Genomic DNA, 54758 nt, shown 5'->3' on the forward strand with positions numbered 1-54758 from the left:
CTCGATGACCTTGTCGTAGGCCCCGCTCTTGGTGATCTCGGCGAAGTCCTGCGGGTCGAGCGCGTCCTGGGAGACGTTGACCCGTTCGAGCCCCGCGTCGACGAGGTCGTCGGCGCGGCCCGGGAGGAACGTACCGTTGGTCGTCAGCGAGACTTCCATCTGGTCGGGCGTGCGAGCGATGATCTCCTCTAAGTCCTGTCGGAGCATCGGCTCTCCCCCGGTGAACTTGACGGCGTCGACGTCGAACTCGGCGGCGACCTCGAGAAACCGGACGACGTCGTCCGTGTCCATCTCGTCGTCCTGCGGGTCCATCGGCCCGCGGGTGTCGCCCAACCCCTCGTTGTGGCAGTAGACGCAATCGAAGTTACACCGATCGGTGAGGGAGACGCGGACTCCAGTCACCTCGCGCCCGAACTCGTCGGTGAGCATGCCACCGAATTGCAGCCGGATCCGCTTAAACACGCCGGGAATTTCAGCGGTGCGTAACCGATTTCGGTTTCCCGTTGCTAGCAGCGGTCCGGAACGGGACGGGCACACCGAGCGAGCGCGTGGACCGCTTCGTCGGACCTGGCCGGGGTCCGGGACTCTTGGTCGTCGGCGTGGTGGGCCACCGCATGAGTACCATCGCGGAACTCGCGGTCCCCGCCGCGGAGTTCGCGCTCCGGCACACACTCGAGGCGACGGCCGATCTCGACGCGGAGATCGAACGCGTCGTCGCCTACGATCCCGATCACGTCATGCCCTACGTCTGGTTTTCCGGCGACGAATCGACGCTCGCGACCGCCGACGACGCGCTCGCGGACGATCCGAGTATCAACGAGGCCGAACTCCTGACCGATCTCGACGAGGAACGCCTCTACCGGATGAACTGGGTTGACGACGTCACCCTGATCGTCCACCTCTTGACCGAGGAGAACGCGACGGTCCTGAACGCCCACGTCGAGGACGAGGGCACCAGATGGCGGTTCCGCGTCCTCTTTCCCGAACGGGACGCGTTCTCGCGCACGTACGACGTCGCGACCGATCGAGGGCTGTCGGTCGAGATCCGCAGGATCCACCGCCTCGAGGAGAACCGCCACGGTCGGATCGGGCTCACCGACGCTCAGTACGAGACCCTGGTCGCGGCTCTCGACCGCGGCTACTACGAGATTCCCCGCGGGATGGACATGGAAGCGCTCTCCGACGAACTCGACATCTCCCATCAGGCGCTCTCCGAGCGACTCCGACGGGCACACCGAACGCTCGTCGAAGAGTTGGTCGACGTGGGAACGGTCGGCGAGAACGACTGATCTGAATCGGACCGACGTCGACGGCGGACAACGGCCGACGGCGACGAACGACGGACGACCGACAGAGTACTGACGGCCGGCGGAAGACCTACCCCGTCCACGCGTCAACGTGGCCGTATGGACGAGGACATGCTCGCGGACCAGCGTCGCCTGGTGGAACTCATCGAAGCGGAAGGCTGGGACGTTACCGACCTCGAAATTTCAGCCTACGACAGCCCCTGGGCCGACGAGGACGATCCGGAAGCGAGCGTGACGATCACGGCCCGGAAACCGTACGAGAGCGAGGGCAGCGACGACGAGGACGACGATAATCCGTACCGATTGAAGTGACCGACGCGAGCGGCAGTTGACAGTCGATCGATCGTGCGACGAGTTCGAACTCGGGTTCCTCTCGGAGCGAGTCAGAGAGCGCATCGTCTCCGTTCGGGTCGTCCCTCACACCGAATTCGAAATGAAATCTCACCTCCCTGTGCCGAATTCGGCCCCAGTTCCGCCGTAGACGCCCGAAATACCCGGCTCTCACGCGACATCTGGTAAATTCATTTCGATTACGCCACCTTCTCCTGCCACGGGTGACTCCGTTTTGCGGTTTCATTTCGATCACGGTGTGGGAGCGGTCCGGCCGTCCTCGCTCTCTCCGCGGTCCGATTTCATTTCGATACCGGCGCCTTCATTTCGCTCACGGTCTCGCGCTCGCTTCATCTCGATGACGGTGTCTTCATTTCGGCGACGGACGGTGCCCGGACTTCATTTCGATAACGGTGCCTTCATTTCGCAGGTAGTCGTATCGCGTCGATACCGACGGGGCTCTCCGATTCATATCGACCACGGGGCCTTCATCTCGACTTCGGTACTCTCACTTCGATTCCACCCCATTCATTTCGACTTAGGACCCTTCATTTCGAAAGAAGTATTGCGGGCCCGTAATCATTGCCGATAATGAATCACGAGCCGTCGACCGCTCGAGGGGACGGGGACGGAGACGACGACGCCGCGGCCCGATCCCCCGAGTCCTCTATCGTCGATAGCATCCTCGATGGCGAGCGCAAGACCGTCTTCGAGAACAAGCAACTCGTCGACTCGAACACGATCGTCAATCACAACCGGATCTACGGCCGCGACGAGCAACTAGCGGCCGAAGCGCGCGCATTTCGCGACACGCTTGACGGCGAACGTCCCCCGGATCTCTTGCTTTACGGGCCGAGCGGAACCGGGAAGAGCCTCACCGTGAAGGCGGTCGCCAAAAAGGTGAGAGAACGCGCCACGCGGAACGATATCACCTTCGACTTCGTCGCTGTGAACTTCAAGACGATGGAGTCGCACTCGCTGGACCGCGCCGTCTGGAAACTCGGCCATCAAACCGCCACCAAAGCCGGCGTCACGTGGGATATCCCGCGAAAGGGCGTCTCGACCGATGCGAAATACGTCCGTCTCTACGAGATCGTCGACCGCCATTTCGACGCGCTCGTGTTCGTTCTCGACGAGATCGACGCGCTCACCGGTCGCGTCGGTGAAGACGTGCCCGCGTACTCCCGATTACTCTATAGCTTGAGCCGAGTGATGGCAGAACAACACGTCGACACCCTCGTCTCGACGGTCGTCATCACCAACCATCCCAAATTCCGTGAGAACCTCGATAGCAGGACCGATAGCTCGTACAATCCGACCGGCATTCACTTCTCCGATTACGACGCCAATGAACTCATCGAGATCCTCAACCGCCGACGCGACGCGTTCAAGGAGGGCGCGCTCGACGACGGCGTCATCGAACTGGTTGCCGCGTACGGGGCGAAAAACGAGGGCGACGCGCGGCGAGCGATCGATCTCCTCCGCGATGCAGGCGAAATCGCGAACAGGAACGGGGAGACCGTCGTAACGGAGCAGCACGTACACGCGGCCAACGACTCGGTCGTGAAGAACCGAGTACTGGAGATGATCGGCGGCATGACCCTCCAGAAGAAGCTCTCGCTCTACGCCGCGGCGGTCGTCGCGGACGTGAACGACGGGGCCGCGCCGAGTCCGGCGGTCTACGCGTTGTATCGAGAGATCTGCCAGCGCACCGACCGCGACGTGTACACGCAGGAAACCGTCAACAGCCACATCAACAAGGCGGGCACGTACGGCGTGCTCGAGAGCGAGCGGACCAGCGGCGGATTCAAGAGCGGCGTCCACCTCGTGTTCACGTTCACGGAACCCGTCAAGGCCGTCATCGAGACGCTCAAGGAGGACGACACATTCGACGAACTCGATCTCTCTACCGCCCGGTCGATCGCTCGTCAATCGCTTCGCGACTCCTGACGAGTTGATCCGGCGCTGTAGCGTAGTCACCCCTTGATGTTACAGACGGGGAACGTCCGCGCGACCTTGTCGCCGATGCCGAGTTCGTCCGAGACGCGGACGACCTCGTCGACGTCCTTGTAGACGCCCGGGGCCTCCTCGGCGACCGTCGCGCCCGACTGGGCCTTGACGTAGATCCGGTCTTGCTCTTCCAGTTGCTGCTGGACGTCGCCGCCCCAGAACTCGTTTTTGGCCTGCGTGCGGCTCATCAGCCGGCCAGCGCCGTGGGCGGTCGAACCGAAGGTGAGGTCCATCGAGTTCTCGCCGCCCCGCAGGACGTAGCTGCCCGCGCCCATGCTGCCCGGGATGATCACCGGCTGGCCGACGTCGCGGTACGCTTTCGGCACTTCGGGGTGGCCGGCGGGGAACGCGCGCGTCGCGCCCTTGCGGTGGACGTAGAGTTCGCGCTCCTCTCCATCCACAGTGTGGGTCTCCTTCTTCGCGATGTTGTGGGCCACGTCGTACAGCAGGTGCATGTCCATCTCCTCCCACGAGCGGCCGAACACCCGCTCGAAGACCTGCCGCGTGCGGTGCATGATCAGCTGGCGATTGACCCACGCGAAGTTGATCGCCGCGTTCATCGCCGCGTAGTAGTCCGCCGCGAGCTGCGAGCCCGCGGGCGCGGCCGCGAGTTCCTTGTCCGGCAGCTGGTTCAGCAGCCCCTGGTGTTGCTGCTCGATCTTCCGCAGGTAATCGTTGCAGGTCTGGTGGCCCAGGCCGCGGGAGCCGCAGTGGATCAGGACGACGATCTGGTCCTCTTCCAGGCCGTAGGCCGCACCCACCTCGTCGTCGAAGACGTCGGTCACGCGCTGGACCTCGAGGAAGTGGTTCCCCGAGCCCAGCGAGCCGATCTGGTTCTTCCCGCGGTCCTTGGCCTTCTGGCTGACCTTGTCGGGATCGGCGCCCTCGCGCATCCCCTCGTCCTCGCAGTGCAGCAAGTCCTCCTCGACGGCGTGGCCGTTCTCCAGCGCCCAGTCGACGCCCCGGGCCAGAATTTCGTCGACGTCGTCGATGCCGGCCTCGACGATGCCGCCACCGCCGAGCCCAGACGGAATATTCGCGAAGAGGGACTCGACGAGTTCCTCCTCCTGACCCTGCAGTTCGTCGTAGGTCAGGTTCGTCCGCATCATACGGACGCCGCAGTTGATGTCGTAGCCGACCGCGCCAGGCGAGATGCAGCCGTTTTCGGCGTCGAGCGCGCCCACCCCGCCGACCGGGAACCCGTAGCCCTGGTGGCCGTCGGGCATGCAGATGGCGTAGTTGGTGATTCCCGGCAGGTGGGTCGTGTTTTTGATCTGCGCGAGGGTTTTGTCTTCCGTGATCTCCTCGAGCAGCGCTTCGCTGGCCAGTACCCGCGCCGGGGCGCGCATATCGCCCTCCTGCGGGATCTCCCAGACGTACTCACGCACCTGCTCGAGCGTGACGTCGTCCGCGTCGAACGTGGAGTTGCTCATACGCGGAAGTCGGACCGCCTCGATGAAAGATGTTCGTCTCTCCGGTATCCTCGACAGTCACTCTCACTGACGGTTGCGACGGTGCGCGCAGCTTCCGATCGCTGACGCGGGTCCGGGATCTGCGTCTGTGTCTGTGTCTGCGTCTGTGCGTCCCCCAGTCTCGGTCGTCGCGAGCCGCCGGCCGACGGTGTCGGGTCCGCACCCGGTGCAGCAACACCGACGCCAGGCTGACGAACCCGGTGCGGGCGAGGCGACGAGTGGAGAGGGGTCAGACGTCGAAGACCACGTACGCCTCCCACCCGTCCTCGGTTCGCTCTACCGCCATCTCGGAGTAGGTCACCGCCTTCACCTCGCGGGCGGCGACGGCTGCGAGCGGCACGCCGCGCGCGCTGGCTTCGAGGCGCCACTCGGTCGATTCGTCAGCGTCGGCCCCGGTATCGGCGTCGCGCGCGTCCGAGCCAGCGGCCACCTCGATCGATTCGACGCGGTGATCCACCGGGAGTGCCGCGCGGACGTCCCGCTGATAGATCAGCTCGTCGAGGTAGTCGAATAGCAGTGCCTCGCGTCCCTCGGCGGTCACGGCGACCGCAAAGCGCTCGCCGGCATCAGCCGGAATCTCGTCGCACGACGCGGCCGCCAGGCCGTCGGCTGTCGCGCCGAAGACCGACTCGAGGGTGTCACCGGTCGCCGCGACCGCAACGTCGGCCGTGTGATCGCGTAGTTCGAACCCCATCTCGATCTGTCGGCGCTTCGCCGGCGGGGGTCGTAGGCGCGTCGCTTCGGATCGGCCGTCGGCCCCGGTTCGCGCCTGGTAACTGTCCCGACAGATTCGCCGCGTTGACGTTCCGGAGACCGGTGTGCCGGTGGAATTATATTGACGACGCTGGTAGACTGTGATAGTGAGCGTCAACATCGATAGTCGCGTCGTCGCGCCGGGGAGCGACGACTTCGTCGACGATGCCTGGGAGCTGAAAGAGGAGATCCGTCGACAGGAGGGCGTACTCAAGCAGCGGTACGACTTCTTCACCGACGCGTACCGGCGGTCGAAGGTCCACTGTTACGTTCAAGACGGCGGACTGGTCGGGTTCGCAGCCGTGCGACGCGACGGATATATTCTCTTTCTGGCGGTCTCCCCCGGGTTCCGCGGCGAAGGCATCGGCAAGCGCCTCGTCGCCCGCGTCGCCGACGACCACGACACGATCACCTGCCACGCCCGGACGAGCAACGAGAACGCCCTCCAGTTCTACGAACACCTCGGGTTCGAGATCAAGCGCCGAATCGACAACTACTACGAGGACGGCGGCGACGCCTACTATCTCAAACTCGGCTCGGACGTCGGAATCACCGACAAGATTTCGGACCTGATGCGGCGGTGACGATCGGCGATCGACCCGCGACCGTTTTCCCCACCCCTCGTCGAGACGACGACCGCCTGGTCCGTCCGCTCGACCGATCCGCTTGCGGCCGGTGCGGAACGTGAACGACTCCCGTTTCCGCGCCATTCGGCAGGATTATAGCCCCCCACCCACGACTACCCGAAGCGCATGGAGGAGCGAACGAGGGCCTATCTTCGGGGGCGATTCCGTGATCACTATCGACGAACAGAGATCACGCCGCCGCCCGCGGCCAACGAACGGGAATGGGGCTACATCCCCTGGACAGAGGGGCCCGATACCACGATGGTGCGCCACCGTTCGCTGCTCGAACTCGGCGACCTTTCGGAGTTTCTCGTCCGCAAGCGCCCGCGGCACGTCTACTTCTCCGCGGGCCGCTTTCGGGACCCCGGCGCGAGTTCGATGAGCGAAAAGGAGTGGCAGTCTGCGGATCTCGTTTTCGACCTCGACGCCGACCACCTGCCCAGCGTCACGCTGGGCGAGGACAGCTACGCCGAGATGCTCGCGAAGTGCAAGGACGCCCTCGTTCGACTCCTCGATTTCCTCGAGGACGACTTCGCGTTCGAGGACACGGAAATCGTCTTCTCGGGCGGGCGTGGCTACCACGTCCACGTCCGCGACGAGAACGTCCGCCACTTGGAGCGGGAACACCGCCGCGAGATCGTCGATTACGTCCGTGGCATCGGCCTCGAGTTCGACGAACTGATCGAGACCGAGACCGTCGCGGGGATCGGGCGAAAGACCCCGACGGAGCGCCGGTCCCTCCGGACCGAGGGCGGTTGGGGGGCCCGGACGCACGCCCACTTTATGGAGTTCGTCGACGAACTGCTCGAGATGGAGGAAGACGCCGCCCGCGAACGCCTCCAGGAGTTCGACGGCATCGGCGAAGGGAAAGCGACGGCCACGCTGAACGCGGCCCGAAACAACCGCGAGCAACTCGAGGCGGGCAACGTCACCGTCCACACCGCCGTCGCCCAACTCGCCGAGCGGTTCGCCAACCGGGCCGTCGAGCGGGATAACGCGCCGATCGACGAGCCCGTCACCACCGACACGAACCGGCTCATTCGGCTCCCGGGGAGCCTCCACGGCGGCAGCGCCCTCGAGACGGTTCGTCTCGAGCGCGACGAACTCGCCGACTTCGATCCGCTCGCCGACGCCGTCCCGGAGACGTTCCGGGGTCACGAGATCGCCGTCGACGTCACCGACGGCGGGGTGGTCGAACTCGGAGGAGATAGCTTTACGGTCCAGGAAGGAGACCAGTCACTACCCGAGTACGTCGCCGTGTTCCTGATGGCTCGCGGTAGGGCGGAGAAGGAGAAAGAATGAACTTAGACGAGTTGCGTTCGGTCCAGAGCAAGGAGCGCCAGAAGGACAGCCTCCAAAACCTGCGCCCTTCCTTCTACCAGGAGGTCGGCGAGTACATCGCCGACCTCGAGGACGAACGCGACCGCGTCGCCGACCAGGCGGACGACCCCTTCTCCTCGCCCGAAGTCGGCCGACTAACCGACGAGATCGAGACCGCCAAGGACGTCGTCGAGGCCATCTACGAGCGCCGAATGGGCAAACTCGTCAAGCAGGCCAGCCTGGCCGCCGCCGGGATGCCGGCCGACGACGAGGGCCTGACCGCCGAGGAGGCCGACCTCTTCGACGACCTGGTCGAGCGCATCGAGTCCAACAAGTCCCGCGTCCTCGACGTCCTCGAGGGCGCCGACGGGGCCCAGCCCGCCGACCCCGATCCCGACGGCTCGCCAGGCCCGGCGCCTGGCGCGCCGGGGACTGACGCAGCCGCGGACGACGCGCCGCCGGCGCCGCCGGAGCAACCGTCGACGGCGACCGACGCGGCGGCGGACGGTTCGAGCGGGGTCTCCCCCGCGGACGTCATGGGCGGCGACGGCCCGTCCGTCGACGACGCGGACGGCGGCGCCGATCCGCCCGCACCGCCCGAGCCGTCGGGATCGCAAGCGGGGGGACCAGGCGAGGAGCCCGTGCCGTCGACCGCGCCCGAGTCGGGTCTCGAATCGGAGTCGGCGCCGAACGCCGAGTCGGGGGCCGAGGAGACGGATCCCGACGGCACCGCGACCGATTCCGCGGCGGCCGACGTCGAGCGAACGACCGTCAGGATCACAAGCGATATCGGCGAGATTCTCGGCGTCGACGACCGCGAGTACACGCTGACGAGCGACGACGTGGTCACGCTGCCGGAACAAAACGCCGCGCCGCTCGTCGAGCGGGAGGCGGCCGAACGGCTCGACTGAGCCGTCGCGGTCCGATTGTATCTCCGTCACTGCAACCCGCCGCTGGCCGGGGAGTCGCTCGTCCCGCCGAGGCAGGCGGCTGAAACCGCAACGCCTACGTCGACCGTCGCTAACTCGCATCCATGATCGATGTCGGCGAGGAAGCCCCGGAGTTCGAACTGCAAAACCAGCGCGGCGAGACCGTTGCACGCTCCGATTTCGAGGGGCGGCGGCTCGTCGTATACTTTTATCCTCGCGCCAACACGGAGGGGTGTACGGCCGAAGCCTGCGAATTCAACGAGGCCCTCGCCGAGTTCGCAGACCGCGACGTCTCGATCGTCGGAATCAGTGACGACCCCGTCGACGACCTCGCGACGTTCGCGGCTGACTACGACCTCGACTTCGACCTGCTCTCCGACGAGCGGGGCGAAGTCGCGACGCTCTACGACTCCTACGGCGAAAAGCGGATGTTCGGCAACACCTTCGACGGCGTCTTCCGGAACACCTACGTCGTCGGTCCCGACGGACGCATCGAGGCGGTCTACGAGGACGTCTCACCCGAGGGACACGCCGACGCCGTTCTGGCGGATCTCGAGCCGATCGACGCCGCGCGCTGACGACGTCTCCGTCTCTGTTCTCGTCTCGGTTACGGCCGCGCCAGGCGCTCGGATACGGGGCCGATTACGGTTACGAGTCCGGCCCGGTCGGATCGGCGGGGCCGATAACCCGGACTCGGCCGGTGTCAGAGACCCGGACCAGATATTCGTCTAGCGATAGTTCGACGGTGACGGTCCCGTTTCGCTGGTCCTGCGTGACGAGCGTGTCGAGGGCCTCGGGATCGACGTAGTCGTACAGCGTGAATCCAAGGTCGGTCGTACAGTCGACCGGATCGGTGTCGAGCGCGGACGTGATCGCGTAGATGGCGGCGATACTGGGCGGCGTCCCACCGCCGTAGGCGCGTTCGGCGAGGACCGAGCGATCGTCGTCTTCGTCTCCGTTTCCATCGTCGTCCGATGGGTCCCGATCGGGTCCGGTCATTCTCGGGCCCTCCTACGTCGATCGCGCCGTCGGTCGCCGCGTTCCGCTCGCCGCGTGTTGGTCACCTGATCCCAGTCGATCGGTGGTTCCTCCATCACTCGTGGTACTTGATATGGTACCACTAAGCTTCGGCTTGAATAGGAGAGTCCGATCGACGTACCCAAAGCGAAACGCCGATAGCAATCTATAATTCATATCGACTTTCATACTGTTTCTCATATGGAATCGAGTATTCGATTCCTAGAACGTTCACTCTCCGGCCGCTTTCCCCGATTGTACGGGACTGAAGATGTGGGACAACTTTTCACGCGTCGAGTGTAAACTAGTTGTACACGTATGGCTCCCTTGACGAACGGTCGATCCGATCATGTCTGAAGCCGAGGCGGTCGATGCACTGGTGGAACTGGGGTTGCGTCAGTACGAAGCGCAGTGTTTCGTCGCACTCGCACAGCTTTCGGAGGGGACGGCAAAGGAGATCAGCCGGGTCGCCGACGTGCCGCAGTCGCGCGTCTACGACGTCGTCGACGAACTCCACCGGCTCGGCCTGGTGGACGTTCAGGAGTCAGACCCGCGGAAATACAGCGCCGTTCCCGTCGACGTGGCCAGGAACCGACTTCGGCAGAAGTACCGGAATCACCTCGAAACCGCGACGACGCACCTCCAGGCGCTCGAACGCCGGACGCTCGAAGAGGACGGCGCCTGGAAGGTGGCGAGCGATCAGGACGTTCGCAACCGCACGATACAGGCCGTCGAGGACGCGACCAGCGAGATTTACTTGCTCGCGGCGGACGGCGAGGTGCTCGAGTCGGCCCTGCTCGACCGACTCGCTGCGGCGCGCGAGCGGGACGTCACCGTGTTCGTCGAAGTCCCGTCGTCCGACGATCGCGACCGCATTCACGACGCCGTCGCGACGGTGCAGGTCGCGGTCACCGACTTCGAGTTCGATTCGCAGGTAACGACGGATCGCTCGCTTGGTCGGCTCCTCGTGGTCGATCGACAGACGGTCGTCGTGAGCGCGCTGACGACCGGGATCGTCCCGAGCCAACGGGCGGAAACGGGGATCTGGACGAGCGAGCGCGGTCACGGGCTCGTCGCCTGGTTCCGGTACTTCCTCGAACGGCGACTCGCGCAACTCGCGTTCGAGACGGGCAATGGACGCGGTGCGAACGACGAACGCGACACGAGCGACGACGATGCCAACGCCGAATGTACGGCGTGCGAAGAATAGGACGCGAACGAGCGGCGGGTAGTGGCTGCGGACCAGGCCGCAGTCACGGCCGTTGACGGCGCCGGGACGGGAACGGCGACCTCCCGTCCGGTCCGTCGATTACTGGAAGGTTCGGCCCAGTTGCTCGTCCTGAGTTGGCTCGGCCGTGTCGAACTCCGCTTCGATATCCTCGTAGCGCTCGCGCGTCTCGGGGGTCACGCTCGCGTTGACCTCCTCGAGAGCGTGCTCGAAGTGCTCGCGGCTGATGCGGACGTTGCCGATGGTATCGGGCATCTCGTCGGGGTCGACCGAGTTGATGAACTCGCGGCTGGCGGCCATCGAGGCCTCGCGACAGACCGCTTCGATGTCGGCGCCGACGTAGCCCTCCGTCTCCGCGGCGAGCCAGTCGAGGTCGACCGCGTCGGCCAGGGGCTTGTCGCGGGTGTGGACGTCGAAGATCTTCTTGCGGGCGTCCTCGTCGGGGACCGGCACGTGGACGTGGCGGTCCAGACGGCCGGGACGCAGCAGGGCCTGGTCGATCAGGTCCGGTCGGTTGGTCGTCGCGATGACGACGACGTCCTCGAGTTCCTCGAGGCCGTCGAGTTCGGTCAGCAGCTGGGAGACGACCCGCTCGCCGACGCCGGAGTCACCCTGCTGGCGACCGCGCTGGCCCGCGATCGAATCGATCTCGTCGAAGAAGATCACGGTCGGGGCGTTCTCGCGGGCCTTCTCGAAGACCTCGCGGACGCCCTTCTCGGACTCGCCGACGTACTTGTTCAGCAGCTCGGGGCCCTTGATCGAGATGAAGTTCGACTGGGCCTCGTTGGCCACCGCTTTGGCGAGCAGGGTCTTGCCGGTACCCGGCGGCCCGTACATGAGGACGCCCTTTGCGGCCTGCATGTCCATCTGCTCGAAGACCTCGGGGTAGTCGAGCGGCCACTGGATCGTCTCGCGCAGGCGCTCTTTGGTGTCCCCGAGGCCGCCGACGTCGTTCCACGTGACGTCGGGGACCTCGACGAAGACCTCGCGCAGCGCCGAGGGCTGGATGCCCTTGAGCGCCTCCTTGAAGTCGTTTTCAGTGACCTCGAGTTCCTCGAGGACGTCGGCGTCGATCTCCTCGGCCTCGAGGTCGAGTTCGGGCCGGATGCGCCGCAGGGCGGTCATCGCGGCCTCGCGGGTCAACGACTCGAGGTCGGCCCCGACGAAGCCGTGGGTGTTCTCGGCGTACTGATCGAGGTCGATGGACTCCGAGAGGGGCATCCCGCGGGTGTGGACCTGCAGGATCTCCTTGCGGCCCTCCTTGTCCGGGACGCCGATCTCGATCTCGCGGTCGAAGCGACCGCCGCGGCGCAGCGCGGGGTCGAGCGCGTCGACGCGGTTGGTCGCGCCGATGACGGTGACCCGGCCCCGCTCCTCGAGACCGTCCATCAGCGAGAGCAGCTGCGCGACGACCCGACGTTCGACGTCGCCGCCGGCCTCCTCGCGCTTGGCGGCGATGGAGTCGAGCTCGTCGATGAAGACGATCGCAGGCGCGTTCTCCTCGGCCTCCTCGAAGACCTCGCGGAGCTGCTCCTCGCTCTCGCCGTAGTACTTCGACATGATCTCCGGGCCGGAGATCGTCTGGAAGTGGGCGTCGATCTCGTTGGCGACGGCCTTGGCCATCAACGTCTTACCGGTGCCAGGCGGGCCGTGCAGCAGGACGCCCTTCGGCGGCTCGATCCCTAACTGTTGGAACAGTTCGGGATGCCGCATCGGCAGCTCGATCATCTCGCGAACCTGGTCGAGTTCGTCGTCCAGGCCGCCGATGTCCTCGTAGGTGACGTTCGGAACGCCCTCGGGCGAGGCGCCGCCGCCGCCGGAACTGACCTGTTCGGCGGGCGTCTCGGAGATCTCGATGCTCGTCGAGTCCGTGATGACCACAGTGCCCGACGGCGAGGTGCTCGCGATCTTCAGGGGCACCGACTGGCCGGAGCTGGCCATCGGGCCGAACGAGAGGGAAAACGGCACCGTCTGTCCCTCGGTGACCGCCTGGCCGCTCAGTTTGTCGCGGACGAGCGGGCCGATGTCACCGCGGATCCGCAGGTTCTGCGGGAGCGCCACGGTGACGGACTTGGCGGGCTTGACATCGGCGGTCTCGACAGTGACGTTGTCGTCGATGCCGACGTCGGCCTCCTGGCGCAGGCGCCCGTCGATGCGGACGATCCCGCGGCCCTCGTCTTCGGGGTAGCCGGGCCAGACGCGCGCGACGGCCTGACCGTCGCCCGAGCCCTTGATGACGATGTAGTCCCCGTTCTCGAGGTCGAGTTCGTTCATCGAGACGCGGTCGATCGCCGCGAGTCCGCGGCCGGCGTCCTTCTGTTTGAGGGGTTTGACGGTGAGTTTCATAGCTCCTCCTCCAGTTCGACAGTGAGCACGCCGTTTTTGATAAACGTGTGCGCATCGGCGACGTCGTCGGAGAGTTCGATCTCGTACTGCTCGTCATCCACGACGACGATGACGGTGTCGTCGACCAGATCGACAGAGGCATCGGCCACGTCGGAACCGAAGTCGACGGCGAAGACGGTGCCGTCGTCGTAGTCGTACCGACGGGCCAACTGCCCCTCTTCACGGGTGAATTGTTCGAGAGTCATGCTGTAACTAACCCAAGGTAAGCACTCTTTCTATATAAGTTTATCCCCGGACGACCGCAGGACGGCACCGCGATCGACCGAGAGTTCGTTGTTCGTAGTTCACAGCGATTCCTCCTCGGACCGGTCGTCCGAGACGGTGCCGGTCACTTGCATCGGGACGGACATATTCCCCCTGCTGGCGCTCTCTGGTTGCAGCGGGTTCGAGTCTTTATACCGGTTCCACTCGTTACATCGCGTATGGAAACGGTACCACACAACGGTCGGGAGACGGCGTACGAGGTCACCGACCGAGACGGCGACGGGCCGCCGATCTGTTGCGTCCACGGGAGCGGCGGCTCGCGCCGCGTCTGGACCGGCCAGCATCCGCTCTCGGACCGCTTCCCGATTGTGACGGTGGATCTCAGCGGCCACGGCGATTCGGACGATGTCGACGCGAGCGCCGGCTACACGGCCCTCTCGGCGTACGCCGACGACGTCCTGGCCGTCGCCGAGGCGACCGACGCCCGCGTCCTCGTCGGCAACTCGCTGGGCGGCGCCGTCGTCCAGCACATCCTGCTCGAACGGGAGTTCGAACCCGATGCGGTCGTGCTGACGGGAACAGGCGCTCGACTCGGCGTCCTCGAAGACTTGTTGGCGTGGCTCGACTCGGACTTCGACCAGGCGGTCGAGTTTCTCCACGGGACGGATCGGCTCTTCCACGATCCCGATCCCGACGTCCGGGAGCGATCGATCGACCAAATGTACGACTGCGGCCGGGCGACCACCCAGCGGGACTTCCTGACCTGCCACGAGTTCGACGTCCGCGATCGGATCTCCGAGATCAACGTCCCGACGCTCGCGCTCTACGGCGAGCACGACCAGTTGACTCCGGCCTGGTTCCACGAGTACCTGATCGACGAAATCGGAGACGGCGAGGTCGTCGAGATCGACGGCGCGGCGCACCTGGCGATGGTCGAGCGACCGAACGCGTTCAACGATGCGGTCGAGGCGTTTCTGACGGAGACGGTCGAGTAGCGACGCCCGGAGCGACGCTCGTAGTCGAGGGCGGGAACGGGCCTGGAGACAGAACTGGGTGTAACGGAGACGAAGACGACGACAGAACTAGGAGTGACGGGGATGGGGATGAAGCGACCAACAGCCCGAGCGAGCGGGCCGCCGAGACCCGCGCGCTCTCAGTAGAGTTCGTCGAGGTCGTGCTCCTCGTAGCTGTGCTCCTCGGCGGGGAACTCGCCCGATTCGACCGCGGTCACGTAGTCGTCGATCGCCGATTCCATCTCCTCGCGAACGTTTCCGAATTGCTTCGCGAACGAGGGAGACCACTCGCTCAGGCCGACGGCGTCGTCGACCACCAGTACCTGGCCGTCGCAATCCGGCCCCGCGCCGATCCCGATCGTCGGGATATCGAGCGCCTCGGTGACTTCCTTCGCGAGGTTCGACGGGACGTGCTCGAGAACCAGCGAGAACGCGCCGGCGTCCGCGTGAGCCTCGGCGAGGTCGAGGATGCGCTCGGCGGCCTCCCGATCGGTCCCCTGGCGGGGGTAACCGCCGTACTGGTTGACGTGCTGGGGCGTCAGTCCGAGGTGAGCCATCACGGGAATCCCCAACTGGACCAGCTTTTCGGTCAACTCGACGGTGTGGGGGCCACACTCGAGTTTAACCGCGTGGGCGTCCGCCTCCTTGAGCATCCGTCCGGCGTTCTCGACGCTCTCGCTCTCGTCGACACCGATCGAGAGGAACGGCATGTCGGCGACGACGAGGGCGTCCTCGGTCGTCCGCGCGACCGCGCTCGTGTGCCTGACCATGTCGTCGACCGTCACCGGGAGCGTCGTGTCGTAGCCCAGGCTGGTGTTCCCGAGGCTGTCCCCGACGAGGATGATATCGACGCCCGCCTGGTCGACCAGCGCCGCCGTCGGCGCGTCGTAGGCCGTCAGCATCGTGATCGGTTCCTCGCCCGCCTTCGCCCTGATGTCCCGCACGGTAGGCATACCCACAGGTTGGGCTCCCACGATTAAATGCCGTTGTTCTTCGCTCGCGCGCCGATCGCCGGGGGCGGCGAGGAGAGGCCGTATCCGCGGTACTTAAGATACACCGGTCGCCATACTCACGCGTGCCAGAACGCGTCGAAACGACCTCGCCCGACGGCGTCGACTACGGCTGGGTGATGCAGACGACGTTCGTCGTCACCATCCTGGCCGGCGCGCCGGTCGTCGCCGGCCTGTCGACGACCACGACCCTCCCAACGTGGGGTGCGCGCGTCGAGTTCGCGATCCGGGTCGGTGCCCTGGTCTGGCTGGCCACGGCGATCACGGTGTTCGCGTACGCGAAGCGAAAACAGACGTAACGCGTCCCGACCCGCCTCAGACGCCGGCCGACCCCTCGCCGACGTACTCGAAGTCGATGCCCGCTCGTTCTGCCGTCCGCTCGTCCCGCGCGGAGTCGCCGACGAACAGTGCCCGCTCCGGCTCGGCGTCGAGTCGGCAAACGGCCGCCAGCAGCGGCTCCGGATCCGGCTTCCACGTCCCGACGGTGTCGCGGCCAACCACTGCGTCGACCGCCGGCGCGAGCGCGTGCTCGTCGAGCGCGATCCGACAGGCCCGCTCGCAGTTCAACGAGCAGACCCCCGCCGGTAGCCGCCGCTCGAGTAGCTCATCGGCGTGCGCCAGGCGGGCCGACGTGCGAGCCCCGTCGTGCTCGTGGGCGGCGATGGCGGACTCGACCTCGTCGGCCAGGCCGGCGTCGGCCGCGCCCTCGAGCATGTCCCAGAGCCCGTCGCTCGGCGGCGCGACGTTCGAGCGGTCGTACACCGCGCGGACGTCGGCGGCGACGGCGTTCCAGTCGACGTCGAGATCGACGAGCGTCCCGTCCAGATCGTAGACGACGGCGTCGTACTCGGTCACGGCCATTGATACGAGCGGGGATCGAATATACTGTTCGCTACCGTTGCTGAGACGAATCGGCCGTCCCCGGCGTCGTCTCACTCGGTCACTCGAGCAGTTCCCGCGCGATGACCGTCTTCTGGATCTCAGTCGTCCCCTCGTAGATTTCGGTGATCTTGGCGTCCCGGTAGAGCCGCTCGACTTCGCCCTCGGCGACGTAGCCGTAGCCGCCGTGGATCTGGACGGCCTGGTTGGTCACGAACATCGCCGCGTCGCTCGCGAAGTACTTCGCCATGCTGGCCTCGAGCGCCGCGCCGCCCGCGGCCCGCTGCTGTGCGGCGTGTCGAGTCAGCAGCCTGGCGGCTTTCGTCCGGGTCGCCATCTCGGCGAGTTTGTGCCGGATCGTCTGGATGTCGGAAATCGGGCCGCCGAACTGCTCGCGCTCCTCGCTGTACGCGAGGGCCTCGTCGAGCGCGCACTGCGCCAGGCCGACCGCCTGGGCGGCGATGGCGATCCGGCCGCCGGTGAGGATGTGGAAGGCGGCCGACAGCCCCGCGCCCTCCTCCGTCAGCCGGTTTTCGGCGGGAATGCGGACGTCGTCGAAGGTCAGGCTCGTGGTGTCGCTGGCGCGCAGACCGAGCTTGTCCTCCTTCTCGCCGACGGTCAGCCCGTCGACGTCGCCGGGGACGAGAAACTGCGTGACGGTCGACGGGTCGTCGCGGTCGGTCTTCGCGAAGAGGACGTAGACCCCCGCGCGCTTCCCGTTCGTGATCCACTGCTTTTCGCCGTTGATGACGTACTCGTCTCCTTCCCTGCGGGCTTCGGTCGACATCTCAGCGGGGTTCGACCCCGCGTGAGGCTCCGAGAGCGCGAACGCGCCGACCGGCCGCCCCTCGGCCATCTCGGGCAGCCAGCGTTCCTGCTGGGCCTCGGTGCCGAACTCCGCGATACAGGAGGTCGCCAGGGAGTGGACCGACAGCGCGGTCGCGACGGCGAGCATCCCGTAGGCGACCTCCTCGTTGATCACGGCCGCCGTCGTCGGGTCCGCGTCGTAGCCGCCGTACTCCTCGGGGACCGTCAGCCCCGTCAGATCGAGGTCGGCCAGGCCGTCCCAGACGGCCTCCGGAAACGCCTGGTCCCTGTCGGCCTCGAGCGCGGTCGGTCTGATCTCCTCGCGGGCGAACTCCCGGACGACGTCGCGGACGGCCGCCCGTTCCTCGGTGAGGTCCATGGGGGCCATTCCACGGCCGGAGCAAAAATCTCCACGTCGAGGGCCACCGCCGCGGCGGCGGACGGCCGGAAACGGAAGCGGTGACGGTAGTCGATTGGAGCCAGGAACGGCCGGGAAGGGATTCAGATCCCGTCGAGGTCGTACTCGACGGCGTCGAGTCGCTCGCGCATCTCGGCGGCGGAGTCGTCGTCTTTCAGCCGGAGCGGGCTCCGCAGCGGCCCGGCGTCGAAGTCGCGCAGTCGGAGCGCGGTCTTGACGCCGGACATGTACGCGCCGCCGTGCTTGAACGCGTCGCGAACGTCGAAAATCGTGCTCTGGAGCTCACGCGCGCGATCCTCGTCGCCGTCGTCGTAGGCCTCGTAGCACTCGACGACCAGCTCCGGGAAGACGTTCGCGACGGCGCTGACCGCGCCCGAACAGCCGATCTCGAGTCCGGTGAAGATCAGCGAGTCCGAGCCCGCGAGGAACGTCAGGTCGGAATGCGCGTCGATCGCCTGGGCGAGCCAGGGGACGTCCTTGCTCGAGTCCTTGACGCCGGCGACGGCGTCGATCTCGGCGAGATCGGCGAGCGTCTCTAAGGAGAGGTCGTTCCCGGTCTTGCTCGGGATGTGGTAGATGTAGACCGGCAGGGAGACCGCCTCGGCGACCCGTCGATAGTGCTCGAGGGCGCCCTCACGATCCAGCGGATAGTAGTAGGGCGTGACGACGACGATCCCGTCAGCGCCGACCGACTCGGCGTGCTCGGCGTGAGCGACGGTCCGGTGCGTGCTCGGCGCGCCGACGCCGGCGATGACGGGGACCTCGTCGCCGACCTCGTCGACGACGGCCTCGATAACCCGGTCGCGCTCCTCGTCCGAGAGCAGCGGGAACTCCCCGTTGGTTCCAAGCGGGAAGACGCCGTGGGCGCCCCGATCGACGACGAACCTGGCGTGGGCGGCCGTCGTCTCGTAATCGACTGACTCGTCTTCCTCGAACGCGGTGACGGTCGGCGGGACGACGCCGCGAAGCGAGAGCGGATCGTCGGCACCGGGATCGTGATGTGCCATAGACGACCGTCCGTCGGGCACGAGCAAAAAAGACGTGCCATCAGTCTCCCGATCAGTCGATCGGTCCGTCCGAATCGACACGGGCCGCCGATCGCCCGCGGGTCGCACCGAGAACGGACAGTCCGCGCGACCGTCGCGCCGGTCGACAGCAACCGTTGGCTCGGGTTAGTCGGGCGTCGCCATCTCGCTCGCGGGCTCGTCTAACTGTTCGCCCGCCAGCACGCGGTTGGCCCGCCGAAGGCGCTCGGAGAGCGCCTGGTGGGAGATGTCGAGTTCGTTGGCGAGTTCCTCGAGCGAGATCTCTCGGGGAACGTCGTAGTAGCCCTGGCGGTAGGCCTCGGCGATGGCCTCCTGCTGGGGCTCGGTCAGGGCCGCGGTGGTCTCGAGGTCCTCGTCCTGGCCGGCCTCGACCATGCGCTTGACGTCGACGCGGACGCCGTGGTCTTCGATGTTCGAGACGGCGTCGGAGAGTTCCTCGCGGTGGGGAAAGAGGAGCCGAAGCGTCCACTGGCCGTCGGACACCTGTGCGTCGAGTACCGTTCCGCCGTGCTCGTAGACGCAACAGCAGACGGAGCCGATCTCGTCGGTGTAGTGGAGCCGGTAGAACAGTTCGTCGTCTTCGGCGTTCTCGAGCAGCTGGAGGTGTTCGGCGACGGTCGGGTCCGCCTCGAGGGCCGCCTCGAGGTCCGCTCGATCGGTGTTACAGAACCAAACGAGCGGCATGGTTCGGACCGGCCCTTCCGCGACGACGCTTTCGACGCGGACCTCGAGTGACGGCAGTCGTTGGAAGGTCTCTGCGAGTGCGAACTCGTCGGTCGAAAGCGAGAGTTCTGCGATCGTCGTCATTGGATGCTCACCTCGTATCGCTGGCTCGAGTCCGGTTGATGAACGACGCCGCTATCGCCGTGACGGTGGGACCCGATTCGTCTCATAAGTATCCAGCCGACCCTCGGACACCGCGACTCCGCCCGCCGAGGCGGGCCTCCCCGGTCGACGGCCGCAGTCGCCCTCGGATCGTGCTAATAACAGGGACGCCTCGAACACGGTTGATGAGCGGGCCTTTGTGTTCCGGTCGTTTAAGTGAGCGCGTTCCCCGATGACGGTCCAAATCACGTGACGGAACGGGGATCGACGCCGTCGCTCCGACCGGCGACTCAGCCGAGCCTGGCGAAGCGGTTGAGCGCGTAGACCGTCCGGAGCACGTCGACGCTCTTCCCGCGGTCGAAGACGAGTTCGTCCGTCTCGAGCACGTGCTCCAAGGTGTCCTGAGAGGCGTGTTCCGGGGCGGCCGCGATGCCGGCGTCGTTCTCCGCGACCCACTCCATCACGCGCAGGTCGCTCTTGGAGTCACCCATCACCAGCGCGAACGGGTCGTCGATCCCGAGGACGTCGAGCGCGCGCTCGACGCCGGCCACTTTGTTCAGTTCGAGGCTGCCGATTTCGGCCGCATCGGCCTCGTAGTAGGCGACGTCGATTCGATCGAGCACCGCCGCGAGTCGATCGGGAACCGCGTCGGCGTCGAGGTCGGGATAGGCACCCTCGCCCTCGAGGACGGCTCGGATCTCGGGGTCCTGGTCGGCGTAGAAGGCGCGGGTCCAGTCGGCGACCGTTTCGCCAGCCAGGCTCGTCCCGCCGTTGCCGTCGTCGGCGTCGTCGTCGGACGCGTCGATCCCGTCGCTCTCGGCACCGGTCTCGCCGCCGGCTCGCTCGCTTGCCGTCCCGACAGCGTCCGCGAGCAGGTCGATGAGGTAGATCAGCGCCTCGTCGATGACCTCGCGGGCGTCCGCGGAGCCGGTCTCGTAGTTTGGCTTCATCGTGACGTTGAACTCGTTACCCTGGAGGTGACAGCCGCGCCGGAGCCGTTCGGGCGCCTCGGGCAGCACGCGCGATCGCACGTTGTCGAAGACGTCTCGAATCTCCGCGTCGAGGTCCTCGTAGAGCAGTTGTTTCGTGTCCGCGCCGTGACCCGGCGTGAACACGCCCGTTCCGGCCTCGTAGACGATCGAGAGGTTCCCAGAGTGGACGATCTCGCTGCCCAGACCCTGGATCGCGAACCCCTTGACGTTCTCTAAGGTCTGGCCCGTACAGATGACGATCGGGACGCCCAACTCGTGGAACTCAGTCAGGACGTGCAGCGTCTCCCGGGGGATCTCGTTGTCCGTCCCGCCCGCGGAGCGCAGCGTCTCGTCGACGTCGAGCACGAGGACGTTCACCGCGCGGCCGTACTTCGACTCGAGGTCGAGCGCGGTAAATGCCTGGTCGCGCGTCGCGTGCGCGGCGACCTCCGCGAACGTCTCGCCGGCCGCGAAATCCGAGCGGATATCGTTCTTTCGCTGCTCGAGCTCCTCGCTCGCGCCCTGCCAGTGGTCTAACGCGACCCGGGAGTCGACCGCCGGGAAGACGTCGACGAACTCCTGATACTCCCGCAACGTCTCCGTCTCGTACTCGTCGTAGAGCCGGTAGACGAGATCGTATCGTTCCATGATAGCTACAGGCAGGGGCAGGGGGATAATCGTTTTTGGTGGCCGGCGAGCCGAGCCGGCCCCGACGCTCCATCGTCGTATCCTTCCGACAGGTACGCTGCGCATCGATTTACTCGTATGGGAATAAATATTTACTTTCCCGGTTCATAACGGTCGAGCATGAAAGCTATCGCAGTTGAGCCCGGTGCGGGCGTGCCCGAAATCGTCGACCTCCCGGTTCCCGACCCCGCGCCAGGCGAGGCGCTCGTGCGAATCTGTCGCGTGGGTGTCGACGGCACCGATTACGAGGTCATCGAGGGGAGCCACGGCGGCGTCCCCGACGGCGACGACCGCCTGGTCCTCGGCCACGAGGCCGTCGGCGTCGTCGAGGACGCCAACGGAACGGCGCTCGAGGAGGGCCAGTACGTCGTCCCCACGGTCCGCCGACCGCCCGCGGGCACCGAGACCAACGAGTACTTCGAGCGCGGCGAGCCCGACATGGCGCCCGAAGGCGAGTACGTCGAGCGCGGCATCGTCGGCGAGCACGGGTTCATGGCCGAGTACATCACGAGTCCGGCCGAGGACCTCGTGCCGATCTCCGACGACCTGGCCGAATGGGGCTTCCTGGTCGAACCGATCAGCATCACCGAGAAGGCGATCGAACACGCCCGCGCGGCCCGGTCGGCGTTCGACTGGCAGCCGGAGTCCGCACTCGTCCTCGGAAACGGCTCCCTGGGGCTGTTGACCGCCGCGATGTTTACGACGACCCCTGACTACGAACGCGTCTACTGCCTCGGCCGACGGGATCGACCCGACCCGTCCATCGACATCCTCGAACGGCTGGGCGTGACCTACATCGACTCCCGCGAGACGTCGGTCCCCGAAATTCCGGACGCCTACGAGCCGATGGACGTCGTCTACGAGGCGACCGGCTACCCGAAACACCCCTTCGAGGCGGTCGACGCGCTCGCCCCGAACGGCGTCGCCGCCGTCTTGGGTGTCCCCGACGACATGCACTTCGAGATCGACGGCGGCAAACTCCACCGCGAACTGGTCCTCCACAACAAGGCCCTTGTCGGCAGCGTCAACTCCAACCGCGGCCACTTCGAGTCGGCCATCGACACGCTCGCGGCGCTGCCCGACTGGGTACTCGAAGAGATCGTGACCGGCGTCTACGGTCTCGACGCGGTCGAACGGGCGTTCCCGCGCGCGACCGCGGCCGTCCCGGCCGGCCACGGCGCGGCAACGGGTGCGGATGACGATACGACTATAAAAACAGCGGTCGAATTCGACGGTATATGAAAAACGTCGACGACCTGATCGAGAGCGCGGCCGAGCTCGCCGACCGGGGCCTCTCGAAGGGCGAGATCGCAGACGAACTGAACGTCTCCCGCGAGACCGCGAGCTGGCTCGTCGAGCGCAGCGGCGCGACGCCGCAACCGACCGACCAGGCGACCCAGCGGCCGGAGGCCAGTGCGAGCGGCCCGCAGGACATCCACGTCGACTGGTCCGCGATCGGCCGGGACAGCAAGCGGATGAGCGACGTCGCCTCGGCGATGGCCGACTTGCTCGCCAAACACGGCGAGGACGTCGACCTGACGATCGGCATCGAGAAGGCCGGCGGTCCCATCGCGACGTTGGTCGCGCGCGAACTCGAGACCGACCTCGGAACGTACACGCCCGCGAAACACCAGTGGGAGGAAGGCGACATCGAGGACCTGGGCGGCACGTTCAGCCGGAACTTCGCCGGCATCCGCGACCGGGAGTGCTACGTGGTCGACGACACCATCACCAGCGGTACCACCATGCGCGAGTCGATCGAGGCGATCCGCGCCGAGGGCGGGAAGCCGCTGGCCTGCGTCGTCCTCGCGGACAAGCAGGGCCTCGAGGAGATCGAGGGTGTTCCCGTTTACTCGCTGCTGCAGGTCATCAGCGTCGGCAAGGACGACTGATCGCTCGAGCGGACGGCTCGTCCGCGCCGGTCTCCGACTCGAGTTCCGCGTTCGCCGCCGATGATCTATTCTCCGAGTACACTCCGTGCACCAATAACGATATCCTTCTCTGTAAGAAACCGCGTGTACGCCCTCCGACTATGACCGATACCAACCGCGCGGCAGTGTTACGACGGCGCTTCCTGGGAACGACCGGAACGATCGGCACGCTCGCAGTCGCGGGCTGTTCGCGACTGAACCCGAGCGACGAATCGAGCACCGATCAGTCGAGCGAGCGGGACGACGAGGAGACGAACGATGACCAGGCGCCCGCCGTTTCGGTTCACGAAGACGTTACGTACGCCGTCCGCGATGCGGGCGAGATGAAACTTGACCTGTACGTCCCGGCGGTGGACGAGAACCCGCCGCTCGTCGTCTACGTCCACGGCGGCGGCTGGGTTTTCGAAACCCGGAAGAACGCGCCGGATCTGGAGCGGTACGCCGCGGAATGGGGCTGTGCGACGGCGAGCGTGAGCTACCGATTAGCGGCGGTCCCGGACGACGCCGACCTCCCGGGAGACGGCATCGCGGACAACCCGACCCCGAGAGGCGTCTTTCCGAACCAACTCGTCGACGTGAAGGCCGCGATCAGGTGGCTCCGGGCGAATGCCAACGAGTACGGGTTCGACCCGGACCGCGTGGCGACGTGGGGCGCGTCTGCCGGCGGGCACCTTGCGGCCCTCGCGGGCACCCTCGACGATATCGAGGCCCTCCCCGGAGACGCCTATCCGGACGCTGCCGTCGAGAAGGACGTCGCACCCGACCAGTCGGGCGCCGTCCAGGCCGTCGTCGACTGGTACGGCGTTAGCGACTTACTCGAACTCCCGGGTCGACCAGGCGGGCTCGAATCGCTCCTCCTGGGCGGGCCCGTCTCGGAGAATCGAGACCAGGCCAGGCGCGCGAGTCCGACGACCTACGTCGGTCCGGAGACGCCGCCGTTTCTCGTCATGCACGGCCGCGAGGACCAGGTCGTCTCGATCCGGCAGAGCGAACTGCTGTTCGAGGCGCTGAAGGCGTCCGGTGTCGGCGCGACGATGTACGAACTCCACGCGCTGGGCCACGTCTTCGGAGCGGAGTCGGAACGGACGGCGATGGCACGGCTCACGGGGGAGCCACGGCCCGCACAGACGGTCACCGCGACCGCCCGTCTCGAGGAGGGGGCGTCGACGGACGGCCTGCTCGGGAGCGTCCCGCCCGCGGGACCGGATGCGATCGAACGGTTTCTCGATCGAGCGCTCGCGTGAGGTATGAGCCGTCGGATCGCGCTTTTATGGATCGGAGCCGGAGCAGTTCCGCGCGCCGACGATTGTCGGTTGTCAGCGGGCGGCGAGTAACGACTGCGCGGACGTGAGCGCAATCGCTGGGCCGGGCGCGACTGTGGTCGAACGCGCGATAAAAAATCGACGTGTCGAGCGGTGTCGGCGCGCGGGCGCGTTACCCGTGGATGCCCATCGCTTCGATCTGTTCCTGATACCGGTTTCGGATCGTCACCTCGGTCACCTGTGCGACATCGGCGACCTCGCGCTGGGTCTTTTTCTCGTTGCAGAGCAGCGACGCAGCGTAGATCGCAGCCGCGGCGTAGCCCGTGGGTGACTTCCCGGAGAGCAGTCCTTCCTCGGCCGTCTTCTCGATGATTTCGTTGGCCTTGGTCTGGACCTCTTCGGACAGTTCGAGTTCAGAACAGAAGCGGGGGACGTACTTTTTCGGGTCGACGGGACGCATCTCGAGGCCGAGTTCCTGCGAGATGTATCGATACGTACGACCGATCTCTTTGCGTTCGACGCGGGAGACTTCCGAGATTTCTTCGAGGCTTCGCGGGATGCCTTCCTTCCGACAGGCGGCGTACAGCGCGGACGTCGCGACGCCCTCGATCGAGCGGCCGCGGATGAGGTCTTCCTTGAGCGCGCGTCGATAGATCACCGACGCGACCTCGCGGACCGACCGCGGGACGCCCAGCGCGGAGGCCATCCGGTCGATCTCGCTGAGCGCGAACTGGAGGTTTCGCTCGCCGGCGTCCTTCGTGCGGATGCGCTCCTGCCACTTGCGCAGCCGGTGCATCTGGCTGCGCTTCTTCGAGGAAATCGAGCGACCGTAGGCGTCTTTGTCCTTCCAGTCGATGGTCGTCGTCAGCCCCTTGTCGTGCATCGTCTGGGTGGTCGGGGCGCCGACGCGGGACTTCTCCTGCCGTTCCTGATGGTTGAACGCCCGCCACTCCGGGCCGGGGTCGATCTGTTCCTCCTCCACGACGAGCCCACAGTCTTCACAGATGAGCTCTCCCCGGTCGGAGTCCTTGACGAGATTATCCGATTCACACTCGGGGCAGGCACGTACCCCCTCCTGATCCTCGGTCTCGTCCCTCTCGCGCGTTCGCTCCCGCTGGCGGGTGGACCGTGTCATCGCACTTTTATAGTAGTATCACCACAGTATATAAATGTTTGGTGGGCGTTTTCGCCAGCTGATCCGTATCCGCCGAAAACGGGGAATACGGGCGTTTAGACACGAAGTTTACGATTTGGAACCGGAAAACCTTTATCCGGTTCTCGCCGACGTCGGAGACGAATGCCGGTCATCGAGTGCGACGTCGAGACGGCCCGCGAACGACTCGAAGATGCGGGCGTGACCGTTGAGTCGGGAAACACGGACCACGAGTGCTGGCGGGCCAGCCGCGGATCGGCGACCGCCGTCGCCTACGACGAGAAGGTCGTGATCCAGGGATCGAACCCGCAGGACCTCGAAGCGCTGCTCCGTGAGGGCGGCGGCCGCGCTCACCTCTACTTCGACGGTGCGTCCCGGGGCAACCCCGGCCCCGCCGCCATCGGCTGGGTGATCGTCACGGGCAACGGCATCGTCGCCGAGGGCGGCGAGACCATCGGGACGACGACGAACAACCAGGCGGAGTACGAGGCGCTGATCAGGGCCCTCGAAACCGCGCGGGACTACGGCTACGACGAGGTCCACGTCCGCGGCGACTCCGAACTCATTGTCAAGCAGGTCCGCGGGGAGTACGACACCAACAGCCCCGACCTCCGCGAGAAGCGCGTGACGGTCCACGAACTGCTCGCCGCGTTCGACGAGTGGACTCTCGAGCACGTGCCCCGCGAGATCAACGACCGCGCCGACGAGTTGGCCAACGAAGCGCTGGACCAGGCCTGACGCGGACGACGCAGACGACTCGAACGCCGACGCGTCGACGCAGTCGTGGTCGCGGGCCGCGACCGGATCGAACTGGGTCCGGGATCGGCAAGGGGAAAACCGTTCGAGCGCAACGACCGCGTATGACGGATCCGAACGCGAACGCGGTCGACACCGATGCCGATACCGACGCCGACGCGGACGGTGAGACGACCGATTCCGACGGCAGCGACGTCGACACCGGCGACCTCCCCCGCGGCGTCGTCGACGAAGCCGAGCGACTGACCAGGCTCGCGCGCAGCGCGGTCGACGACAACGAGGCCGCGGCCTACAAGGACCACCGCGAGGACCTACTCGACGACCACGACTTCACTTCTCGCATCCGCACCGACGACCGTGACGACGTGCTCGTCTGCCACCCCGAGGAGTGGCACGAGGACGGTGTCATCCGAACCGACCGGATCGAGGACATCGATCGCGCCGTCGAGATCCCGCTCGAGGGAACGGGTGATCCGGACGACTGGGAGGATGTAGACACCACCAACCGGACGCTGGTCGACGAGGTCAGGGCCACCCACGGCGACGTCCACGGCGACAACGTGGCCTTGCTCGCCGACTTCGCCGGCAACCACTACGCGAAACCGATCGACTCGCTAACAAGCGCGGAGCTCTCGGAGTTCCTGACGGAGTACTTCGTGCGCAACGCCTGGCCGTCGGCAAAACAACAGGAGGTAATCGAGGAGTCGATCGAACTCGTCTTCGAGACGGCCGGCGAACCGACGCCGGAGTTGTAGAGCGTTAGTGGCTGTTCTCGACGATCTCTCGGATCTCGTCGGCACGGTCTTCGCCCGTGACGACCTTCGAGAGGCTCCACTGGATACCGTCGAGGACGGCGTCGTAGCCGTCGTCGGTCAGCGAGTACTGGTTGGTTCGCTTGTCGAGTTCGCTCTTCTCGACCAGGCCGAGCTCGACGAGCTCGTCGAGGTTGGGGTAGAGACGGCCGTGGTTTACTTCCGTTCCGTAGTAGTCCTCGAGCTCTCGCTTGATCGCCAGGCCGTACATCGGCTCCTTGGCGAGGATGGTGAGGATGTTTGTCTGGAACGCCGTGAGTTCGCGTGCGATACTCTGTTCGCCGGTGATTGATTGTGCCTCTGACATACTTGTGTAAATGTCACCAGACTATTTAAGACTTGTCAACCATTCCTTCGTATCAGTCGGTCGGACAGCCCGATATCGGCCGGTATGCGGCCGAGCGCGGGGATACGGACCGGGTTCGTGTCTGTCGGGTATCTGGCAACCGTCAGGTGGATACTACACTCGATTACGAAAGTACTTTTTGATCGACCGTGGACTCTCCGGTACATGGTCAACCTCTGGGAAGACCTCGAAACCGGACCGAACCCGCCCGAAGAGATCTACGCCGTCGTGGAGTGTCTCAAGGGCGAGCGGAACAAGTACGAGTACGACAAGGACGTTCCCGGGGTCGTTCTGGACCGCGTGCTCCACAGCAACGTCCACTATCCCAGCGACTACGGTTTCATCCCGCAGTCGTACTACGACGACGAGGACCCCTTCGACGTGCTCGTCCTCGTCGAGGACCAGACGTTCCCCGGCTGCATCATCGAGGCCCGTCCCGTCGCGCTGATGAAGATGGACGACGACGGCGAGCAGGACGACAAGGTCATCGCCGTCCCCAGCGAGGACCCGCGCTACGACCACATCGAGGACCTCGAAGACATCCCCCAGCAGCAACTCGACGAGATCGACGAGTTCTTCGCGACCTACAAGAACCTCGAGGCGGGTAAGGAAGTCGAGACCCAGGGCTGGGAGGACAAGCAGGCCGCTTACGACGCGATCGAACACGCCCAGGAACTCTACGAAGAGAACTTCGAGTAACGCGAACCCATACCGGTGGGCCGCGTTTCGAGCCCCGGTGTGCTCCGTTTTCGCCGTCGGTCGGCGCTCGATTCACCAGAGTTATCGCCGCCCGTCCAGCGCATGCATTATGAGCATGGGTAATTTTATCCCGTCGTCCGTCGTAGTAGGTTCCTGTATGGCAGCACCCAATCCGTCCCCGCGAAAGTCCCCCGCGTCCGAGGCGACTGAGTCCGGCGTCGGCATGGCCCATCCCACGGTCGTCCCGACGAACTTCGACCCAGCGGACGACAGCGAACGCGACGAGTAGTCGACCCCCGTTCGCAATCCGCCGCCTGGCGTCTGCCGCCCGCCGCCCGCCGTGTCGCCGCCGCGAGCAGCCGGTCGTCGAAATGTCAGTTGTACGAAACACACTGTCTCGAAACGAACCTTCTTGTATGCGGTCGAACTACGCACGTCCATGGGTCTGTTCGATCGACTACGGGGCGATGACGAACCCCGTGTCGCCTTTATTGGGGTCGACGGCGTGCCGTATAGTCTCCTCTCGGAGAACGAGGAACTGTTTCCGAACTTCGCCGCGATCGCAGACGAGGGAACGGCCAACGAGATCTCGAGCATCGTCCCGCCGGAGTCCAGCGCCTGCTGGCCGTCGCTGACGACCGGAGTGAACCCCGGCGAAACCGGCGTCTACGGCTTCCAGGACCGGGAAGTCGGCACCTACGACACCTACGTTCCGATGGGCCGCGAGGTCCAGGCCGACCGCGTCTGGGACCGCGTTCAGGAGGACGGCCGCCAGGCCACCGTGATGAACGTCCCCGTCACCTTCCCGCCCCAGCGCAACGTCCAGCGGATGGTTTCGGGCTTCCTCTCGCCTGGCCTCGATAAGGCCGCCTACCCCGACGACGTCCGCGACTACCTCGAGACGCTCGACTACCGGATCGACGTCAATCCGAAACTCGGCCATCAGGAGAGCAAGGAGGAGTTCATCGAGGACGCCCACGCGACGATCGACGCCCAGTACGAGGCCTTCCAGCACTACATCGACGAGGACGACTGGGACCTCTTCTTCGGCGTCTTCATGACGACCGACCGGGTCAACCACTTCCTGTTCAAGGACTACGAGCGTGACGGCGAGTACAAGGACGAGTTCATCGACTTCTATCGGAAGGTCGACGACTACATCGGCCGGCTGCGCGACTCGCTGCCCGAGGACGTCACCATGATCGTCGCCTCCGACCACGGCTTCACCAGCCTCGACTACGAGGTTCACTTCAACGAGTGGCTCCGCGAGCAGGGCTGGCTCTCGTTCAAGACCAACGATCCGGAGGAACTCGGCGACATCTCCGACGACACCAAGGCCTACTCCTTCATCCCGGGTCGGTTTTACCTCAACCTCGAGGGCCGCGAACCGCGCGGCTCCGTCCCCCAGGAAGACTACGACGAGGTCCGCGACCAGCTCAAGGCCGACCTCGAGGCCCTCGAAGGCCCCGACGGGAGGAAGGTCGTCGACCGCGTCGTCGAGAAGGAGGAAGCCTTCCGCGGCGACCACGACGACATCGCGCCCGACCTGGTCGCGATCCCGAACAAGGGATTCGACCTCAAGTCCGGCTTCAAGGCCGACTCGGAGATCTTCACGTCCGGGCCGCGCAACGGGATGCACAGCTTCGACAACACGTCGCTGTACATCGACCACCCCGACGCGACGATCGACGACGCCGATCTGTTCGACATCACGCCGACGATCCTCGACCTGTTGGACATCGAGTACAGCCGCGGCGAGTTCGACGGCGCCAGTCTGGTCTAAGCGCCGACGCCGCCGAATCGGCACCGATCGTATCGCAGCATCCGTTTTGCTGGCAGCTATCTTTTCCCAGGAGTTCCCCAGTTGCGATGGGAGACGCCGCTCCGATGTAATTCGATCCCGTTTTCCGCCCGGCAACGAACCGCCGGGCATGGAAGAAGTCATTCGCGCTCGGGGTCACGAGAACGTCAGCGCCGAGCACGCGAGCACGTTCGAGGTGACCACCGACGACTACCTCACCCCCGCGGGCGACTGCATCCTCGCGATCGAGGCCGACCGCGCCCCCGCGGACTTCGATCCCGAGTTCGTCGCGGCCTGCCAAAATCGGGACGCGACGATCACGGTCACCATCGAGGCCGACGGCCACCGCGAGTCGGTGACCGGTCGGGGCGATCCCGACCTCGAGTTCACTAACGAGCGCAGCGCCGTGGGGCGGACGAGCGACTACGTCGACGACCGCACGATCGTAAACGGCGCCGCGTTCGCGGCCGAGGGGTTCGACCGTGATCTCGTCGACGCGCTTGCCGACGGCGCCGAAGCGACGGTGACGATTTCCGTCGAATAACCCGACCGCGGCGTCGATCGCGCCGTTACGAGTTGCCGCGACCGGGACTCTCGTCGTCCCGTTCGGTTCGCCGGCCAGGCGACGTCCACTGCGACGGCGAGCCATACGCGAACTCGGCGACGACGGGCAGGTGATCCGACCGGTAGGCGGTGTCCCGAACGTCGAGCGTTCGATAGCCCTTCACTGTCGCCGTTTCGAGCGTCAAGACGTAGTCGATCCGGTCCCCGATCTCGTTCGTGAACCCGTGGTACGTCCCCCACGGGCCCTCCACGCCGTTCGTGCCGGCTTCGCGGCGGGGATCGAACAGGGAACTCTCACCCGCTCCTTCGTCACCCGTGCCGGTCAGCACTCGGTAGGGCCGGCGACTCGGTCTCGCGTTGCAATCGCCCGTGACGACGACGTCGTCGCCGTCCGCCGCGCGTTCTCGGACCCGATCGTGGATCAGCGCCGCGGACTCGACCCGCGCCGTCTCGCTCACGTGCGAGAAGTGCGTGCTGCACAGCCACACCCGCCGATCGCTCTCGCGGTGGCGCAGCCGTGCCCACGTCGTCACCCGCGGGAGGTCGGCGTCCCAGCCGACGCTCGGCTCGCCAGGCGTCTCCGAGAGCCAGAACTCGCCGCGGTCGAGGACGTCGAACCGATCGGCTCGCCAGGCGACCGGAACCATCTCACCGCTGCGGTCGCCGTCCTCGCGGCCGACGCCGTACCACTCGTAGTCGTCGAGCGCCGCGCGGAGGTCGTCGTACTGATTCGGCAGGGCCTCCTGCACGCCGAGGAGGTCCGGGTCGATTTCGGTGACGGCCTCGCCGATCCGCCCCAGACGCTCGTCCCACGGGTAGTCGTCGTCCGGGTTGTCGTAGCGGATGTTGAACGAGCACGCCCTGTACGTTGCCGATCGAGTATTGGCCGGCGGCCGATCGTCGGCGTCCGCGACCTCATTTTCGTCTGCCTCCGCGTTCGCCTCGTCGCGATCAGTAGCCGACGCAGCGCCTGATCCGAGTGCCGTGCCTGTCACGGTCGCGCCCACTCCTCGCACGAATGCCCGCCGCGGGAAGTCATCGAACATCACGTGGCAGGTGCAGGGCCGAATTCACCATCCTTTATAATATTCGCGAGTTAGCGACAGTATCGCTCGGAACCGGAATTGAGCGGAGCATAGTGGCTGCACTCGCTCCAGAGAGAGATAGCGACGAGCCCGCTGGCGCGCCTCGCGAATCCGGCATACACACATAGCAGCGGTCCGTAACCGCGCCCATGAGCGACGATCCGGAGCCCACCGTCAACATCAGCGGCGGGCGGGAGGGCGGCGGCGCGGCCGCCGAGTTCGATCCCGCGACCGCGGACACCCGCGCGGAGGAGGTCGTCGACCGCCTGGGCGAACTGTACTGGCAGAAGACCTACGGCGGGCAGGATGCCTTTACCTGTCTCGTCCGCACCATCCTGAGCCAGAACACGAGTGACAAGGCGAGCCAGCCGGCCCACGACGCGCTGATCGAGCGGTACGGCGGCAGTGCGTCGCAACGCGACGCGGACGGTGCGAGCGGCCAGGCGCGAGCCGAGGACGCCGATCTGGCCGAATCGCTCGCGGACGCCGAACAGTCGCGGCTCGCGGAGACGATCAGTTCCGCGGGGCTCTACAACCAGAAGTCGGAGATCATCATCGACGCGGCCGAGTGGGTCAGCGAGGAGTTCGGCTCCGCCGCGGCGTTCGACGCCTTCGTCAAGGACGAGGAGCCGTCGACCGTCCGCGAGATGTTGCTCTCGGTCCGCGGCGTCGGGCCGAAGACCGCCGACTGCGTCCTGCTGTTCGCGGGCGGTCGCGGCAGTGTCTTCCCCGTCGATACCCACGTCCACCGGATCTACCGCCGGCTGGGCATCGCGCCGGCGGACGCCGACCACGAGGCCGTCCGAGCCGTCTTAGAGCGCGACGTCCCCGCCGCGAAGTGCGGGTTCGGCCACACGGCGACGATCCAGTTCGGCCGCGAGTACTGCAGCGCGCGGAAGCCGGCCTGTCTCGACGGTCCGGAAGCGTGTCCGATGGCCGATCTGTGCGATCAGGTCGGTGTCTCTCCCGAGACCGGCGAGGTCGTGGACCCGACCGAGGCCCTCGACTGATCGACGGGACGTCGGTTGGCGGCTCGGAAAGCGGTCGGGTTCCCGCCGACCGCCAGCGGCCTGCGTCTCCCGCACGAACGCTTTTTCCGCCGTCTTCCGTACGCGGGCACGCGGTTCCTCGGCGGAACCCCGATTCGACATGGACGAGACGCTCGAGTGGGCGTTGTACGATTTCGGCACGCTGGTCAAGGTGTACGGCCTCTTGCCCGCGCTCTCGATCGTCGTCGCCGCGGCCTGGTCGGAGTTCTACGCGATCCCCGCGTTCGCGGCGACGGCGCTTGCAGCCTACGGGCTCGGGCGGGTGTTCGAACGAGCGTTCGCCGAACCGGACGAAGATGACATGCGATCGGGCGTCATCACCGTCGTCGTCGGCTGGTTCGTCTGCGGCCTGCTCAGCGCCGGACCGCTGTTGCTCGTCGCCTGGACGGTCCGCGCGGCGCCGACGTCGGTCGGCGTCCTCTCGCCGCCGGCGATGACCGGCCCGCTCGCGACCTTCCTGCAACCCACCAACGCCGTTTTCGAGGGCATGAGCGGCGCGACGGGAACGGGCTTCAGCATGGCGAGCGATCCCGGTGAACTGCCCCGAGCGCTCCAGTGGTGGCGGTCGGCCGTCCAGTGGGTTGGCGGCATCGGCGTCGTCGTCCTGGCCGCCGCGTTCGTCAGCAGCGAGGAGAGCCACACGTTCTCGGCCGTCCACGGCAACAGGGCGCCGACGGAATCGATCCGCTCGACGACGACCGGGACGGCGGCGGCGCTGTGGTGGCTGCTCGCGCTGCTGACCGTCGCGAGCGCCCTCCTGTTGTGGCTCGCGGGGATGGAGCCGTGGGCGGCGCTCAACCACGCCATGACCGGCGTCACGACCGGCGGGTTCACGATCACGGCCTCGAGCATCGAGACCTACGGCGATCCGGTCGTCGAACTCGCGCTCTTGCCGGTCATGATCGCCGGTGCAGTCTCGTTCAGCCTCCTGTTCTTCTGCTTCCGCGGCGACTCCGATCGGATTCGGGGCGACGTCCAGACCAAGTGGCTGTTCGGTGCGCTCGGCTTGGGCAGCCTGGCCGTCGTCGCGGTGCTCGCGCTCACGGCCGCCTATCCGACCGCCGCGGAGACGATTCGGTACGGCACCTTCCAACTCGTCTCCGGGCTCACGTGCACCGGCTTCCAGACGGACACCAACCTCGGCGGCGCGTGGGCGGAGCCAGCGACGCTGCTCGTGGCGAGTTCGATGCTCGTCGGCGGCGCGGCCGGCTCGACCGCGGGCGGAATGAAGATCATCCGGGCCAGGCGGGTCCTGGTCGACATTCCCGAGCGCGGGATGGACGTCTACGAGCCGAGCGAGCCCTCGGCCGAGACGGCCGGCAGCGTGACCCAGACGTTCGACACCGCCGCGGCCATCGCGATCTGCTGGTTCGTCGTGCTGTTCGCGACGACCGTGCTCGCGTTGCTCGTCCTCCCGGGCGAGCAGTCCACGGCGAACGTCCTCTTCGAGGTGGCGAGCGTTCAGGGGAACGTCGGTCTCTCGGCTGGCATCGTCGATCCGACGATCCCGCCATCGCTGAAACTCGCGTTCGTCGTCGCGATGTGGGTCGGTCGCCTCGAGATCGTGCCCGTAATCGTCACCGGGTCGCTCCTACTCGACAAGGTGCGCTGAATGATCGATCGCGACACGGTTTCGGACGGCCCGTTCGAGATCGCGTCCAACGCCGGGTTCATCCTGTTACTCCTGTCGGGGATCGGCCTGCTCGCCGGCGTTGCGGTCGTCGGTCGGTCGCCGATCGCGATCCTCGCGGTCGGGCTGTATCTGCTGGCGATTCCGTGCTACGTCGCGATCCGCCTCCGGATCTGGGACGGCGAGGAATCGGACGACGATGAGGCGGACGGTAACGATTCCGGCGACGGACCCGCGGATTCGGACCGCGCCGCGGCCGATTGTGGCGGTGCCGAGACCGCCGATTCTCCGGACGAGAACGACACGTAGCCGGCGTGCGATCGATCCGCGGTCGCGTTCGCACGGCGATCGGAGGTTCGTCCGCGGCCGATTCGAGCAGGGACCAGGCGAGCCGACTGCCGACGCGATCCGCTGTCGTCGGCGGTTTCGCCCTCGCGTGGGTCGTGGAACCCAGTATCTATGAGCGAGCGTATATTCTCAGTTCCGTCCCAGTCCGGCGATATCTGCCGTACCTTTCGAATTCGATATATTTTCTCCTGACTTCACAACGGTTTTATGTCGGTATCAGGGTATACCCGGGGTACCAATGGCTGCAGACCCAGAACGGGTTGCAGAGTCGAGTAACTGTGAGTCGGAAGCGGCGTCGTCCGAGACGGCGCAGGCATCCGTCTCCCGCCGACGTATGTTGTCCGCGACGGCGGTCGGATCGGCGACCGCCCTCGCCGGCTGTACCAAACTCCTCTCCGGTAGCAGCGACGCGTTGCGCGTCTGCGTCTGGAGCGGGAATTACGCCGACCGGTTCGAGGATGCGGTCGTGCCGAAATACGAGGAGGAGTTCGACGCGGATATCCAACTCCAGCGCGGCTGGGACGAGATCCTCGCCGACATCCGGTCGGCTCCGGACGACAACCCGCCGTACGACGTCACCGTCACGGAGGGCAACTTCTACTACTACGGCCGACAGGAGGAACTGTTCCACGAGATCCGCGAAGAGAACGTCCCCAACCTCGAGGAAGTCATCGACTACTACACCGAGTTCCGGACGACGGAGTACGGGATGCCGGTCGACGGCGCACCCTGTACGATCGTCCACCGCGAGGACGCGGACGTCCAGCCGGACTCGTGGAGCGACTTCTCCTCGGAGGCCGTCCAGAACAGCGCGGGCGTCGGAGTCGACACCGGCTTCTGGTGGTACCCGCTCTACGCCGCCGCGGTCGGGATGGATGAACGAGAACTCGGCGACGAGATGCACGAGCCCGACCTCCACGAGGCCGTCCTCGAGACCTTCCGCGACTGGCCCGTCTCCGGCTGGGCCAGCTCCGGCGAGGACGTCTGGCAGCAGTTCGACAACGGCGTCATCGACGCCGCTCAGTGGTACTACGAACAGGTCGCCTACGACATCGACGACTACGACGGCCTGACCCACACGATGCCGGAGGAGACGACCGGCTACCTCAACCACTGGTGCGTCGTCGACGGCACCGACAAGCGCGACCAGGCCGAGGAGTTCATCAACTTCCTCATGGACGCCGAGACCCAGACGGCCTGGTCCGAGGAGATGCCCACGCTGTTCTGTAACGAGAACACGGAGTACGCCGAGGATTTGGCCGAGGATCTGCCGAGCAACAGCGAGGAGGCGGCGAACATCGCCTTCCCCGACTGGGAGGTTCTCGCCGAGCACGACGACGAACTCTCCGACGAGTTCACCGCGATCCAGACCGACTCCTAACGGACACGACTCGCAACTTATCATTTCATGTCAGAGATTACGCTTGCTGAACTCGAGAAGCGATACGGCGATACCTTCGCCGTTGAGGACGTCTCCGTCACGATCGAGGACGGCGAACTGCTGTGCCTGCTCGGGCCGAGCGGCAGCGGAAAGTCGACGACCCTCCGCATGATCGCCGGCTTGGAGACGCCGACCGACGGCGAGATCCGCATCGGCGACGACGACGTGACCGACCGCCCCGCCTACGAACGCACCACCTCGACGGTGTTCCAGGACTGGGCGCTGTTCCCGCACAAGACGGTCCTCGAGAACGTCGCGTTCGGCCTAAAGATGCGCGACGTAGCGAAAGACGAGCGCCGCGAGCGCGCCCGGGAGATGCTCGACCGCGTCGAGATGGGCGGCTACGGCGATCAGGACCCGACGAACCTGAGCGGCGGACAGAAACAGCGCGTCGCGCTCGCTCGCTCGCTGGCCGTCGAACCCGACGTCCTGTTGCTCGACGAGCCGCTGTCGAACCTCGACAAGCGGCTCAGCGAGGACATGCAGATCGAACTCCGGGAGATCCACGAGGACGTCGAGACGACGTTCGTCCACGTGACCCACGACCAGGACGAGGCCTTCACGCTCGCCGATCGGATCGGGATCATGGCCGACGGCGAACTCGTCCAGGTCGGTGCACCCGACGAAGTCTACGAGAACCCGAAGAACCGGTTTATCGAGGGCTTCCTCGGCGACACAAACTTCGTCAACGGCACCGTTACTGAGACGGGCGATACCCTCCGCGTCGAAACGGAACTGGGACGGGAGGTCGTCCTTCCGACCGACGGCGACGTCGACTGCGCCGCGGGTGACGCGCTGACGCTGTCGCTCCGGCCGGAGGTGCTCTCGACCGAGCGGGCCGACGGAGACGCGAACGGTGACGAAAACCGAAGCCAGGCCGTCCTCGCGGACGGCAGCACGACCAACACCGTCGTCGGAACGGTCGAGAACGTCCTCTATCGGGGCTCGACCGTCCGCTACTCCGTCTCGATCGAGGGAAGTTCGGTGTTCGTCGAACGGACCGTCGCCGACTCGGGCGCGTTCGATGCCGGCGATCGGATCCGCATCAGTTGGAACGGCGAGGACGTGCTCGCGTTCACCGAGGACGGCTCGCGAGTCGGACTGTGACGATGGCGGGGACGCAATCGCAATCGACGCTGCCCGCGCCGGTCGCCCGCCTCTGGACGGCGCTCGAAGAGCGCTCGCGTTCGAAGCGGGCGCTCCTGTTGATGGCACCGCTGATGGCGTTCGAGCTGCTGATCTTCCTCGCGCCCTTCCTGATCCTCCTGCGGATCAGCCTGTCGGAGGGCGCCTCGAACCTCGCGTACGTCGAGGGAACCTGGTCGCTGAGCGCGTACGCCGACGTGTTCACGAGCGATCTCTACTGGAGTATCATCTGGTACTCGTTCAAGCTCGGCATCATCGTCACGGCCATCACCGTCGCCGTCGCGCTGTTCTACGCGTACGCGATCTGGCGATCCGAGGGCCTGATCAAGTCGGCGCTGTTGTTCTCGGTCGTCCTGCCGTTACTGACGACGCTCGTCATCAAGACCTACGCCTTCATGCCGCTGCTCTCGCCGAGTGGAACGCTCAACGACGTGCTGCTGTCGCTGAACCTCATCTCCGAGCCGATCCAGTTCGTCCCGGGGACGGTCGGCGTCGTCGTCGGCCAGGTCTACATCGTCCTCCCCTACGCCGTGCTGGCGATCTACAGCGTCCTCGCGACGATGGACTGGGGGATCGTCGAGGCCGCCCGTGACCTCGGCGCGAGCCGCCCGCGCTCGGTGCTCGAGGTCGTCGTTCCCCAGGCGATTCCCGGGATCACCGTCGCGACGGTGATCTCCTTCGCGTGGAGCGTCGGCGCCTACGCCGCGCCGGGACTGCTCGGCGGCGGGGACCGCACGTTCGCGATGCAGGTCGAACAGCAGTTGCTGTCGGATCTCCAGTGGGAGGTCGCGACGGCGTTTTCGGTCGTAATGCTCGTCCTGATGTTCGCGAGCGTCGCCGCCCTCTTTGCCGTTCTCAGCCGCTTCGGAGGTGAGTTCGAGTATGCATAGAGAAACCGTCGAGAACGCCCTGTTCCGGGCGGGGTATCTGGCGATCCTGGCCTTCATGCTGTTGCCGCTGGTCGTGGTCGTTACGACCTCGTTCTCCGAGTCGGGTCAGCTCGTCTTCCCGCCCGAGAGCTACTCGCTGGTCCACTACCGCGAGTTCTTCGACGAGGCCCTCTGGCTGGCGGCGTTCGACAACAGCATCGTCGTCGGCGCCGGAACGACGATCATCGCGACGACACTCGGCGTAATGGCCGCCTTCGGCCAGGAACTGGACGACGGCGGTGCCGGCCGGCTGCTCGCGCCGCTCGTCCTCGTCCCGCTGTTGATCCCGCCGGTCATCCTCGGGATCACGCTGCTGGTCTACTTCAATAAGACCGGCCTCGACGCGTCGTACCTGCGGATCGTCCTCGCGCACACGCTGTGGGCGACGCCGCTGGTGTACTTCGTGATGCAGTCGGTGTTCAGCCGGTTCGACTGGCAGCAACTGGACGCGGCCCGCGACCTCGGCGCCGGCCCGATCCGGTCGTTCGTCCACGTCGTCCTGCCGAACGTGAAACACGGGATCTTCGTCGGCGGCCTGCTGGCTTTCATCGTCAGCCTCCAGGAGTTCGTGATGGCGCTGTTCCTCTCGAATCACAGCTCTCAAACCATTCCGGTGCTCGCCTGGAGCGAACTCCGGCAGTCGCTCGACCCGATGGTCAGCGTCGTCTCGACGTTCCTGATCCTGATCTCGCTGCTCGCGATCCTGCTCGCGGTGCTGGCAACGAACTTGGACTGGCTCTCGCGACAGCTCTCCTGATCGGGACGGGCGACTGATCGCCCGTCGTCGACCCGTTTCCGTTCGAATTCGTCCCGGCGTGACCGGCCGGTCTTACGGCTGTTCCCGCAGCCACGCTATCGCGTCCGCTTCGGTTCCGAACGTGCGATACTCAAATCTCGAGTCGATGGAATTCAACGCCGTTTCGATGCGGCCCATATCGAGGCTCGCGATCGCGGAATCCGAGTACACGCCAGCCCCGGCTCGAACGCCGTGCTCGATCAGGTTCGGAATCCAGGTCTCGGCGAGCCACTGCTTGTCCTCCTCCGTGTGCGCCATGAACTCCTCAGTGTTCACGACGTACCGTTCGACACCGTTCGCTTCGATGACCGCCTCCCACCTGCGTGCGATCGTTCGCAGCTGTTCCCCCGCCACGAACGCGTTGTACGTGAAAATCGGCACGCCGAGTTCGGTCTCCAACTCTATCGTATGCTCGTCCGTCCGTTCGAGTTCCTCCTTCTCCATGTGCCATCGCATCCCACTGTAGTACTTTCAACCATTCGCCCTCAGTATCAGCTCTGATAGCTTCCTCGCTCGCGAGTGACGATGACCCCGTCTCGAACTGACCGGAGACGTCGGCATCGACGCGGCTCACCAGGCGACACCGCATCAGTTCTCGTGGCGGGCCTGGTTGCTGGGATATCCCCGCCAGGACGAACGGCAGCCGCCAGGCTGTTCGAAAGGAGTGCGGACGACGGCTGCACGAGCCGGAAAGAAGCTGTTCCGATCGAAGCCGCGAGGGTTACAGGAACCGGAAGGTCTCCAGATTCTTCGGCGCGAAGGTGCGCATGTCGAACTCGTGGTAGAGCGCCGAGGAGAGGTCCTGCGTGGACCGTTCGTCGCCGTGGACGCAGAGCACCTTCTCCGGGCGCGGGTTCATCGTCCGGACGAAGTTCTCGAGCCCTGCGCGGTCGGCGTGACCGGAGAAGCCGTCGACGGTCTCGACATTGACGTTCAGCGAGAGGGTCCCGCGGCCGCCGCCGTTGTTGCCCATGGCGCCGACCTCGCTGGTCGGAATCTCGTCCCAGCCGTTCTGGATGCGCCGACCGAGCGTTCCCTGGGCCTGGTAGCCGACGAAGACCATCGTCGAGTCCGGGTCGGGGCCGATGTGGGAGAGCCAGGACATGATCGGACCGCCGGTGACCATACCGGAGGTCGAGAGGATGATGCAGGGTTCGCCGTCGGCGACATCCTGTCGTTCCTCCTCGCCGCCGTCGATGTGATTGAACTCCTCGGCGAGGAAGGGGTTCTCGTCCTCGTGGAAGATGCGGTCGCGCAGGTCGTCCCGGAGGTACTCGGGATAGGTCGTGTGGATCGCCGTCGCCTCCCAGATCATCCCGTCCAAGTGGACCGGCATCGAGGGGATCTCGCCGTTGCGCATCGCCTCCTCCAAGACGAGCATGATCTCCTGGGAGCGCCCGACCGCGAATGCCGGAATGAGGACCTTGCCGTCCCGCTCGTAGGCCTCGTTGATGACCTCCTTGAGCTTCTCCTCGGAGTCCGCCTGGTCGGTCTGGTAGTCGTTGCGACCGCCGTAGGTGGATTCGAGGACGAGCGTTTCGACGCGCGGGAAGTCGTTGACCGCGCCGTTGAACAGGCGGGTGTCCTCGTAGTGGATGTCGCCGGAGAACGCGACGTTGTAGAGGCCGTCGCCGATGTGGAAGTGGCTCACCGCGGACCCGAGGATGTGGCCGGCGTTGTGGAAGGTGAGTTTGACGTCCGGCGCGATGTCGGTGACGTCGCCGTACTCCAGCGGGATGGTGTGTTTGATCGCCTCGCGGACCTGCTCGCTCTCGTAGGGCGGGCTGCGGCCCTCCTTGGCCGCGACGTCGAGGTAGTCCAGCGTCAGGAGGCCCATCAGATCCCGCGTGGGCTCGGTACAGTAGATCGGACCGTCGTAGCCGTACTTGAACAGCAGCGGGATCAGCGCGGAGTGGTCGAGGTGGGCGTGGGTCAGGACGACCGCGTCGATGGTCTGGGGGCCGGCGCCGAACGCCTCGGGGGCGTGGAGGTAGGGGACCTCGCCCTCGGCGCCTGGCTTGTCACCGCAGTCGATGAGGATGCGCGTTTCGGGCGTCGAGAGGATGAAGGAGGCGCGTCCGACCTCGCGACAGCAGCCGAGCGTGGAGATGCGGACGTACTCGTCGTCGGACATCTCCTCGCGGTGGATCTGTCTGCCGACCGTCTCCAAGATGTCGCGGCGTTCGTCGCGCTCTTGCTTGAGGAAGCTACGGACGTTCGAGACCGTCGAGGACTCGATCGGCGGCGTCCGGACGACTTCGGGCGTCCAGCCGACGTTCTTCGTGATTTCGCGGAGCGTCGAGCCGTGGCGGCCGATGACCATGCCGGGCTTTTCGGCCTCGATGACGACCTCGCCGGTGTCGGCGTGGAAGTCGAGGTCCGTGACGCCCGCCTCCTCCGGAATGACGTCCATGATCTCCTCGCGAGCCTGTTCAGGTCGCGAGAGGACGCTCGGGTCCGGGCGGACGGTGATGCGCTTGCGAAGCTTGCTCGCGAGCTGGCGGATGAGATCGCCCTGCTGGGCGAACTTCTTCGGGTCGCGCGTGTAGACCACCAGTTCGGGCCCTTCGTACTTCACCGAGGAGACCGAGATATCGCTCGGTAACTCGCTCGTGATCTCTGCTTTTAGATCGTCGAGTTGCTGCTCTACAGTGCTCATAATCGCCGAATGTGGCTTGCGTGAACTCGCCGTCCGGGATCGCAGTCGCCGTCGGATCGGGGTGTGGCGATTGAGAGAAGGTGACGCGTGCCGGTACCGTGACGACCGTGAAGGACCGTCGCGGAACCGAGACGCGAGTGCGAGCGCCGTCGTCCCCGCGGGACAACGTCGCTCACACGCCGTCTAGTCTCTCGAATCATCGTCTACCCCGTATGACGGACACGCTCCCGGATCGGTTATCCTGGTCCGTGCGGGACAATTCCAGGGAGAACCCGCTTACTCGACGCTATTCTTTGCGTAGTATAAAAGCCTTCGCAAAACCAAGGGACTTAGGGCCGGTAGTTGACGGTGCCTCATGGATATCACACCCGCACGCGTTAGCGACGAACGGGACTGGGTCGCGGACCGCGCCGAGACGGTCGTTCCGATCATCAACGACGTTCGCGACGACCTCGGCGATATCTTCGACACCGACGTCGACGCGGTCACGACCGGCCAGTATCGCGCGGAGGTCGACGCCGTCTTCGCGGACGGCGACCTGGCGGTCAACGTCGCCGCGATGGTCGCGATCCTCCGGGACTTGGACGTCGAGGGCGACTATCCCGGGTTCGTCGTCGACGAGATCCTCGGCCGGGAGTTGGCCGCGACGATCGCCGGGGCCCAGCCCCTGCGGACGCTCGGCGAGGCGACCTTCCACTACGCCGACGTGCAGGTCCACGGCGACGCGAGCGAGAACGCTGGCGTCGACGACTGTGAGGCGGCGCTGGCCGCCGGCTTCCAGGAACGACTCCCCGGCTGGAACTGGACCGAGCGTGAGAGCCCGTTCAGCGTCGAGTGAGCGGACGGCTACGCGTTCGAGTCGCCGTCGGCGGACTCGTTCTCGTCGGTCGTCGATTCGTTCGACTCGTCGGAGTCGTTCGATTCGTTCGACCCGTCTGATTCGTTCGACTCCGCTTCCGTCCCGTCGCCTCCCTGATTCTCCATCGCGGCCTGCTGTTGCTCGTATTGATCCCGTTGCTGAGCGAACTGCTCGTACTGGTCGGCGGGATAGATCGCGCTGAGTTCGTCGTTTTGCAACGCGCCGACGAGCGTCTCGGCGGGCGCGTCGACGAGGAAGAACCCGTACGCCGGATCCGACTGCTCGATCGAGACCTGGTCGTCCGATTCGGCGGTCTCCTGGAGCGGCGTCGCGGCCTCCTCGGTCAGGCGCTGCTGCTCCTCCTGGAACCGCTGCTGGGCTTCCTGTCGGCTGATGTTACCGCTCTCGAGGTCGGAGCTGATCTCTTCATTGACGCTCGTCAGCGTCTCCTGATCGGGCTGGACCGTCACCGTCAGCGTGTCGTCGGCGCTCTCGGACTCGCCCTGCGTGATCGATTCGAGTTGCGAACAGCCGGCGAGCGACGCGGCCGCGCCGGTACCGGTCAGCGTGAGAAATCCGCGGCGGGTCGGAAGGTTCGACATCGTGCCTCTGGACCGCAAGTGCGGACGTGAATATACTTTCCGTGTCATGCCCGGGTCGCCGACCATCGCTGGCGGCTCGGCACCGAACGGACGGTGGTACGCGGGAATCGCCCGCGTGCGGGCTCCTTTTATTCGCGCCGTCCCTACGTCGGTTCAGTGAGCGATCCAGAGTACGGCCAACGGACGGAGACCCTCCAGCGGCCGACGCCGGCGGCCGCCCGCGACGCCGTCGCGACCGGTATCGAACGGGACGCGCTCGTGACCGTCTACGGGCGCTGTACCGTCGACTACGATGGTCGAGCGACGAGCTTCCTCGAGGAAGGGGACCGCCACGTCATGCTCAAGCCGGACGGCGCGTCGCTGGTTCACACCGACGAGGGCCAGCAGCCGGTCAACTGGCAACCCCCGGGCTGCGATCACGAGGCCTTCTGCGAGGACGGTGCGCTCGTCCTCGAGAGCCTGCGGTCGACGCCGGACGAGCGACTACGCGTCCGGTTTCAGGAGGTGCTGCAAGTGTCGGCGTTCGCCGGGACCGACGAAAGCGAACTCGCCCTGATCGGGACTGAGGAGGATCTCCGCCAGCGGCTCCTCGAAGAGCCCGATCTGCTCGAGAGCGGATTCACGCCGCTGGCGACCGAACGGGATACGCCCGCCGGCGCGGTCGACATCTACGGCGAGGACGCGGCCGGCCAGGCGGTCGTCGTCGAACTGAAGCGCCGGCGTGTCGGCCCCGACGCGGTGGGGCAGCTCCGGCGCTACGTCGACGCCCTCGAGCGGGACTTACACGCGGAGGCCACCGTCCGCGGAATTCTGGTCGCCCCGTCGGTGACCGATCGTGCGAGTCGGCTGCTGACGGAACACGGCCTCGAGTTCGTCTCGCTCGAACCCCCGGCCGAGTGAACGGTCGGTGGCGGTTCGACGTCGCGACTCGACTGCACGAAGGTCGCCCGCCAAAAATCGGTTAGGCCGGATACGTTCCTTCGAGTCGCGTCTGCGCGAGAACGTGGCCGTCCATCGCGTCCTCGAGAGCGTCCGCGTCGGCGTCCGTGCCGGGGTCGAGCGTCGTATCCAGGGCGTACAGGTCGAATCGATAGGTGTGTGCTCTGTCCGGCGGATTCGGGCCGCCGTAGCCGGGATCGCCGTAGTCGTTCGTTCCTTCGGCCGCGTCGTCGGCGTCCCAGTCCGCCGGAATCGTCTCCGTCCCCGGCGGAACGTTCCAGACGATCCAGTGGTCCCACACCTTCCCTGCGGGCTCTTTCGCGTCCGGGTCGTCAACGATCAGCGAGAGCGACTCGGCGTCGTCCGGGACGCCGCCGATCTCGAGCGGCGGGTTGACGTTTCGCTCCGTATAGCCGTACTCCTCGGGGATGCGGTCGCCGTCGTCGAACGCCGGGCTCGTGAGACTGAGGTCTGACATGGTTCTCCGATCGCAGTTCGGTCGGCCGTTCGTCGCTCGCTCGCCTGGTCGGGTCGTCTCGTCACCGCGTTTGGCGCGGTGAGTCCCGATTCACTCCGGTGAGTCGTTCACCGGCGAGCGAAAAATAGCTTACACGGGGTCGGAGAGCGAGCGGCGGCCTGCCGATTGTCCGGCGTCGGGGATTTCGCCTCCGTCCCGGCGGCTGACTGCCGATCGGATCGAGCCGTCGCAAAACGCGTATCCAGAGGCGAGTGAGTCGGTGACGGTACGGACGGCGCGAAGACGGATCGGATCTCGGGAGTCCACTACAATCGTTCTTTGAGTCTGGCGGGGAGCTATATACCGGGAGAATGCATCGGACGTATGACGTTTGCTGAATCCGACGATCGGAAATTCGATCTTGCTATCGTCACGGGCGCTTTCGTCGCACTGTACTGGACGCTGTACGTCGACCCGCTAACCGGCGAGCTGGTGGGACTCGTCCTCGGCAGTTTCGCGGTTCTCGGCGGTGCCTACCGGTACGTCGAACCGGAACAGTTCGTCGTCCAGAGTCTGACCGGGCTGGCGGCCGTGGCGCTCGGCGGAGCCACCCCGGCGACGATCCTTCATCAGACTCCCGCCGGCGACTGGTTGGTCGGGAGTCAACCGCTCCCGCTTGCGCTCGGGGCCATGCTCGTCGTAATCGTCGCAACGCTCGTCGGTCGTCGATACGTTCGATCGGCCGTCGCTCCGAACGATACCGTTCCCGCCTGACCCGATCCGATCGCGCTCGGTGGGGAAAATCGGAACTACCCCGGACGAATTCGCTCGCCGATCGGCCCACCGGAATCGGCTGAGCGACCGACCGAGAGTCTATTTCACTCCTCGAGTAACTGCTTCAGCCGATCGAGTTCCGTCAGCGCCTCAACCGGGGTGAGGTGAGCGAGGTTGAGCGCGCGCAGTTCCGCCGCCACGTCCGCCGGGATGTCGCCCCCGTCTGCGGTCGCCGTGGCGGTCGGCTCGCTCGCCGACCCGGAAGTCGGCCCATCGCTCTCACGGTCGCTCCCGTCGATGTCGGCGCTCACCCGGTCCGCGTCTCCATTCGCGTCGGCGTCGCTCGCCTCGAATTCGTCGGCGGCCGCTGCGACCAGACCGCGCGCGCGATCGACCACGCTCTCGGGAACCCCGGCGGCGGTCGCGACCTCGACCCCGTAGGAGCCGGTCGCCGCGCCGGGCGCGATCTCGTGGTGGAAGACGACCTCGCCGTCGTCCTGATCGACCTCGAAGTGCAGCGTGAACGCCGCCGCGAGGTCGTCCGCGAGTTCGGTCAGCGGGTGGTGGTGGGTCGCGAACAGCGTCATCGCGCCGACCGCGTCGTGGAGGTGCTCGGTGATCGCCTGCGCGATGGCCATCCCGTCGGCCGTCGAGGTGCCCCGGCCGACCTCGTCTAACAGGACCAGCGAGCGCTCGTCGGCCTCCCGCAGGATCGTCGCGAGCTCGTCCATCTCGACCATGAACGTCGAGCGCCCGCCCGCGATGTCGTCGCTGGCCCCGACGCGGGTAAAGATCCGCTCGACCGGCGCGAGCCTGGCGGCCCGCGCAGGGACGAAGCTCCCGACCTGCGCCAGCAGGACGATCTGGGCTACCTGGCGCATGTACGTCGATTTGCCCGACATGTTGGGCCCAGTGATCACGGCCAGGCGGCGGTCGCTCGTCAGCCGCGCGTCGTTGGGCACGAACGACTCCTGGGTGCGCTCGACGACGGGATGGCGCCCGCCCTCGATCTCGACGTGCTGTCCCGCGTCGCGGTCGAGGATCTCCGGCCGGCAGTAGTCGTACTGAGCGGCGGCCGTCGACAGGGAGACGAGCGCGTCGAGCGTCGCGAGCGCCTCGGCCAGGCCCTGGACGCGCTCGACCTCGTCGGCGATCTCGCGGCGGACCTCGCAGAAGAGTTCGTACTCGCGCTCGTCGGACCGCTGCTCGGCGCTGACGATCTCGTCCTCGCGCTCCTTGAGCTCCGGCGTGACGAACCGCTCGGAGTTCTTCAGCGTCTGCCGGCGCTGGTAGTCGTCCGGGACGGAATCGAGGTTCGGGTTCGTCACCTCGATGTAGTAGCCGTGGACCGAGTTGTGGCCGACCTTCAGCGAGTCGATGCCCGTGCGCTCGCGCTGGCGGTCCTCCAGTTCGTCGATCCACTGCTTGCCGTCCCGGGCGGTCGATCGCAGGTCGTCTAAGTCCTCGTCGTAGCCCTCGGCGACGATCCCGCCCTCGGTGATCTCGATCGGCGGGTCGGCGACGATCGCGTCCTCGATCAACTCGCGGACGTCGGCGAGCGGGTCCAGGGTTTCGTGGAGTTTGCGCAGGCGCTCGCAGTCGGCGTCGGCCAGTTGTTCCCGGACGTCGGGCACGACAGCGAGCGTGTCCCGAAGCGAGCGCAGGTCCCGCGCGTTGGCCCGCTCGCGGGAGATCCGCCCGATCAGCCGCTCTAAGTCGTAGACGTCTCGCAGGATCTCGTGGAGCCGCTCGCGACGTTGGACGGCCCCCTTCAGCTCCGCGACCGCGTCGTGGCGGCCCTCGATCCGGGCTGGATCGAGCAGCGGCCGGCGGAGCCAGTCCCTGAGCTTGCGGCCGCCGAGCGCGCTGGCGGTCTCGTTGAGGACACCAACCAGCGTCGCGTCGTCCCGGCCGTGGACGGTTCGGGGTTCGAACAGCTCGAGGCTGCGCAAGGCGACGGCATCGAGGAGCAGGTACTCCCGCGGATCGTACCTGGTAAGCTGCGTGATGTACTCGAGGCGGTGGTCCGCGTCGCCCTCGAAGACGGCGTCGACCCGCTCGTCGTCATCGTCACCATCGTCGCCGCGCTCGCCCTCGTGCTCGCCGCCGCGGACGTACTCGGCGTACGCGAGCAGGGCGCCGCAGGCCCGGATCTCCGCGTCGCCGGCGAGCAGGGCGTCGGGATTCCGGAAGTACGCCGAGAGCTTCTCGCCGGCTCGCTCGCGGTCGAAGGCCCGCGCGTCGAACGGCGTTACCATGCAGCCGTCGGGCACGAGGTCGGCCGGCGCGTCGGGACCGACGACCGCCTCCGAGGGGTCGAACCGGCTCACCTCGTCGGCGACCGACTCGGCCGCGGTCGCGCTCGTCGCGTAGAAGTCGCCGGTCGAGACGTCGAGCAGGGCCAGGCCGAGCCGCTCGCCCTCGCGGGACAGCGCTGCGACGAAGTTGTTGTCGTCGCTCGCGAGCAGTTCGTCCTCGGTGAGCGTCCCGGGCGTGATCACGCGCGTGACCGCCCGCTCGACGACGCCCGAGGTCTCGCCGGGCTCCTCGACCTGGTCAGCGACGGCGACCCGGTAGCCGGCCTCCAACAGCTCCTCGATGTACGACTCGGCGTTGTCGATCGGGATGCCGGCCATCGGGTACTCGCCGGTACTGTCCTCGCGGCTGGTCAGGGCGATCTCGAGCAGCCGCGCGGTGCGTTCGGCCGCGCCGCAGAAGGTCTCGTAGAAGTCACCCACCTGAAAGAGGACGATCGCCTCGTCGTAGCGCGAACAGAGATCGTGATACTGGCGCATCATCGGCGTCAGCTCGTCGCGTTTCTCGGCCATCTCCTCGGGAGGGCCAAGCGCCGAATCCATACCTGAGTTCGGCCGCCCGACGCGGAAATACCTTGCTGGTTACTGGACCGAGCCCGTTGGCACAGCAGGTGATCGTGACCCCAGTATCAGGTTACGCGACTGTCACGACACGGACAAAGCGTATTACGATCGATCGCTCATTCCCCTACGAGAGCTATGCCGTCGGAATCGTCGATCGCGGTTCGCCTGGTCGCGTGTCTCGTCGCCGCGATGCTGTTCGGCAGCGCGGTCGCGGGCGTCGCGAGCGCCGCGGCGGGACCGTCGAGTTCGGTCGCGCCGACAATCGATGACGCCAGCCTCGAGAGTGACCGGCTGACCGCGTCGATCGGCTCGATGATCGACGAGACGACGGAGCCGGTCGAAAACGCGACCGACACCGCGATCGACGAGGGCGAGGGGACGACCGATACTGTCGAGAATGCAACCAATACGACGACCGATGACTCCGAACCGGTCGTCGACGGGACGACCGATATCGTCGACGACGCCGCCAATAACCTGACCACCATTGGCGAATCGGTCGAGAACGCCACTGAGAATACGACGAGTGCGGTCGACGACACCGTCGACGAGACGACGGAGACCGTCGACACGACGGCCCCGGAAGTCGATGCCGAACTCGAGAGCGACGCCGAGACCGGGCCTAACGCGTCGGTCGGCGCCGAGGCGTCGGTCGGCGGCGCGACCGCGAACGCAGACCGCGACGACGCGACCGACGACGGATCCGGTACCGAACCCGCGGCCGGCGACGACGGCAGCGGCGACGCGAACTCGTCCGAATCCGGGCCGCCAGACGCGGGCGACGCGGCGACCGATGCGGTGTTAGTCGGTCTGTTGGGGGCGATCACCGCCTCCGGTGCCGCGGCGGGCGGGGCCGGCGCAGGGGCGTCCGGGGCCGGTGCTGCCAGCGGCGCGAGCACCGCGACGGCCAGTTGGCTCGGCCAGGCGCGCGAACTGGACGCGCTCCGGCGTGCAGGGTCGGACCTCTGGAAGCTCCTCCCGATCTTCCGGTACAGCCGCTACGATGACTCCGATCCGCTCGAACACGACCGCCGCCGGGCGGTCTACGAGGCGATTCGGGACGAGCCGGGCGCGTACCTCTCGCAGCTCAGCGATCGGACCGGGGTGCCCCTCTCGACGGTTCGCCACCACGTCCGCGTCCTCGAAGAGGAGGACCTGGTGACCGACAGCAAGGTCAACGGGAAGCGCCGCTACTTCCTCGAGGAGGCGGACGCCGAACTCCAGGCCGCCCTCGCGGAACCCGCCAAGCGCGACGTGCTCGAAGCGCTCGCCGACCTCGGCCGCGCTCACAACGGCCGCCTGGCGGACGAACTCGGCCGCGATCCCAGCACGATATCGCACCACCTCTCCGCGCTCGAGGAGGACGGTCTGGTCGTCCGTGAGAAGGACGGGCGGGCGATCGTCAACGAACTGCCGCCGGCGGTCGAGGCGGCCCTGATCGACGAGCCCGTGCCAGCGGCGGATTCGCGACCGGCGCCGGCGGACGACTGAGGCACTTCTTTCCCGCCATCGGCCGGAGTGGCCGGTTATGTGTCCGAGTCCGACGTCTCGAAGTACAGCTCCGCGTGGTTCGCACAGCCGGGGTTGAACGCGGCGTCGCAGGCGGGACAGCGGTAGTCGGCCGCGAGATACTCGGGCACGGTATGTTCGTCCCCGCAGACGCCACAGAGCACGGACGGCTCGTCGAATCGCTCGCGCGGCCAGGGGATCGCCTCGTGGTCCGCGCGCTCCTCGTGGCACCGAAAACACGGGTAATACCGCTCGCAGCAGGCGAACCGAAATGCGACGACATCGCGCTCCGTGCGGTAGTGGGCACAGCGCGTGTCGGAATCGACGTCGACGCCGACAACGTCGTGGGACCCGATCGATTGCACGATTGGAGCGACGGCCGGCGGGTGCTTCGGGGTTGCGGTCCGCGCCATCATCCCAATGACCAAAAACCGGGGAACAGCGGATGTATTCGAACTCAGGCGGAAGGTTCGAGATCTTTCGCGTCGAGATCGCCCTCGAGATAGGCGTGGCCGTCGTCGGTGATCGTGTAATAGCCGTCGTCAACCTTCTCTACGAGACCGTACTCGATGAGAACGCGGAGCCGTTCGTGAACCGTACTTTGTGATTTATCAATATTCCTCGCAATAGCGGTCGGTCCGATCTCCAACCCTTTGTCGAGAGCTTCGAGAATGAGATTATCCGTGGGGAGTTGCATCCATTCTCCCGGTTTTCTCATCACCGTTGAAAGGGTGAATCGACATTTAGTTGGTTCGAATACGCCCGTTTGTCGTACAGTACTGTCCGATATATTGGACAGAATGGGCCGAAAACTTATAGCGGAGGAACAAATATCGGTATACTAACGCGATCCACACGCGGACCTGACCGTCCGTCGGCTCCGTTGTGAAAATGCGGACCGGTGCTAGAGCCACTGGTCCGCGCGGCTCGCGTAGCTATGGGACGCAAGCCATGTCCGACGACACGTCACGGGGCCTTGAAAGCCCCGACACGAGAGTCGCATCGCTCCGCTTTGATCACCTCGACGCCGCTCGCGACGATCACGATGGCTAACCGCAACGAAACCCCGATCGGCGTTGACATCGGCGAGTACAACCTCTATACGGCCTGCCCGACCGCCCTCCCAGACTGGCGGGGCGCGTTCGCGATCCCCGGCGACGACCTCTGCCGGCGCCTCGACGTCCTCCGGCGCCAGGCCGCCGCCTTGCTCGCCAGCGGTTTCGATCGGGACCCGATCGCCGCCCACGTCCGGCAGCGCCGCGACGCCCTCGTCGCGGACCTCGACGCCGCGGCCCGCGAAATCTGCGAGTACGCGTCCGCCTACGACGATCCGGTGCTGGTCACCGAAGACAGCCACTACCGGCCGGACCTGTGGGCGTGGCTGATCGACCCCGACGCCCACCGCGGCTCGTCGTGGCTGCTCCCCGCGGCGCACCTGCGGCTGCGAGCCGTCGCCGCCGAGTACGAAATTCCGGCGGCGACGGTGCCCGAAGCGTACTCCACGCAGGAGTGTCACGCCTGCGGCGTGCTCGGCGACCGGGAGCAGAATACGCTCCTCCGATGCGACAATCCGGCCTGTCGCGTCGACGCCGTCGGCGCCGATTTCAACGCCGCGACGGTCCTCGCCAGGCGCTACTTCCCCGGCCGGTGCTGTGACTACCGGCCACGCGATCCGTCCGGGACCGACGATCGACCGGTGCTCGCCGCCAACGGCGCCCCTTCGGACTGAGTGACCGGCCTCGTCGTATCGAATCCGATCTCGCCAGGCGAACCGAACCGCGACGTCGTCGCGGTCCGTGCGATAGCGGACGGATTCGGTCTCCGGACCGGTGCCTCAAACTGGTTGCGGGCGCGGGGTTCGAATCGGTTCGACGGAATCAGGACTCTTCGGTGGTTCGGACGGCGTTCCGGGTCGGAATCGGGTATGAAAAATGAACTGACGGCGGCAGTGAGCGACGAACGGAGTGAGGTGGGCGCTGCCGACAGTCGCCACTCGCGTCCCCGAACGGGGCTGCGGGGCGAGCGCAGTCGACTCGCGGCCGCTACTCGAACTCGGCGGTGTCGCCGCGTCGGTAGCGGTCGACCCGGCGGTAGCCGTGGACGACGGCGTCGGGATCGAGTTCGATCTCGTACCGGCCGATGATGTCCTGCGTGTCCGGCACGGCCCGGCGCTCGACGACCTCGACGATCGCGCGCCAGCCGTCGTCGGTCGGCGAAATCTCGCTGACGCCGTCGAACTCGTGGCCGATGAGTTCGCCGGCGGTCGACTTGACGGTTTTCCGGACCGTGAGGATGCCCGCGATTTCGTCCTGGTCGGTGTCGACGTCCGCGTCGACCGCCTCGGGATCGGTCCGCTCGTCGGCGGTCATGTCGACCGATCCGCTCGACGCCGATGCGTCGGCACCCTCGGCCTGGTCGTCCGGCTGCTCCTGCTCGGCCTGTTCCTCCTGTTTCTCCTGTTCGGTTGCTTGACTGTCGCTCACTGTCGGATCACTCTCGTCGTGTTGGTAGCAGAAGCCGTCGTCTCGGGCCGGCCGCGAGCAGCGCTCTCCGTCCGCGGTGAGGGCTTTGCACTGCTCTCGTGACTGGCTGTCGGCTTCGGCCATTGGTTTGGACTCAGTTCGTTACGCGTGTCGGTTCGGAGCCCTCCGTTTCGGGTCAGACCGTTTCGGCGATCTGCGACCGCAGGTGGTCGACGTCCTCGCCGTTGTTGCCGACGACCTTCGGCGCGAGCACGTCCGTGAAAACGGTCGTCAGCGTCTCGTCGTCGAACTCGCCGGTCTCGTCGTGGCCGTCGAAGATCGTCAGTCCCTTCGCGGCCGTAATCGCCGCGCGCGTGCCGACGACGACGTCGAGTTCGTCGCGCAGCGCTCGCGTCGTCTCGACGATCGTCGCGATGTCCTCTTCGGCGAGATCGACGTGTGCGTCGACGATCGCGCGTTCCGTCTCGTCGTCGTAGTAGTCGACGTGAACGCCGATGAACCGGTCGAGCAGCGCGTCCTGCTGTTTGTGGACCCCGGCGTACTCCACGTCGTTGGACGTGAGGATCGCCCGGAAATCGGGGTGGACGTCGATCGTCCGATCGTCGCCGCGCTTGCCTGGTCGTTCCAGAACGCCCTCCTCGAAGACCGAGAGGAGGACGTTGTGGGCGGCGGGATCGCTGCGCGAGAACTCGTTGTAGACGAGCGTCGCACCTTCGCGGACGGCAACCGACAACGGGTTGTCGACCCACCGCTCGCGGACGATCTCCGTCTGTTTGCTGACGCCGCCGACGAACTGGTCGTCCTCCTTGTAGCGTTCGCCGCCGGCGTGGTCGCCGACGAGCGCGGCGGTGTCGACCGCTTCGTCGCCGTTGATCCAGACGACCGGGCGGCCGCGTTCGGCGGCTGCAGACAGCGCGAGCGCCGTCTTACCACAGCCCGTCGGCCCGATCAGGTGGACCGGCTGATCGGCGTCGAGCCAGCCGTTGATGCGGCCGCGCAGCGACGCGACGGCGTCGGTCTCGACGAACGGGTCCGGGGCGACTTCCGCGGGATCGGAGAGGGGGGTGTCGCCGCTTCGTTCGCCAGCGTTTGATGCCTTTCGCGCGAGCTCCTTCTTCGCTCGTCGGCCCTCCTTCTGTTCGCGACTGGCCCGGATCTTCTTGCCGCGGACCTTGCGCTTGCGCGAGGCGTCGTCGGCCATGGACGCTTACTCTGATGCCGACTGCGGTGACGATTCGGGGCGGGGCTCGACCTCGAGCTCTTCGAGTTCGTCGAGATCGCCTTCCGCGGTGGCTTGCTCAATTTTGGCGATCTCCTCCGCGTAGTGCAGGAAGGTGTCGACCGAGGCGACCACGACGCGGGCCTCAATCGTCAGCAGCTCGATCCCGACGACCGAGATCCGTGCCCAAACGTCGATGACGACGCCCTTGTCGAGGACGCGGTCCAGTACTTCCGCGAGACTCGAGGAGTCAGGTCTTCGTTGTGGTTGTGCCATACAGCAGATCTTGACCGGCAGTTCGTAACACCCCTTTGACTGCGTCTGCAAGCCGATTGACCAGCCGGCGTCGTCGGTATGCATTCTCGCGGAACGCTGATCTCGATCGCGACAGGAAGGCAACCGCACGAGGGAGGCTGCGATTGCAAGCACTACCATAACCCACGCCGACACCGAACGCTTCACGATGATACTCGAGTGCTCGTCACGGTGTCGTCCACGAGGAGCATCGCTATCGTAGTCATGCTATCGAGACGCCTCCCACACCCCAGTGTACGCACGCGTTTATCGGTCCGTCAGCACCGGCGACGATCCGGTAACGGCCGTCGACTACTGAGATCGAACCGAATAGGTGACGATTCCATGCACGTCCAGCGAGTGATCCGTCGATGACCAACCGATACGTCTACGGCGTCGTCGAATCGGCCGACGTCGAGTTCGAAACCGACGCCGTCGCCGGCGCCGACCGCGTCTACACGATCTCCCACCGACGATTCGGGGCCGTCGTTTCCGACATCGACACGACCGACCCCGAAGAGACCGACGAGGACGCCCAACGGCACGACGACGTCCTCCGAGAGATCATGGAGTACGACGGCGAGACGACCATCGTCCCGATGCAGTTCGGAATGGCCTTCGAGAGCAACCGGGAGCTGAAAAACGTCCTGCGGGGAGCGCGACCGGCGTTCCGGCGCGCGATGCGTGACATTGAGGGCAAGATCGAACTCGGCCTCAAACTCGTTAGCGAGGAAGACGCCGACGTCGACCGCGACGCGCTCGAAGAGGACGTCGCGAACCGGTTCGAGCCCATCGCCGCGCAGTCCGTCGCGAACGACCTGTTCAGCGACCGGCTCGTCCTCAACCGCTCGTATCTCGTCGACCGCGACAGGCAAGCCGAATTCGACGACGCGGTCGCGCAGTTCGAGGACGAGCGCGACGACCTCGTCGTCCAGTACACGGGTCCGTTCGCACCGTACAGCTTCGTCGACGTAAAGATCGGAGCCCAACAATAACCATGTTCATCCTCGACGACCTCCTGTTTCGACCGTTCGTCGGCATCGTCGACGCACTGCACTCCATCGCGCTCGACGAAATG

General features: G+C 66.1%; 58 protein-coding genes (2 of these 58 running past the window's edge). 33 read left to right on the forward strand and 25 right to left on the reverse strand.

The window, feature by feature from the left end; all coding sequences use genetic code 11:
• Positions 1-429 carry the 5' end (the start) of a GTP 3',8-cyclase MoaA gene (gene moaA / locus BMY29_RS02900; RefSeq protein WP_049989840.1) on the reverse strand. Its footprint begins 531 nt before the window's first position, so the window shows 429 of its 960 coding nt (coding positions 1-429); the start codon lies at positions 427-429; its stop codon lies off the left edge, out of view.
• Between the two features lie 185 nt (positions 430-614).
• On the opposite strand from moaA, the gene BMY29_RS02905 reads away from it, so the two are divergent.
• The 3 genes from BMY29_RS02905 (at position 615) to BMY29_RS02915 (ending at position 3587) form a co-directional block, all read left to right on the forward strand.
• Complete coding sequence (locus BMY29_RS02905) at positions 615-1289, forward strand: helix-turn-helix domain-containing protein (RefSeq protein WP_049989839.1); 675 nt, start codon at positions 615-617, stop codon at positions 1287-1289.
• Between the two features lie 117 nt (positions 1290-1406).
• Positions 1407-1619, forward strand: a complete 213-nt coding sequence (locus tag BMY29_RS02910; RefSeq protein ID WP_049989838.1) for a hypothetical protein — start codon at positions 1407-1409, stop codon at positions 1617-1619.
• A gap of 609 nt (positions 1620-2228) precedes the next feature.
• Positions 2229-3587 (forward strand): Cdc6/Cdc18 family protein, encoded by a 1359-nt coding sequence (locus BMY29_RS02915; RefSeq protein ID WP_049989837.1) that lies wholly within the window; start codon positions 2229-2231, stop codon positions 3585-3587.
• 26 nt (positions 3588-3613) lie between these two features.
• Here the strand turns inward: BMY29_RS02915 and BMY29_RS02920 are convergent, their stop codons facing one another.
• Entirely contained in the window at positions 3614-5080 is a 1467-nt protein-coding gene (locus BMY29_RS02920; RefSeq protein WP_049989836.1) for an RtcB family protein, read from the reverse strand.
• Positions 5081-5348: 268 nt separating this feature from the next.
• Positions 5349-5813: an archease gene (locus BMY29_RS02925; protein ID WP_049989835.1), complete on the reverse strand. Its 465-nt coding sequence runs from the start codon at positions 5811-5813 to the stop codon at positions 5349-5351.
• Between the two features lie 166 nt (positions 5814-5979).
• Here BMY29_RS02925 and BMY29_RS02930 point away from each other — a divergent pair, with 166 nt between their 5' ends.
• The 4 genes from BMY29_RS02930 to bcp all read left to right on the forward strand — a co-directional run bounded on the left by BMY29_RS02930 (position 5980) and on the right by bcp (position 9325).
• On the forward strand, positions 5980-6456 hold the full coding sequence (locus BMY29_RS02930) for a GNAT family N-acetyltransferase (protein WP_049989834.1): 477 nt from the start codon (positions 5980-5982) through the stop codon (positions 6454-6456).
• A 168-nt stretch (positions 6457-6624) separates the two neighbouring features.
• A complete protein-coding gene (priS, locus tag BMY29_RS02935; protein ID WP_049989833.1) occupies positions 6625-7800 on the forward strand; it encodes a DNA primase small subunit PriS in 1176 nt (391 codons plus the stop codon).
• Positions 7797-8729: a DNA replication complex subunit Gins51 gene (locus BMY29_RS02940; protein WP_049989832.1), complete on the forward strand. Its 933-nt coding sequence runs from the start codon at positions 7797-7799 to the stop codon at positions 8727-8729. The genes priS and BMY29_RS02940 overlap by 4 nt, the downstream gene beginning before the upstream one ends.
• Positions 8730-8851: 122 nt before the next feature.
• Positions 8852-9325 (forward strand): thioredoxin-dependent thiol peroxidase, encoded by a 474-nt coding sequence (bcp, locus tag BMY29_RS02945; protein WP_049989831.1) that lies wholly within the window; start codon positions 8852-8854, stop codon positions 9323-9325.
• 70 nt (positions 9326-9395) lie between these two features.
• On the opposite strand, the gene BMY29_RS02950 is transcribed toward bcp, so the two are convergent.
• Complete coding sequence (locus tag BMY29_RS02950; RefSeq protein ID WP_049989830.1) at positions 9396-9746, reverse strand: HalOD1 output domain-containing protein; 351 nt, start codon at positions 9744-9746, stop codon at positions 9396-9398.
• 367 nt (positions 9747-10113) lie between these two features.
• Here BMY29_RS02950 and BMY29_RS02955 point away from each other — a divergent pair, with 367 nt between their 5' ends.
• On the forward strand, positions 10114-10974 hold the full coding sequence (locus BMY29_RS02955) for a TrmB family transcriptional regulator (protein ID WP_049989829.1): 861 nt from the start codon (positions 10114-10116) through the stop codon (positions 10972-10974).
• A 99-nt stretch (positions 10975-11073) separates the two neighbouring features.
• Here BMY29_RS02955 and BMY29_RS02960 read toward each other — a convergent pair whose 3' ends face one another.
• Together BMY29_RS02960 and BMY29_RS02965 are read right to left on the reverse strand one after the other, a co-directional pair.
• Positions 11074-13338 carry a CDC48 family AAA ATPase gene (locus tag BMY29_RS02960; protein ID WP_049989828.1) on the reverse strand — a complete coding sequence of 755 codons (2265 nt, stop codon included), beginning with the start codon at positions 13336-13338 and terminating at the stop codon, positions 11074-11076.
• The gene (locus BMY29_RS02965) at positions 13335-13583 is read right to left on the reverse strand and encodes a DUF7127 family protein (protein ID WP_049989827.1); all 249 of its coding nucleotides are present in this window, start codon (positions 13581-13583) and stop codon (positions 13335-13337) included. Before BMY29_RS02965 ends, BMY29_RS02960 begins: the two co-directional genes overlap by 4 nt.
• Positions 13584-13820: 237 nt before the next feature.
• Here BMY29_RS02965 and BMY29_RS02970 point away from each other — a divergent pair, with 237 nt between their 5' ends.
• Positions 13821-14597, forward strand: a complete 777-nt coding sequence (locus BMY29_RS02970) for an alpha/beta fold hydrolase (protein WP_049989826.1) — start codon at positions 13821-13823, stop codon at positions 14595-14597.
• Between the two features lie 158 nt (positions 14598-14755).
• Here the strand turns inward: BMY29_RS02970 and panB are convergent, their stop codons facing one another.
• A complete protein-coding gene (gene panB / locus BMY29_RS02975) occupies positions 14756-15568 on the reverse strand; it encodes a 3-methyl-2-oxobutanoate hydroxymethyltransferase (protein WP_049989825.1) in 813 nt (270 codons plus the stop codon).
• Positions 15569-15690: 122 nt separating this feature from the next.
• Here panB and BMY29_RS02980 point away from each other — a divergent pair, with 122 nt between their 5' ends.
• Entirely contained in the window at positions 15691-15924 is a 234-nt protein-coding gene (locus tag BMY29_RS02980) for a DUF5822 domain-containing protein (protein ID WP_049989824.1), read from the forward strand.
• 16 nt (positions 15925-15940) lie between these two features.
• Here BMY29_RS02980 and BMY29_RS02985 read toward each other — a convergent pair whose 3' ends face one another.
• From BMY29_RS02985 to BMY29_RS03005, 5 genes are all read right to left on the reverse strand, one after another.
• A complete protein-coding gene (locus tag BMY29_RS02985) occupies positions 15941-16480 on the reverse strand; it encodes an HAD hydrolase-like protein (RefSeq protein WP_049989897.1) in 540 nt (179 codons plus the stop codon).
• Between the two features lie 85 nt (positions 16481-16565).
• A complete protein-coding gene (locus BMY29_RS02990) occupies positions 16566-17690 on the reverse strand; it encodes an acyl-CoA dehydrogenase family protein (protein WP_049989823.1) in 1125 nt (374 codons plus the stop codon).
• Positions 17691-17812: 122 nt separating this feature from the next.
• Positions 17813-18736, reverse strand: coding sequence for a dihydrodipicolinate synthase family protein (locus BMY29_RS02995; RefSeq protein ID WP_049989822.1), 924 nt, complete (start codon positions 18734-18736; stop codon positions 17813-17815).
• A gap of 165 nt (positions 18737-18901) precedes the next feature.
• The gene (locus BMY29_RS03000) at positions 18902-19582 is read right to left on the reverse strand and encodes a helix-turn-helix domain-containing protein (protein ID WP_049989821.1); all 681 of its coding nucleotides are present in this window, start codon (positions 19580-19582) and stop codon (positions 18902-18904) included.
• Positions 19583-19890: 308 nt separating this feature from the next.
• A complete protein-coding gene (locus BMY29_RS03005) occupies positions 19891-21219 on the reverse strand; it encodes an HAD family hydrolase (RefSeq protein WP_049989820.1) in 1329 nt (442 codons plus the stop codon).
• A 159-nt stretch (positions 21220-21378) separates the two neighbouring features.
• On the opposite strand from BMY29_RS03005, the gene BMY29_RS03010 reads away from it, so the two are divergent.
• The 3 genes from BMY29_RS03010 (at position 21379) to BMY29_RS03020 (ending at position 24433) form a co-directional block, all read left to right on the forward strand.
• Entirely contained in the window at positions 21379-22500 is a 1122-nt protein-coding gene (locus tag BMY29_RS03010; RefSeq protein WP_049989819.1) for a glucose 1-dehydrogenase, read from the forward strand.
• The gene (gene gfcR / locus BMY29_RS03015) at positions 22497-23150 is read left to right on the forward strand and encodes a transcriptional regulator GfcR (protein ID WP_049989818.1); all 654 of its coding nucleotides are present in this window, start codon (positions 22497-22499) and stop codon (positions 23148-23150) included. Before BMY29_RS03010 ends, gfcR begins: the two co-directional genes overlap by 4 nt.
• A gap of 140 nt (positions 23151-23290) precedes the next feature.
• Positions 23291-24433, forward strand: a complete 1143-nt coding sequence (locus tag BMY29_RS03020; protein ID WP_081985444.1) for an alpha/beta hydrolase — start codon at positions 23291-23293, stop codon at positions 24431-24433.
• 190 nt (positions 24434-24623) lie between these two features.
• On the opposite strand, the gene BMY29_RS03025 is transcribed toward BMY29_RS03020, so the two are convergent.
• Positions 24624-25586, reverse strand: a complete 963-nt coding sequence (locus tag BMY29_RS03025) for a transcription initiation factor IIB (protein ID WP_049989817.1) — start codon at positions 25584-25586, stop codon at positions 24624-24626.
• Positions 25587-25748: 162 nt separating this feature from the next.
• On the opposite strand from BMY29_RS03025, the gene rnhA reads away from it, so the two are divergent.
• Together rnhA and BMY29_RS03035 are read left to right on the forward strand one after the other, a co-directional pair.
• Positions 25749-26342, forward strand: coding sequence for a ribonuclease HI (rnhA, locus tag BMY29_RS03030; RefSeq protein WP_049989816.1), 594 nt, complete (start codon positions 25749-25751; stop codon positions 26340-26342).
• A 122-nt stretch (positions 26343-26464) separates the two neighbouring features.
• Positions 26465-27115 (forward strand): DUF7108 family protein, encoded by a 651-nt coding sequence (locus tag BMY29_RS03035; RefSeq protein ID WP_049989815.1) that lies wholly within the window; start codon positions 26465-26467, stop codon positions 27113-27115.
• A gap of 4 nt (positions 27116-27119) precedes the next feature.
• Here BMY29_RS03035 and BMY29_RS03040 read toward each other — a convergent pair whose 3' ends face one another.
• Complete coding sequence (locus BMY29_RS03040; protein ID WP_049989814.1) at positions 27120-27479, reverse strand: PadR family transcriptional regulator; 360 nt, start codon at positions 27477-27479, stop codon at positions 27120-27122.
• Between the two features lie 204 nt (positions 27480-27683).
• Here BMY29_RS03040 and BMY29_RS03045 point away from each other — a divergent pair, with 204 nt between their 5' ends.
• The 4 genes from BMY29_RS03045 (at position 27684) to BMY29_RS03055 (ending at position 30562) form a co-directional block, all read left to right on the forward strand.
• Entirely contained in the window at positions 27684-28217 is a 534-nt protein-coding gene (locus BMY29_RS03045) for an inorganic diphosphatase (RefSeq protein WP_049989813.1), read from the forward strand.
• Positions 28218-28374: 157 nt separating this feature from the next.
• Positions 28375-28506, forward strand: coding sequence for a hypothetical protein (locus BMY29_RS21560; protein ID WP_275041247.1), 132 nt, complete (start codon positions 28375-28377; stop codon positions 28504-28506).
• A 150-nt stretch (positions 28507-28656) separates the two neighbouring features.
• Positions 28657-30000, forward strand: coding sequence for an alkaline phosphatase family protein (locus BMY29_RS03050; protein ID WP_049989812.1), 1344 nt, complete (start codon positions 28657-28659; stop codon positions 29998-30000).
• A gap of 148 nt (positions 30001-30148) precedes the next feature.
• Positions 30149-30562, forward strand: a complete 414-nt coding sequence (locus tag BMY29_RS03055; protein WP_049989811.1) for a DUF371 domain-containing protein — start codon at positions 30149-30151, stop codon at positions 30560-30562.
• Positions 30563-30587: 25 nt separating this feature from the next.
• Here BMY29_RS03055 and BMY29_RS03060 read toward each other — a convergent pair whose 3' ends face one another.
• Positions 30588-31577: an endonuclease/exonuclease/phosphatase family protein gene (locus BMY29_RS03060; protein WP_241471270.1), complete on the reverse strand. Its 990-nt coding sequence runs from the start codon at positions 31575-31577 to the stop codon at positions 30588-30590.
• A 239-nt stretch (positions 31578-31816) separates the two neighbouring features.
• Here BMY29_RS03060 and BMY29_RS03065 point away from each other — a divergent pair, with 239 nt between their 5' ends.
• The 7 genes from BMY29_RS03065 to BMY29_RS03095 all read left to right on the forward strand — a co-directional run bounded on the left by BMY29_RS03065 (position 31817) and on the right by BMY29_RS03095 (position 38967).
• The gene (locus BMY29_RS03065) at positions 31817-32677 is read left to right on the forward strand and encodes an endonuclease III domain-containing protein (RefSeq protein ID WP_049989809.1); all 861 of its coding nucleotides are present in this window, start codon (positions 31817-31819) and stop codon (positions 32675-32677) included.
• A gap of 139 nt (positions 32678-32816) precedes the next feature.
• A complete protein-coding gene (locus BMY29_RS03070; protein ID WP_049989808.1) occupies positions 32817-34328 on the forward strand; it encodes a TrkH family potassium uptake protein in 1512 nt (503 codons plus the stop codon).
• Positions 34329-34655, forward strand: coding sequence for a hypothetical protein (locus BMY29_RS03075; RefSeq protein WP_049989807.1), 327 nt, complete (start codon positions 34329-34331; stop codon positions 34653-34655).
• 277 nt (positions 34656-34932) lie between these two features.
• Complete coding sequence (locus BMY29_RS03080; protein ID WP_049989806.1) at positions 34933-36075, forward strand: ABC transporter substrate-binding protein; 1143 nt, start codon at positions 34933-34935, stop codon at positions 36073-36075.
• A gap of 27 nt (positions 36076-36102) precedes the next feature.
• Positions 36103-37242, forward strand: coding sequence for an ABC transporter ATP-binding protein (locus BMY29_RS03085; protein ID WP_049989805.1), 1140 nt, complete (start codon positions 36103-36105; stop codon positions 37240-37242).
• Positions 37243-37244: 2 nt separating this feature from the next.
• Entirely contained in the window at positions 37245-38171 is a 927-nt protein-coding gene (locus BMY29_RS03090) for an ABC transporter permease (RefSeq protein WP_049989804.1), read from the forward strand.
• Positions 38164-38967: an ABC transporter permease gene (locus BMY29_RS03095; protein WP_049989803.1), complete on the forward strand. Its 804-nt coding sequence runs from the start codon at positions 38164-38166 to the stop codon at positions 38965-38967. The genes BMY29_RS03090 and BMY29_RS03095 overlap by 8 nt, the downstream gene beginning before the upstream one ends.
• A 72-nt stretch (positions 38968-39039) precedes the next feature.
• Here the strand turns inward: BMY29_RS03095 and BMY29_RS03100 are convergent, their stop codons facing one another.
• Positions 39040-39450, reverse strand: coding sequence for a hypothetical protein (locus tag BMY29_RS03100; RefSeq protein WP_049989802.1), 411 nt, complete (start codon positions 39448-39450; stop codon positions 39040-39042).
• 277 nt (positions 39451-39727) lie between these two features.
• Positions 39728-41665: a beta-CASP ribonuclease aCPSF1 gene (locus tag BMY29_RS03105; protein WP_049989801.1), complete on the reverse strand. Its 1938-nt coding sequence runs from the start codon at positions 41663-41665 to the stop codon at positions 39728-39730.
• A gap of 355 nt (positions 41666-42020) precedes the next feature.
• Here BMY29_RS03105 and BMY29_RS03110 point away from each other — a divergent pair, with 355 nt between their 5' ends.
• Entirely contained in the window at positions 42021-42503 is a 483-nt protein-coding gene (locus tag BMY29_RS03110) for a DUF7984 family protein (RefSeq protein ID WP_049989800.1), read from the forward strand.
• An 8-nt stretch (positions 42504-42511) separates the two neighbouring features.
• Here BMY29_RS03110 and BMY29_RS03115 read toward each other — a convergent pair whose 3' ends face one another.
• On the reverse strand, positions 42512-43126 hold the full coding sequence (locus BMY29_RS03115; protein WP_049989799.1) for a hypothetical protein: 615 nt from the start codon (positions 43124-43126) through the stop codon (positions 42512-42514).
• Between the two features lie 156 nt (positions 43127-43282).
• Between BMY29_RS03115 and nucS the strand changes: the two genes are divergently transcribed.
• Positions 43283-44026, forward strand: a complete 744-nt coding sequence (gene nucS / locus BMY29_RS03120; protein ID WP_049989798.1) for an endonuclease NucS — start codon at positions 43283-43285, stop codon at positions 44024-44026.
• A 61-nt stretch (positions 44027-44087) separates the two neighbouring features.
• On the opposite strand, the gene BMY29_RS03125 is transcribed toward nucS, so the two are convergent.
• A complete protein-coding gene (locus BMY29_RS03125; RefSeq protein ID WP_049989797.1) occupies positions 44088-44543 on the reverse strand; it encodes a YbhB/YbcL family Raf kinase inhibitor-like protein in 456 nt (151 codons plus the stop codon).
• A 363-nt stretch (positions 44544-44906) separates the two neighbouring features.
• Between BMY29_RS03125 and BMY29_RS03130 the strand changes: the two genes are divergently transcribed.
• Positions 44907-45296 (forward strand): hypothetical protein, encoded by a 390-nt coding sequence (locus tag BMY29_RS03130; protein ID WP_049989796.1) that lies wholly within the window; start codon positions 44907-44909, stop codon positions 45294-45296.
• Positions 45297-45400: 104 nt separating this feature from the next.
• On the opposite strand, the gene mutS is transcribed toward BMY29_RS03130, so the two are convergent.
• Entirely contained in the window at positions 45401-48154 is a 2754-nt protein-coding gene (mutS, locus tag BMY29_RS03135) for a DNA mismatch repair protein MutS (RefSeq protein ID WP_049989795.1), read from the reverse strand.
• Between the two features lie 156 nt (positions 48155-48310).
• Between mutS and BMY29_RS03140 the strand changes: the two genes are divergently transcribed.
• Positions 48311-49666 (forward strand): winged helix-turn-helix transcriptional regulator, encoded by a 1356-nt coding sequence (locus tag BMY29_RS03140; RefSeq protein ID WP_049989794.1) that lies wholly within the window; start codon positions 48311-48313, stop codon positions 49664-49666.
• A 35-nt stretch (positions 49667-49701) separates the two neighbouring features.
• On the opposite strand, the gene BMY29_RS03145 is transcribed toward BMY29_RS03140, so the two are convergent.
• Both BMY29_RS03145 and BMY29_RS03150 read right to left on the reverse strand, forming a co-directional pair.
• Positions 49702-50049: a CHY zinc finger protein gene (locus tag BMY29_RS03145; protein ID WP_049989895.1), complete on the reverse strand. Its 348-nt coding sequence runs from the start codon at positions 50047-50049 to the stop codon at positions 49702-49704.
• Positions 50050-50141: 92 nt separating this feature from the next.
• The gene (locus BMY29_RS03150) at positions 50142-50381 is read right to left on the reverse strand and encodes a winged helix-turn-helix domain-containing protein (protein WP_049989793.1); all 240 of its coding nucleotides are present in this window, start codon (positions 50379-50381) and stop codon (positions 50142-50144) included.
• Between the two features lie 348 nt (positions 50382-50729).
• Here BMY29_RS03150 and BMY29_RS03155 point away from each other — a divergent pair, with 348 nt between their 5' ends.
• Positions 50730-51413 carry a zinc ribbon domain-containing protein gene (locus tag BMY29_RS03155; protein WP_049989894.1) on the forward strand — a complete coding sequence of 228 codons (684 nt, stop codon included), beginning with the start codon at positions 50730-50732 and terminating at the stop codon, positions 51411-51413.
• 313 nt (positions 51414-51726) lie between these two features.
• Here the strand turns inward: BMY29_RS03155 and gvpO are convergent, their stop codons facing one another.
• Genes gvpO through gvpA form a run of 3 tightly spaced genes read right to left on the reverse strand, consistent with a single transcriptional unit; the run spans position 51727 to position 53662 of the window.
• The gene (gene gvpO, locus BMY29_RS21380) at positions 51727-52290 is read right to left on the reverse strand and encodes a gas vesicle protein GvpO, halophile-type (protein ID WP_049989792.1); all 564 of its coding nucleotides are present in this window, start codon (positions 52288-52290) and stop codon (positions 51727-51729) included.
• A gap of 52 nt (positions 52291-52342) precedes the next feature.
• Complete coding sequence (gene gvpN, locus BMY29_RS03165) at positions 52343-53368, reverse strand: gas vesicle protein GvpN (protein WP_049989791.1); 1026 nt, start codon at positions 53366-53368, stop codon at positions 52343-52345.
• Between the two features lie 6 nt (positions 53369-53374).
• Positions 53375-53662, reverse strand: a complete 288-nt coding sequence (gene gvpA / locus BMY29_RS03170) for a gas vesicle protein GvpA (RefSeq protein ID WP_049989893.1) — start codon at positions 53660-53662, stop codon at positions 53375-53377.
• A gap of 389 nt (positions 53663-54051) precedes the next feature.
• Between gvpA and BMY29_RS03175 the strand changes: the two genes are divergently transcribed.
• Together BMY29_RS03175 and gvpF are read left to right on the forward strand one after the other, a co-directional pair.
• Positions 54052-54675 carry a GvpL/GvpF family gas vesicle protein gene (locus BMY29_RS03175; protein ID WP_049989790.1) on the forward strand — a complete coding sequence of 208 codons (624 nt, stop codon included), beginning with the start codon at positions 54052-54054 and terminating at the stop codon, positions 54673-54675.
• Between the two features lie 2 nt (positions 54676-54677).
• Positions 54678-54758, forward strand: partial view of a gas vesicle protein GvpF gene (gvpF, locus tag BMY29_RS03180; protein WP_049989789.1) — the start only. It continues 174 nt past the right edge of the window; the window shows 81 of its 255 coding nt (coding positions 1-81); the start codon lies at positions 54678-54680; its stop codon lies beyond the right edge, outside the window.

The organism is Natrinema salifodinae (assembly GCF_900110455.1).
GTDB lineage: Archaea > Halobacteriota > Halobacteria > Halobacteriales > Natrialbaceae > Natrinema > Natrinema salifodinae.

Excerpts from the sequence above, each read along its gene's own strand:
- BMY29_RS03085 (WP_049989805.1), top strand. The coding sequence starts at position 36,103 with ATGTCAGAGATTACGCTTGCTGAACTCGAGAAGCGATACGGCGATACC.
- BMY29_RS03010 (WP_049989819.1), top strand. The coding sequence starts at position 21,379 with ATGAAAGCTATCGCAGTTGAGCCCGGTGCGGGCGTGCCCGAAATCGTC.
- BMY29_RS03125 (WP_049989797.1), bottom strand. The coding sequence starts at position 44,543 with ATGTCAGACCTCAGTCTCACGAGCCCGGCGTTCGACGACGGCGACCGC.
- BMY29_RS03075 (WP_049989807.1), top strand. The coding sequence starts at position 34,329 with ATGATCGATCGCGACACGGTTTCGGACGGCCCGTTCGAGATCGCGTCC.
- BMY29_RS03140 (WP_049989794.1), top strand. The coding sequence starts at position 48,311 with ATGCCGTCGGAATCGTCGATCGCGGTTCGCCTGGTCGCGTGTCTCGTC.
- gvpA (WP_049989893.1), bottom strand. The coding sequence starts at position 53,662 with ATGGCACAACCACAACGAAGACCTGACTCCTCGAGTCTCGCGGAAGTA.
- BMY29_RS03035 (WP_049989815.1), top strand. The coding sequence starts at position 26,465 with ATGACGGATCCGAACGCGAACGCGGTCGACACCGATGCCGATACCGAC.
- BMY29_RS03070 (WP_049989808.1), top strand. The coding sequence starts at position 32,817 with ATGGACGAGACGCTCGAGTGGGCGTTGTACGATTTCGGCACGCTGGTC.
- BMY29_RS02905 (WP_049989839.1), top strand. The coding sequence starts at position 615 with ATGAGTACCATCGCGGAACTCGCGGTCCCCGCCGCGGAGTTCGCGCTC.
- BMY29_RS02965 (WP_049989827.1), bottom strand. The coding sequence starts at position 13,583 with ATGACTCTCGAACAATTCACCCGTGAAGAGGGGCAGTTGGCCCGTCGG.
- BMY29_RS02955 (WP_049989829.1), top strand. The coding sequence starts at position 10,114 with ATGTCTGAAGCCGAGGCGGTCGATGCACTGGTGGAACTGGGGTTGCGT.
- BMY29_RS03040 (WP_049989814.1), bottom strand. The coding sequence starts at position 27,479 with ATGTCAGAGGCACAATCAATCACCGGCGAACAGAGTATCGCACGCGAA.
- gfcR (WP_049989818.1), top strand. The coding sequence starts at position 22,497 with ATGAAAAACGTCGACGACCTGATCGAGAGCGCGGCCGAGCTCGCCGAC.
- BMY29_RS03130 (WP_049989796.1), top strand. The coding sequence starts at position 44,907 with ATGACGTTTGCTGAATCCGACGATCGGAAATTCGATCTTGCTATCGTC.
- BMY29_RS02970 (WP_049989826.1), top strand. The coding sequence starts at position 13,821 with ATGGAAACGGTACCACACAACGGTCGGGAGACGGCGTACGAGGTCACC.
- bcp (WP_049989831.1), top strand. The coding sequence starts at position 8,852 with ATGATCGATGTCGGCGAGGAAGCCCCGGAGTTCGAACTGCAAAACCAG.
- BMY29_RS03150 (WP_049989793.1), bottom strand. The coding sequence starts at position 50,381 with ATGCAACTCCCCACGGATAATCTCATTCTCGAAGCTCTCGACAAAGGG.
- gvpO (WP_049989792.1), bottom strand. The coding sequence starts at position 52,290 with ATGGCCGAAGCCGACAGCCAGTCACGAGAGCAGTGCAAAGCCCTCACC.
- BMY29_RS03175 (WP_049989790.1), top strand. The coding sequence starts at position 54,052 with ATGACCAACCGATACGTCTACGGCGTCGTCGAATCGGCCGACGTCGAG.
- BMY29_RS03020 (WP_081985444.1), top strand. The coding sequence starts at position 23,291 with ATGACCGATACCAACCGCGCGGCAGTGTTACGACGGCGCTTCCTGGGA.
- BMY29_RS03055 (WP_049989811.1), top strand. The coding sequence starts at position 30,149 with ATGGAAGAAGTCATTCGCGCTCGGGGTCACGAGAACGTCAGCGCCGAG.
- BMY29_RS02910 (WP_049989838.1), top strand. The coding sequence starts at position 1,407 with ATGGACGAGGACATGCTCGCGGACCAGCGTCGCCTGGTGGAACTCATC.
- BMY29_RS03025 (WP_049989817.1), bottom strand. The coding sequence starts at position 25,586 with ATGACACGGTCCACCCGCCAGCGGGAGCGAACGCGCGAGAGGGACGAG.
- mutS (WP_049989795.1), bottom strand. The coding sequence starts at position 48,154 with ATGGATTCGGCGCTTGGCCCTCCCGAGGAGATGGCCGAGAAACGCGAC.
- BMY29_RS03045 (WP_049989813.1), top strand. The coding sequence starts at position 27,684 with ATGGTCAACCTCTGGGAAGACCTCGAAACCGGACCGAACCCGCCCGAA.
- BMY29_RS03000 (WP_049989821.1), bottom strand. The coding sequence starts at position 19,582 with ATGACGACGATCGCAGAACTCTCGCTTTCGACCGACGAGTTCGCACTC.
- BMY29_RS03100 (WP_049989802.1), bottom strand. The coding sequence starts at position 39,450 with ATGGAGAAGGAGGAACTCGAACGGACGGACGAGCATACGATAGAGTTG.
- gvpN (WP_049989791.1), bottom strand. The coding sequence starts at position 53,368 with ATGGCCGACGACGCCTCGCGCAAGCGCAAGGTCCGCGGCAAGAAGATC.
- BMY29_RS03090 (WP_049989804.1), top strand. The coding sequence starts at position 37,245 with ATGGCGGGGACGCAATCGCAATCGACGCTGCCCGCGCCGGTCGCCCGC.
- BMY29_RS03050 (WP_049989812.1), top strand. The coding sequence starts at position 28,657 with ATGGGTCTGTTCGATCGACTACGGGGCGATGACGAACCCCGTGTCGCC.
- BMY29_RS03005 (WP_049989820.1), bottom strand. The coding sequence starts at position 21,219 with ATGGAACGATACGATCTCGTCTACCGGCTCTACGACGAGTACGAGACG.
- BMY29_RS02925 (WP_049989835.1), bottom strand. The coding sequence starts at position 5,813 with ATGGGGTTCGAACTACGCGATCACACGGCCGACGTTGCGGTCGCGGCG.
- BMY29_RS02940 (WP_049989832.1), top strand. The coding sequence starts at position 7,797 with ATGAACTTAGACGAGTTGCGTTCGGTCCAGAGCAAGGAGCGCCAGAAG.
- BMY29_RS03080 (WP_049989806.1), top strand. The coding sequence starts at position 34,933 with ATGGCTGCAGACCCAGAACGGGTTGCAGAGTCGAGTAACTGTGAGTCG.
- BMY29_RS02990 (WP_049989823.1), bottom strand. The coding sequence starts at position 17,690 with ATGGACCTCACCGAGGAACGGGCGGCCGTCCGCGACGTCGTCCGGGAG.
- BMY29_RS03095 (WP_049989803.1), top strand. The coding sequence starts at position 38,164 with ATGCATAGAGAAACCGTCGAGAACGCCCTGTTCCGGGCGGGGTATCTG.
- priS (WP_049989833.1), top strand. The coding sequence starts at position 6,625 with ATGGAGGAGCGAACGAGGGCCTATCTTCGGGGGCGATTCCGTGATCAC.
- BMY29_RS03105 (WP_049989801.1), bottom strand. The coding sequence starts at position 41,665 with ATGAGCACTGTAGAGCAGCAACTCGACGATCTAAAAGCAGAGATCACG.
- BMY29_RS02960 (WP_049989828.1), bottom strand. The coding sequence starts at position 13,338 with ATGAAACTCACCGTCAAACCCCTCAAACAGAAGGACGCCGGCCGCGGA.
- BMY29_RS03155 (WP_049989894.1), top strand. The coding sequence starts at position 50,730 with ATGGCTAACCGCAACGAAACCCCGATCGGCGTTGACATCGGCGAGTAC.
- BMY29_RS21560 (WP_275041247.1), top strand. The coding sequence starts at position 28,375 with ATGGCAGCACCCAATCCGTCCCCGCGAAAGTCCCCCGCGTCCGAGGCG.
- BMY29_RS02920 (WP_049989836.1), bottom strand. The coding sequence starts at position 5,080 with ATGAGCAACTCCACGTTCGACGCGGACGACGTCACGCTCGAGCAGGTG.
- rnhA (WP_049989816.1), top strand. The coding sequence starts at position 25,749 with ATGCCGGTCATCGAGTGCGACGTCGAGACGGCCCGCGAACGACTCGAA.
- BMY29_RS03110 (WP_049989800.1), top strand. The coding sequence starts at position 42,021 with ATGGATATCACACCCGCACGCGTTAGCGACGAACGGGACTGGGTCGCG.
- BMY29_RS02995 (WP_049989822.1), bottom strand. The coding sequence starts at position 18,736 with ATGGCACATCACGATCCCGGTGCCGACGATCCGCTCTCGCTTCGCGGC.
- BMY29_RS03115 (WP_049989799.1), bottom strand. The coding sequence starts at position 43,126 with ATGTCGAACCTTCCGACCCGCCGCGGATTTCTCACGCTGACCGGTACC.
- BMY29_RS02950 (WP_049989830.1), bottom strand. The coding sequence starts at position 9,746 with ATGACCGGACCCGATCGGGACCCATCGGACGACGATGGAAACGGAGAC.
- BMY29_RS03065 (WP_049989809.1), top strand. The coding sequence starts at position 31,817 with ATGAGCGACGATCCGGAGCCCACCGTCAACATCAGCGGCGGGCGGGAG.
- BMY29_RS02915 (WP_049989837.1), top strand. The coding sequence starts at position 2,229 with ATGAATCACGAGCCGTCGACCGCTCGAGGGGACGGGGACGGAGACGAC.
- panB (WP_049989825.1), bottom strand. The coding sequence starts at position 15,568 with ATGCCTACCGTGCGGGACATCAGGGCGAAGGCGGGCGAGGAACCGATC.